Raw genomic sequence first — 56,825 nt, forward strand, 5'->3', positions numbered from 1 at the left:
ATCCATGAGATGTTCCGCGCCGAGCAGGTTCTCGCCGATATTGCACGCCATCATATTACGAATACGTTTTTAGCACCAACAATGTATAACTTCTTAGTTAATGTCTCCGAAGAAGTGAAGACACAATATGATCTCTCGTCCATGCGCGTGCTTATTTCAGCCGGATCACCCCTGCCTACCAAAACCAAACAGGATGTGCTCGCCTTCTTTCCTGGTGCGGACCTGCATGAATTCTATGGTTCAACAGAAAGCGCGATCACGCTCAATATCAAGCCAAAGGATATCGAACGCAAAGACCGCTGTGTCGGCCGTCCGTTTCCTCTTGTAGACTGTATGATTCTTACTGATGATAAAGAGCCTGTTTCACAAGGGGAGATCGGGGAGTTGTATTTCAAGGCGCCTTATTTGCTTGATGAGTATTATAAAAACCCGGAAGCAACCAGCATGTCATTCTATAATGGATACTTCACGGTCGGTGACATGGCCATGCAGGATGAAGAAGGGTTGTATTACATTGTCGACCGCAAAAAAGATATGCTGATCAGCGGAGGAGTTAACATCTATCCGCGCGAAATCGAAGAGGTGCTCTATACGCATCCGCACATTCTCGACGCAGCCGTTATCGGTGTGCCGGATCCGGTATGGGGAGAGTCGGTAAAAGCAGTGGTAGTACCGCGCGATGGAGCACAGTTAACTGCTGAAGAGGTAATGGAGTATTGCAAGGGCAAGATTGCTAGCTATAAACGGCCAAAATCAGTCGATTTTCTAGACGAGCTTCCGCGCAATCCATCGGGTAAAATACTAAAAACCGTCCTGCGTGATCAATATTGGCAGGATCAGCAAGCAAAAATCTAACAAATCCCAAGCAAAAAGAGCCTGCGTGATCTCCGTCAGGCTCTTTTTTTTCTGTCTGCTTTATAATTATGGTGCATGAATCTCATCATGAACAAGCGGCGGCGCTTCGACCGCTTCCTGTACAATTCCATAAGCTTTCGTAATCATTTCTTTTACTTCCGCTACATCCTCACGATTGCTGTAGATTGTCACCAGCGAATCGCCTTTCTTTACGCTGTCTCCAATCTTCTTACGCAAGATGAGACCGACCGCTAAGTCGATTGTTGATTCTTTGGTTGCTCGACCAGCGCCAAGCAGCATGGCCGCTGTGCCGATCCGATCTGCCTGAATGGAATCCACATATCCGTCCGCTTCCGCTTCCAACTCAAACGTATATTTCGCTTGGGGAAGCTTAGCCGGATCATCGACAACAGAAGCATCTCCACCCTGCGCTGAAAGAAACGTCTTGAATGTCTCAAGCGCCTTCCCATTACGAATGACCTCTTCAAGCTTCTCGCGGGCCGCCTGCGGGCTATCAGCCTGACCGCCAAGATACACCATATGACTACCAAGCGTCAGACACAGCTCTTCTAAATCTTTGGGTCCCTCCCCCCGCAGCGTATCAATCGCTTCCTGTACCTCCAAAGCATTGCCTACCGCATAGCCAAGAGGCTGACTCATGTCAGAGATTACCGCCATCGTCTGGCGTCCCACATTGTTTCCGATTGCAACCATGGCCTCTGCCAATTCGCGGGCATGCTCTAGATCCTTCATAAAAGCCCCGCTGCCCGTCTTAACATCGAGCACAATGGCATCGGCTCCGGAGGCAATCTTTTTGCTCATAATGGAACTTGCAATAAGCGGAATGGAATTGACAGTCGCTGTCACATCGCGCAGCGCATACAGCTTTTTATCCGCAGGAGTCAGGTTCCCACTCTGTCCAACTACCGCTACTTTATTCGTATTCACCAGCTCGTTAAACTGTTTATTATCAATCTCTACATGAAAGCCCGGTACCGATTCCAACTTATCAATCGTTCCTCCCGTATGTCCCAGTCCGCGACCTGACATCTTCGCCACAGGGATACCCAGAGCCGCCACAAGCGGAGCGAGCACAAGCGTAGTCGTATCCCCTACGCCACCGGTACTATGCTTATCCACTTTGACACCCTGAATCGCTGAGAGATCAATCTGATCGCCCGATTCTACCATTGCCATCGTCAGATTCGCCCGTTCATCCTGTGTCATATCACGAAAGAAAATCGCCATAGCTAAAGCCGCCATCTGATAATCCGGAATCTCGCCGCTCGTATATCCAGCGATCACAAAATCAATCTCTTCTTTACTCAGTTCCTGTCCGTCACGTTTTTTCTCGATCACGTCTACCATTCTCATGCCGAACACCTCCTGTTTTTTCCTCTACAATAGCATACCAGCAATGGCTGCGCTTAACAACGAAGCAAGCATACCAGCAGCAACGGATCGAAGTCCCATACGCGCAATGTCCTGGCGGCGATCCGGTGCCAGCCCTCCCAGTCCGCCAAGCAGAATCGCCATCGAGGATAAATTGGCAAATCCGCATAAGGCAAAGCTGACAATCGCGACTGTTTTTGGTGATAAATTCTGAATTTGCGGAGCAAAATCGCTATACGCTACAAACTCATTCAACACAAGCTTCTGTCCAATAAAGCTGCCCGCTTTTACCGCCTCCTCCCACGGCACCCCTACAGCAAATGCCAACGGCGCAAAAATAAACCCGAGAATTTGCTGCAAAGACAAACCCGGATAATTAAACAGGCTGCCGATTGCTCCAAGAATGCCGTTTACGAGCGCAATCAAGGCGATAAAAGCAAGCAGCATAGCGCCGACGTTCAACGCAAGCGTCAAGCCTACGCTTGCCCCACGTGCCGCCGCATCAATTACATTAACCGATTCCGTATCGTCGTCCATCTTAAACTCAAGTCGACTGCCCGGAGCGCTCTCCGCTTCCTCCGTCTCCGGTACGAACAGCTTCGCCATAACAAGGCCTGCAGGAGCCGCCATAAAGCTTGCAGCAAGCAAATACTCCAACGGTACGCCAAGAAGCGAATAACCGATCAGCACTGAGCCGGCAACGGAAGCCAACCCACCGGTCATAACCGCAAATAATTCTGATTTGGTCATCGTAGCGATATACGGACGCACCACAAGCGGCGCTTCTGTCTGCCCAACAAAAATATTCGCGGCCGCGGACATCGATTCAGCCTTGCTTGTCCCAAGCATCCAGGACAACGCTCCGCCGATCACCTTAATGATCGCCTGCATGATCCGCAGGTAATACAGAACAGAGATGAGAGAGGAGAAGAAAATAATTACTGTCAGTACTTGAAAGGCGAATACAAAGCTAATCCCCGACTCCTTTATATAGAGTCCGCCAAAAAGAAACTGCACCCCTTCATTGGCATAATTCGTAATCTCTGTTACCGCCAAAGTTAATCGCTGCAGTCCTGCCTTTCCTGCTTCCCATTTCAATACGATAAATGCAAAAACTAACTGAATTGCTAATCCGCCTAGGATAGGCCGCCACGAAATGGCTTTTCGGTTCGTCGAAAACAAGAAAGCAATCGCAAATATTACAAGGATTCCAAAAAAGCCCCACAAAATATTCACATTCTCTCACCTCATCACATTAATGTAGACAACATCCGTTCTCTACCATCGCGTTCTGGGATTAGCAGCTACATTCATTCATTTACCCTGCCTCACATCTTTTCATACCCATTTTAAAAGTCATTTCCCCTTTTTATTCTCTCTGAACTGCACGTACTACAAAAAAAAGACCACTGCTAATAGAGCAGTGGCAATATAGGGGGAGAAAGAGAGAGAAAAAAATTCTCATGCTAGTATTATTACTATTCCCGAATCTTTTTTTTCTTAAACATATTCCCGCCTATTTTTTTATTTCTTTTTCCTCTGTATTCGCCTGAATCGGTGGAATAATGGAAGGAGGAATCACCCCTGGCACTTCGCTGCCGGTCGGCCTTCCTTCCCCATCATAGTAGAACTGCGGTACATTCCCCACAATAAGCGCGTTAGAGATTGGGTATTCTGCTTCTACCAAGGCAGGCTCCGTCGAAAAGGGAATGACGATTTTGACCTTCGTCTGCACAATCATCACTACGGTAATTAGCACCATATTAATGCCTGCCTCCTGCATCTTGATATCCATTTCTACATGCACATTGCCGAATGGAACAAGCGTCAAGGGGAGATCTGGACCCATACGCGCAAGCAAGTTGCTGTGCAGAGCCTGCCCAATAGGCAGCGTCTGCGGCATAGCTTCAAGGTCATTTAAAGCATGTGACACATTTTCAATTGCATCGAGCACGATTCGTGAATATTCATTTCCGTTAAAAAGCGCGGCTTGCACTCTTCCCTGGCTATCTTCTTTTAGCTCTACCAGGTTCTTAAAGCTAACTTCTTTGATCAGCTTTTTGCTAATTGCTTCATGGATCGCTTTCGTCGCTATCTGATCCGCCCGAACGCGAGCAATTTCATGAAGAACAGGCTCGATATTTTTCTCCACATAATAAAAAGTTTGAAAGGTAAGGCCTAAAAAGATAAGCAAGGAGATGAGAAACATAAACTTTGAAGGAATAGGCGCCCGCGTTGAGCGATTGCGCAATCTTCTCCGCTTCATACCGCCACCCCCTGCTTGTAATATATGCCCAAGGGTGAAGGGCTAACACTGAACATGCGTAAAAAGCCCGCCAGCAGTTCTGCCGACGGGCTTTGAGTTTGACTACTATTCGTTTCTATTAATAGCTGCGACGGCGCATTCCTTTAAGCAGCAAGCTTGCGATAAACACAAGCACGACTGCACCGATAATGGCTGGAACGATGGCAAATCCGCCTACCACCGGACCAAAGTCGCCAAGAAGAGCAGAACCGATCCATGCACCGATGAATCCGGCAATAATGTTTCCGATAATGCCGCCTGGCACGTCACTTCCGACAATGGCTCCAGCCAACCAACCGATAATACCTCCAACAATTAATGCCCATAGAAAACTCATACTGTGTATCCCTCCAGATGTCTTTATCGTAATGCAAAATTGCTTATGCTTTGTAATACCCCGCCTTTTTTTTCTTGACACATTTTCGTCATATAACAAAATAAAAGTAAGAATCTGGTTTCATCATGGACGAATGGTGGAAAAAAATAAAAACCCCCAACCGAATGAATTCGGTTGAGAGTTAATAGCGTAGGTCTGTATGTATCTTACTATCTATTTATTTCGTAACACGCTTGGCTCCCACATAACGGGAACCCCAATAATACTTATCGTTGATGTTACTGATGGAAACACCTTGGCTGCTAGAGGAATGAATGAATCGGCCTCCACCTAAATACATACCTGCATGTGTAATAGGAGCACGACGGGACGTCTTAAAGAACACCAAATCTCCAGTACGCAGCTGTGAGCGGGAAACCGTCTGCCCTCTCTGATACATTGCGTTTGCCGTACGCGGTAACGTAATCTTCTCGCTCTTATATACATAGTTTAAGAATCCAGAGCAATCAAAACCGCTTTTTGTCGTTCCGCCCCATTTGTATGGAGTTCCTAATACACTTACTGCTTTGGATACAAGAGACTCATTGGCTGCAGAAGCCACTCCTGTTCCAGCAGGCACAAAGAGGCTGCTTATCGCAACTGCACCTGCCATTGCAACTGTCATGATCGTCTTTTTTACCATCGTCTAGTGTTACTCCCTTCATGCCTACGAGGTTAGTTGACGGGTTAAGAGGATAAGGTCTCTTTTCGTATGTACACGAATACACCCCAGAAGTAAATCGTCCCCCGCTTCACATAATGTGAATTCGGCAAGTAAACTTTTTCTATTAATTGGCCACCTCTACAATAGTAATCATTCTCTATGTTTCTATCTCTTTCCAACAACAACGGTTTAAGTTTATCGAATTCTATCGAAAAAGAGAAGATTTTTAAGAAATTGTTCACATTTCAGACACAATTAGGTGAATTTTTTTGCAACCCGAAAAAATAATCTTTCTTTTTACGATTTGGATATAACTTCTAAAAGCCAGGATGCATCCATCCTGGCTTTATTTATCCGTAAATAATATGCGCCGTTCCTCCCATGCTGTTTCATGATACGCACGCGCAATCCCTTCCTGCCTAATCTTCTCCTTGGAGACATTTTTATACGGAATTGTGATCTCCCATATATCCGCAAACGGAAAAGGCCGCAGCGCTACCGTCTGAGCATTTGCCCAATGAGCCATCACTTTCTTACCTGCTGCAAAAGCGAATGCCTGCGGGAAACCGTTCCGGAACCAGCTGATTTCTTCTTCTTTTGCTACGCCGGGTTCCTGCATACAAACATACAAGGAAAGGTTATCGCAAAATTGAAGAAGATCAAATTGAAAATCCAGCGCCTCTTTTTCTGCTTGATTGAGGGAGAACTGTGCAAGAAGCCGACGCTGCCTCTCCCGCTCCTTATCCACATATGCCAGCGCTGCCTCTTCAGACGTACCATCAAAAAAAGATACATAGTGCATGCTGCACAAAAGTGCCGCATACGGACTCTCCTTCTCGATTTCGTCTACACCTTTTTTGTAAAAAGGGAGCTTGGGTACCAAAGGAAAATCTACAAATGTATACGGCTTCCTCTCAGCATCATACCAAAATGGCGTATCGTCTACATCTATCCAACCCCGATCATGCTGACTGATTCCGTAGATAACCTCCTCACGTTTTTCTTTTCCAATAAAATAATCATCCTTCCAGTGTCCAGCCATCCCTCCAGAAGCGAGCGCGTGATCATGCTGTGTGAACATGACAAAGCTATATTCCCGTTCATATGCGATCATATTCTCTCTCCTTTGCTTTTACTCTGTTATGTTACCTTCTCTTTACCCATATTTTTTTCATTCGCACGCTGCCGCAGCCACCACTGTAAAAGGGGCGGAACGAGGAACATGACAAAAAACACCCGAAAGAGCTGATATCCGCTCACCATCGATAGATCAGCATGCACCATACTCGCCGTTACACCCATCTCGGCAATTCCGCCCGGTGCAGTGCTTAAAAAAGCTGTCGTCAATGTCATCGGTGTCCACAATGTAAGCAAAAATGCGAGCAGAAGGGAAAAAAGAACAAGAATGATACTGCTAAGCACCGTATATATACTTAAAGCCTGCATGTTTGTAATCGACTGCGGCTTCATCTGTAAGCCGATATGGACTCCAATCGCAAATTGAGACAGCAGAACAAAGGCCGAAGGAAGAGGAGGGGCTTCTCCGCCGATAGCAACCAATACGATCGCAGTACTCAGCAGCGGCCCTGTCAAAGCGCCCGCAGGAAGACCAAGGCGCGGTCCTCCCCACATGCCAAGCAGCGCAATACCGGCATAGAGAAAATACTGCTCCCATGAAGCGGAGAAGCCGACTGCTCCTGCCGCCGTCCCTCCCCCGTCTCCGCTAGAAACCATCGGCTGCTCAAGACCATGCACCGTAAGAAACGGCACCAGAAAAATAACGGCCATGACGCGAACTGTCTGCATAAAGGCTACCATGGTCTCATCGACTGCTTCCGCCTCCTCACTTAGGATAAGCATTTGTGAGAGTCCGCCGGGTACACTGCCAAAAATCCCTGTCGCAATATCCGCTCCAAGACGCTTGGCAATGATCATGCCGAGCGACAGACTGATCCCGACCGTAAGCGCCGTTGAGATCAGCATGAATGGAAGCTGCTGGAGGATCTGCAAGGCCGTCTCCCGCGTAAACGAAGCACCCAGCATGTATCCTAAAAGAAGAAGGGCCGTCTGACGAAATGAATACGGCCATACAAGCGAACGACCGGTTAGCAAGCGCCAGATCGTTACAGATGCTACCGGACCAAGAATCCACGGAAGCGGTACGTGAAGCAGCAAAAACAGCAAAGCACCCACAATACCTACACCCGCAGTCTCTAACGCAGCCGCATGTTTTTTTATCGTTTCCATTTAGCTTCTCTCCTTTACCTCTTCCCTCATCCTACTCCCTTCCTTAATCTGCCGCAAATAAAAAACCCCCGCTCCGGTAAGAAGCGGGGATGATGTTACACTATTTAGCAAAGATGTGCTTGCCGATCTTTTTAATCTGCTGCCGTGTCCAAATCCATTTGGATGTAGCAATATCGGGGTTGAAGTAATAAAGTGACCGATCAGTCGGATCGACTCCTCGAAGCGCTTCACGCGCTGCACGATACGCCTGTTTATTCGGCGTCAGGGCATATTGACCGTCAGAGACAGCCGTGAATGCGCCCGGCTGAAAAATCACCTCTTGCATCGTCTTTGGGAACTCTTCTGATTGCAGACGGTTTAATACTACCGCACCTACAGCAACTTGTCCTTCAAACGATTCACCGCGCGCTTCCCCGTGGATAACCCGAGCGAGCTTATCTACATCTTCTTTTTTTATCGTCGATTTCTTTATTTTGGCCAGTGTGTTTGGCCCAGCTACTCCATCTACCGCTAGACCATGCTCACGCTGAAAAGCCTGTACCGCTTTTTCAGTCAATGTGCCGTAATAGCCGGTTGACGCTACAGAAAGATATCCTTGGGTACCCAATTGAAATTGTAAATCCCAGACATCGCTGTTTTTCATGCCTTTCTTTAACATTGGTGCCGCTCCTGCATGAGCATACGTCGGTCCTGCTGTAGTTCCTAGCATAAGAGCGGACAGGAGCAGCGGTACTACGATTCTCTTCTTCATCTTGGCGTGACCTCCTCTTTCTCCTTCCCCACATTATAGGGAGAGCCCACTGGGCATTCAATACACAAAAAGTCGTAACTATATGGAAAAAAGAGAGAGAATATGGAGGTTTCAGCAAGTTTCAAAAGAAAAGAAGCAAAAACGTAGGAAACGATTCCCACAAGCCTTCCTGTCGATTCGTATATATAGGCTGCATATGAAAAAAGAGAGAGGTGCATCCCCTCCTCTCTTCTGCGGCTTTTATTTTATATGATGACGATCCATTGTAAAGCCAGATAGCGCCTGCTCTTCTTCTTGAAACACACGTTCAAGCTGCGATGCCACACTGCGAATCTCATCCTGTGCATATACTTCCTTACGAAGCGTGACAAAATGGGACAGACCATACAGGTTAGCATAGAGCGGAAGACGGCGCGCATTGGCGTTAAGCACTACATACGGCGCAATGCCGCTGAGCCCTGCACCCACAAGTTCATTATATAATTGATGGGATTGATCGCGCATGCTCAGTAGAATATCGAAGATCCGCTCTGCTTCTGGTATGTCAGACGCTTCTGCTGCTTCAGACGGGATGATCAACCCATAGTAAGTATCCGGTAGCTGCAAAGAAAAATCGAAGGCCCGATGCCGGATGATCTGATGATGGCATCCTTGAGAACATGTAATGGCAACCGGCTTACCAAAGGCGCGCATCACCGTTGGAAGTTCGCTGAATCGATTCATTTCCGTCATATCACCTAGCACAATATCCCTTGCATGGGTACAGGAAAGACCAACTGCATCCTCTACTTCAACAAACGGGCCATTGTACACGGGAAGGATATCCACATGGGATGTACGTCGCTTATAAAACTCGGCTGTATAAGAACGCAAATACGGAGTCGCTTCTGTATCACGAAGCAGGGACGGCAATACTTCCGCTGTATGTGCTCTAATTTTTGCTGCGGTCTCAACCACTTCTTGGCTATAGCCTTCATGGGCGAGCATTTCCGCTATCGCATCCGAGATGGCCCGCGCATTCCCTGTTACGGCTACATTAGACTTCGCAGCAAGCGGCAGCACATTACGCGCCTTCTCGTATGCCAGCTTTTCGATATCACCGTCTTTTCTATCTGGATTCCTCTTTTTGATGACATCAACAAACAGCGGAATAAGCTCTTCGTATTTTTCAAAGCATTCTTCTCCAAAACGAATATAGCGCTCTTTAAGCGTTGGATGGTCATCGAGCTCTTTTGGAATGACAAAGGCCTGCGATTTCTGATTCTGCATGTTAAACTCAGTAAACGATAACCATTTTGCAGCTTGGACGGTTTCTAATACCTCAGTAAACCAACGAGAGACACCTTCAATACAGAATTGAGCCACGGCATGCTCCCTGATACTCGGGTGACCATACCTAGCCTCCCACTCCTTCATGAATCCACCGGAATAGACTGCGGACTGCTTCCACATGGAGATCATATCTACATCCGGCAGCTGCAATGTGTCTTCTTTGATCAAATCATACAAGCTCTCACGGAAGCTATACGGACTCCGACTCACCTTGGCAAAAACAGTGCCTACTACTTCTGTTGGTATATTTTTAATTGCATATACGTTATCTTCAGTACTGGTTACACAATTCTCCAATCTCATTCCCTGCTCCACCCCATTCATCTATTCCGCTATAAAATCGGCTCACACTGTACGATGGTTATGTTGAGCTCTTTGGAAAGGTCCATTTCGTAATACGGGACAGGCTTGCTTCCATCTTCACGCTTAATGATGCGCACTACAGGTCGTCCCGGTAGATTCCGATTATAATCAACAACAATGCCGACGGCTCCCGTATTCAGTGTAACTGTTAAGCCAATCGGATAAATAGCAACCGTCTTACGGAACGCTTCAACAATCTTCGGCTCAAAATGAGTGCCTGTACCGGCAAAAATAATTTCCATAGCATCATGCGGTAGCATAGCATTACGATATACCCGATTGGTTGTCAGCGCATCAAATACATCACACACGGAGAGCAGACGCGCATACTTATGGATTTCGTCACCTTGCAAAGCTCTCGGATAACCTGTCCCATCAAGTCTCTCATGATGTTGGTACGCACAATGCGCCGCCAGCAACGGGATACCTTGCTGGTGACGCAAGTAGTTAAATCCGTATTCTGCATGCTGCTTTACGGTAGAGAACTCCTCATCGGTAAGACGGCCAGGCTTATACAGAATCTCCTCGGGAATCATCAGCTTCCCAATGTCATGCAGCATAGCTCCGATGCCAAGTTCCAACAATTCCTTATCCGTATATCCAAGTTCAAGACCGACCGCTGCAGCATAGATCGCAACATTAAGCGAATGAGCATACACATAATGATCCTGAATGTACATATCACTTAATAGTCCTATCGCTTTTCGGTTGTTTTTCAAATCGGCCAAAATCAATTCAAACACATTGCGGAAAGCAGCCGTTGTAGCGGGAGAGAGGCGCGCTTTCCACTTTTTCTCGGCATGAATGATTTCTGAGAATCCCTGATAAATAACCTTCATCGCCATTTGTCTGGTTTCTTGTGAAATAGTTTCTTCGATTTCTATATCTTCCGTCGCTTCATCCCGTATATATATCGTGTTGATTCCCTTTTGCTTTAAACGCTCAATCATACTATCTGTTAGCGTCATATCTGTATTAAGCAAAATTGTTCCCTGATCCGTACAAATCGGCTGTGCCAATACCATACCCGCTTGACAGCGTTCAATGGAGATTAATCGCATACCTCGTTAACTCCTTATTTACCTAGTCTCTTTTTCTCATTATACATACCGTCCTCTAGGAAATATATCGTATAATCTACCTAAAAAAAAGAGCTTTCCATTGGAAAGCTACAGCATAGCAATAATTGCATCTTTACCTTTCATCCCCGGCACGATACCTATTTCCTCCGCTGCGATCGTGACAGACTCTAGCGGTGCTTCGAGCAGTTGTTCAATCGTTCGCACACCCAGCGCTCTTCCGGCAATAATCCCGCGGTCTGCAAGACGTTCATTTAATAACCCTACATCAAGCGCCCCACACATAATATAGCCTCTCTCTGTCGTAACCATCAGTAAATTTGTTTTCGGCAATGCAACCGAAACAGCCGTTACTTGATGACCATCAAGCACAAGCGGTTTCACCTCGACCATGCTCTACGTCCTCCCTATGCCTTATTCCTTTCCCTCTACACTATGTAAGAGGCCAAGTTTCTGTGACATCTTAATGGTATCGCTGCTGGCGAACTGTCTCCGGCCGCACATTTCTTGCGCCCTCCTCCGCCATTTTCACTCGCAGCATCTCCATTAGATACAAGCCAAGCATCTGATACATCTCGTTTTCATTCATCTCTTCGATCCACTGCATCAGCTCTTCTTTTCCCTGACCATGCAGAAGACTCATCACGATGGCTGTCACATCTTCTTCGTCGCCTGTTAATTTATCTCGATACAAATTGTAAATCTCATTGACTAGTTTCATGAAACATACGTACCCCTTTCACATCTATAATGCTCATGCGGTCTCTCTACTATCTTCCGCTTTATAATACATGCCAGTGTCTACATGCAGCATCCTGTACTGCCTGCTCGTTCTGCAGTTGCTTACCTAATACATCACGTAAGAATTCCGGTAAATAAAACATTGTTTCTGTCCCCTGTTTAAATATAGGAAAAACAACGCCGAATGTAAACATATCAATGATGCCAACTGTATAAATTCGATCCTTTTGCAGCATCGTGCCTTGAATCTCTACTCTGCGAATTCGTTTCCCAACAGCCGCAGTCCGGTCATAATAAATGTCCGCACCATCTACACCTAACCAGCCGATGACTTTCCCTCTAAAACCAAATCCGCGTACCTCTTTATGAATTACGGAGGCATCCAATGCTTCTTCCAAAACGCCAAGCAGTTGTTCACCCGTTAGCTTCATCCGGCATGGATTAATAGGATGAGGGCATACCGCTAATAAATCCTTGCGTGTAATATCCCCTTTGGGCAAGGAGAAGAGTAGCGTTCCCGAATTCACGAGACCAACCTCAGCATCTACCCAAGAACGAAGCCCTGACGCCAATAGGGTAGCAAGCGGTGACTCCTCCTCCCATGATACAGGAAGATCGTGCGTTACACTAGCAATGACCTCTCCCATCATGCTTTCTGCTTGTCCGAGATGGGTAGCAATCACCTGTGTGACCTTTTCATCGGGAACATATTGTCTAGAGGAGTGACAGGAAGCACAGATCTTAGTAATGGTTTTTGTTTGTTTATTATATGCTACAGTAACATGACCAATGTATTGACCAAACTTTCCTGTCTGGCAAATCAGCGTACTGCCAATTCGCTCTCCCGCTTCAAGATAGGTATGCGTATGTGCGCCTAAAATCAGATCGATCCCTTCTACTTGCTGTGCAAGCTCAACATCCTTACCATAGCCAATATGGGATAACACAACAATTACATCAACAGAAGAACGCAGAGCCGCCACACCTTCAGCCACCGCCTGAATAGGGTCGCTTGTAGTTAGCCCCAGCAATTCATATACCGAGGGAAAAGAGGCCGTGACTCCAATCCATCCGACCGTTAGATCACCATACTGCTTGCGAAGATACGGCTGAAGAAAGTCCGGACGTTTGCCGCTTCGCACGTCAAATAAATTCGCACATACAACAGGAAATGCTGCCTGATCATACAAGCAGTCAAAAGCATCGCGAGGAAGTGTGAGGCCTTCATTATTGCCAATCATAGCGATATCATATCCCGTTTCATTCAATACATCGATATTGGCCTTCCCTAACGTCGCTTCTGTTTTTAGGCTCATTCGATCCATATGATCCCCTACATCCACTGTGACAACCGCTTCTCCTTTCTCCTGCAAAGCTAAGCGAAGCGTCTTTAAGCCGGTGGAAATATGAGGCATCTCTTCGAAATGACTATGTAAATCATTCGTGTGCAGAATATGTAGAATGCTCTCTTCCTTCCCCACGTTATTGCCCCTTTCGTATTAACATTATTTCAGTCCCTGCCATAACATACGAATAGCAATTAACAATAGAACGACCTTTAAAATTCTCTCAAGCCATTGGCCCGATAACTTGCGCGAGAGCTGACTGCCTACTTTCCCTCCGATCCAGGCACCAGGCGCCGTAGCAATGACCGCTCCCCATGCTACATGCCCAAGCACCACATGAGTGACGCTTCCTACAGACGAGGAGAGCAGGATAACAAACATGGAAGTGGCTGCGGCCACATGTGGCGGAAAGCGAAACAATACGAGTAAAAATGGGACGAGCAGCGCCCCTCCCCCAATGCCAAATACGCTGGATAGAATGCCTACTGCCAAGGCAAGACAGATCGCATAAGGCTTTGAATATCCGTATGTATGTACCTGTCCGTTTGCGTCTGTATAGGTCTTCGTCGTTTCCCACTGTTTTTCTTTCTTTCCTCTTAATCGTGGTCGATAAGAAAGGAGGAATAACATGAACAACATGAAGATTCCATAATATAAGGTAAAGGAGTCTTTATCAAAATACTTGGACAGCCAAGCACCGATGATTGCACCCGGCGCACTTCCGGCAAAAAACAACCACGCGCTTGAGAAATCAATTAATTTCTGCTTCGCATAACTGATGCTTGAGGCAAGCGACGTAATAATAATGAGCATCAGTGATGTCCCAATGGCAAGCTGCGGAGTAATCTCAGGTATCCCCGGTATACTCCCTGATAAATAAAACAATGCAGGGACAAGGATAATACCTCCGCCCAGTCCAAGCAAACTCCCGAATGTGCCTGCCACCATACCGACAAGCGTAAGAATTAACCAACCCATAGCTATTCACTCCAATATGCATCGTTGCGCTTTCTATCTTTTCTTTCATCATAACATAAAAAAAGCTCCCGACTAAATCGGGAGCCTTTTTGAGAATGCGTGTATTATCCAATAGAGCCTTCCATCTCAAATTGAATCAGACGGTTCATCTCTACCGCATATTCCATTGGCAGTTCTTTCGTGAACGGTTCGATGAAGCCCATGATAATCATTTGTGTCGCTTCGTCTTCTTTTAAGCCACGGCTCATCAGGTAGAAGAGCTGCTCTTCACTTACTTTCGATACTGTTGCTTCGTGTTCAAGTGTAATATTCTTATTCAAGATTTCATTGTATGGAATGGTATCAGAAGTTGACAGCTTATCAAGAATGATGGTATCGCACTTCACATTAGACTTGGAGCCTTCAGACTTACGGCCAAAGTTCGCAAGACCGCGGTACGTTACTTTACCGCCATGCTTACTAATACTCTTCGATACGATGGTAGAGCTGCAATCCGGTGCAAGATGAACCATTTTGGCACCTGCATCCTGATGCTGTCCCTTGCCCGCTACAGCAATCGAGATAACCACGCCTTTTGCACGCGGTCCTTTCATGATAACGGCCGGGTATTTCATCGTGAGCTTACTACCGATATTACCATCGATCCACTCCATCGTAGCATCTTCTTCTGCTACGGCACGCTTCGTAACAAGATTGTATACGTTGCTTGACCAGTTCTGGATCGTTGTGTAGCGACAGCGTGCACCCTTTTTAACAATGATCTCAACGACCGCGCTGTGCAGTGAATCCGTGCTGTAGATCGGAGCCGTACAGCCTTCTACATAATGGACGAAGCTGTCTTCATCAGCGATAATCAGCGTCCGCTCAAACTGCCCCATATTCTCGGAGTTGATACGGAAATACGCCTGTAATGGTGTTTCGCATTTGATTCCCTTCGGCACGTAGATGAAGCTTCCGCCTGACCATACCGCACTATTCAATGCAGCGAATTTATTGTCCGTTGGCGGAATAACTGTGCTGAAGTATTCCCTCACAATCTCCGGATGCTCGCGCACTGCCGTATCCATATCACAGAAGATAACCCCCATCTCTTCGAGGTCCTCCTGCATATTGTGGTAAACCACCTCGGATTCGTACTGTGCCGATACACCCGCCAAGAACTTCTGCTCCGCTTCTGGGATACCCAGGCGATCGAATGTATTCTTAATCTCTTCCGGTACTTCATCCCAACTGCGTCCTGCCTTCTCGGACGGCTTCACATAGTATGTGATGCTGTTGAAATCAAGCTCCGTCAAATCGCCGCCCCATGTCGGCATCGGCATGCTTTGGAAAAGTTCCAGCGATTTGAGGCGGAAGTCAAGCATCCATTGTTCTTCGCCTTTCATACGGGAAATTTCCTCTACAATTTCTTTAGTCAGCCCTTTTTTTGCCCGGAAGACCGAAATATCTTTGTCATGAAACCCATACTGATATTCTGAGGATAGCTCAGGTGCTTTTTTGCTCATTTTCATTTCCTCCTTGCTAAGGCGCGTTACGCCTCCTCATGTTTAGGCTGCTCGCGAAGGCCTTTCTCCATGGCTTTCCACGCGAGAGTTGCGCACTTGATACGGGCCGGAAACTTACTTACGCCTTGCAGTGCTTCAATATCCTCCAGGTCAGCTTCTTCGATCTCTTCATCCGAGGCTTCCCCTTTCATCATGCGGGAGAATAATTCGGAGATGGCCAATGCTTCGTCTACTTCAAGCCCTTTGACAGCTTCCGTCATCATCGAAGCAGAAGACATGCTGATTGAACAGCCTTCTCCGGTAAAGCGGGCGTCAGCAATTTTTCCGCCTTCCACTTTCATCTGCAGTTGAATACGGTCGCCGCAGGTCGGGTTATTCATATTTACCGTCAGTCCACCATCCGCTAGCTCTCCGCGATTGCGTGGTCGCTGGTAATGGTCCATGATAACTCTGCGGTACAAATCATCAAGAGAAGACATTGCCGAAATACTCCTTTGTTTTGATAAGTGCTTTTACCAGCGCATCTATATCTTCTTCCGTGTTATAGAGATAGAAGCTTGCCCGTGCTGTCGACGATACTTTCAGCCACTTCATCAGCGGCTGGCAGCAGTGATGTCCTGCACGGATCGCGATTCCTTCTGTATCAAGAACGGTCGCAATGTCATGCGGATGTGCTTCATTCATCGTGAACGTAACCAGGCCGCTTCTCTCTTTCGGTCCAAAAATCTTCAGACCGTCAATGCCGTTAAGCTGATCCATCGCATAGCTGACAAGCTTATGTTCATGGTCACGAATCGCATCCATACCAATGGATTCAACGAAGTCAATGGCTGCGCCGAGACCGATTGCGCCGGCGATAATCGGTGTACCGCCTTCAAACTTCCACGGAAGCTCTTTCCAAGTTGAATCGTACAAATCAACGAAGTCAATCATCTCTCCGCCAAACTCCACCGGCTCCATCTTCTCAAGAAGCTCGCGTTTGCCGTATAGGACACCGATACCGGTTGGTCCTGCCATTTTATGGCCGGAGAATGCAAAGAAATCACAATTCAAATCCTGTACATCTACCTTCAGGTGTGGTGCAGCCTGCGCACCGTCCACCACCATAACTCCGCCGTGTCGGTGAACGATCTGTGCCACTTCTTTCACCGGATTGATCGAACCAAGCACGTTGGACACATAGCCCATCGCGACCAGCTTCGTATTCGATGTAATCGTTTGCTCTGCTGCTTCGATGGTAATCGTTCCATCCTCAGCGAGTGGAATGAATTTCAATGTCGCCCCGGTTACTTTGGCGATTTGCTGCCACGGAATAAAATTGCTGTGGTGCTCCACTTCCGTAATAACGATCTCATCGCCTTCTCTGATAAAGTTGCGGGCGTAGCCTTGTGCAACAAAATTCAGAGCCGTCGTCGTCCCGCGGGTAAAAATAACTTCTGCGGTTTCCTTGGCATTGATGAATTTGCGAACTTTCTCGCGCGCTCCTTCGTATCCATCCGTGGCAAGCGTTCCGAGGGTATGAACGCCGCGGTGTACGTTGGAATTGTATTCCCGATAATAGCGGTCCATCGCTTCGATAACCTGAACCGGCTTCTGTGATGTAGCCGCACTATCTAGGTATACAAGTGGATGGCCGTTTACCTTCTGATTAAGAATGGGAAAGAGTTCGCGAATTTCTTTTGCATTCATCAAGACAGCTTGCCTTCAATCATTGCGCTTAGGCGCTTTTGCATACCCTCAATCGGAAGTTGATCCAGTACGGGAGCTACGAATCCATTAATGATTAGGCGCTCCGCTTCTGTACGCGAGATCCCACGAGACATCATATAGTACAACTGCAGAGGGCTCACAGGGCCAACGGACGCCGCATGGCCTGCCATTACATCATCTTCGTCGATCAGAAGAATTGGATTGGCATCGCCGCGTGCTCGGTCACCGATCATGAGAATATTCTCAGCCTGTTCCCCGTTCGCTTTCTCCGCACCCTTCTTCATCTCTGTGATCCCATTGAAAATTGCGGTTGCCTCATCAAGCATAACACCGCGAGAGAGCATCGCGCTCTCTGTATGCGTGCCAATATGAATGACACGGGAGACGAAATTCTCTTTCTGGCTGCCATTTGCAATCGCGACGGTTTTTACATCGGTGGAAGAACCGTTCCCTTCCAAAATCGTCGTCGTATTGGATACGGTATTGCCTAAATTCATATCGCCTAGCAGCCATTCAATACGTGCATCATCGGCAGCTATACCGCGGCGGTGCGTATAATCTGTCACCGGTTCTACAAGCGAGCGCAGCGAAGCGTACTGTACACGCGCGCCGCCTGCAGCGAATATTTCTACCATGCCGTTCACGACAACTGGCTGTGTGTATTTTGCTCCGATCACATTCTCCGTAACCGTTACCTTGCTGTTTGATTCGGCTACGATCAGCGTGTGCGGTAGAAGCGCTACTTCTTCTTCCACGCCCCATACGAATGTCTGCAGCGGTTGTTGTACTTCAACATTTTTAGGCACGTATACGAAAAACCCACCGGTCCAAAGCGCTTGGTGCAACGCTGTAACCTTATGCTGTTCGATGCCGCTTTGGAACAGATATTTCTTAATCAGATCACCATGTTCCTTTATAGCTTCGGCTAACGGCATAAACACAACACCTTGTTCCTTTAGGGAATTGCTGATGTTTGCGTATACAATGCTTGCATGCTTTTGCACAATGATATTTTCATTGTCTGCATCTAATAGCTCTACAATTTCTTGCGGGAGTTCTTCCTTTGTGGAAAATGCTGCTTCTTCTTTATATGGAACAAATGCATCAATATTCCATTTATCAATCTTCGTCTTCTCGAGCTTCGGCAGCGGAAGTTGCTGATAGCCTGCAAATCCTTCCTGGCGAAGCTGCGTCAACCATTCCGGTTCGACCGTGGAAAAGCGTGTGACCGCTTCCTGGCCAAATCGTACGTTCGCTTCTACGCTCATTCCTGTCACTCCTCCTAACCTACGCTTCTGCGCCTACTGTTTCGTCCTGAATGCCCAGTTCTTCTTTAATCCAATCATAGCCGTTCTCTTCAAGCTTCAGGGCCAGTTCCGGTCCACCGGATTTCACGATGCGCCCCTGCATCATAACGTGGACAAAATCAGGCTTAATGTAGTTCAACAGACGCTGGTAGTGGGTAATCATTAATACACCCATCTCCGAACTGCGCAGCTCATTTACCCCACGTGCTACGATTTTCAGTGCGTCAATATCAAGGCCGGAGTCAATCTCATCAAGAATGGCGATGCTTGGCTTCAGCATCATCATCTGAAGAATCTCATTACGCTTCTTCTCTCCGCCGGAGAACCCTTCATTTACATAGCGGTGTGAGAAGGCTTGATCCATCTCCAGCACTTCCATTTGCTTATCCATTTGACGAATGAATTTAATAAGTGATACTTCTTTGCCCTCTTCTTGACGAGCATTGATTGCACTGCGTAGGAAGTCGGCATTTGTTACGCCGCTAATCTCACTTGGGTACTGCATCGCAAGAAACAGCCCTTTGCGTGCGCGCTCGTCTACTTCCATCTCCAGTACGTCTTCCTCGTTCAGCGTTACAGAGCCGCCGGTTACTTTGTACTTCGGATGACCCATGATGGCGGAAGCGAGCGTAGATTTACCCGTTCCATTCGGACCCATGATGGCATGTACTTCGCCGCCTTTAATTTCTAGGTTCAAACCCTTAAGAATTTGTTTATCCTCAATCGCAACGGTTAGGTCTTTTATTTGCAAATGCGGTGTTCCTGCCATGAGTAAATTCCCTCCATCTAACTTTTATCATCTTCAAAACATGACGGGCAATCGCCATGAAAATAGAACAATTGTGTTCAATCCTCTTTTATAATATAGTATAACATAGTTGAAAATCAAGGAAAGACCTATATACATATTTTTTAAACAAAATTGTTTAAAAAGTCGTTTCTTCATCCCTTTTAATATGGCTATAAATACTCCTAACTATAATATAGAAGTTCAAAAAAGAAAGCAGGCATTATTGCTTTCTTTTTTCATGTTTTCTTCGCACGTACCCCGATAAATTCCGCCTTGCGAGCAAATTGCAGCAGCTCTTTCTCTCCCGCACCGCTAACTGTTACATAAGAAGACTGCGGTTCTGTTCCCTTTGTCTGGATGGATACGCTGTGACGTTGATACTGTACCCGAATAATATTTTCCGCATTGATATGTACGAATGGAAAACCCTGCGAGGCAAACCCCATGAAAATACTTTTGCTATATACGATCACATCCATATCTGTTTCATGCACATGCTCATTGTGCATTACTTTTTTAACCTTTCCCTGCCAAAGCGGCACATCAAAATGATGAGGTCCGATGGTAGCAAGATCGCCTGCGTTGTCCCTTTTCCTCGTTAACGCATAAAAAGCCAAGATAAACAGCAGAATCGAAACGAGCATTGCTGCGCCTACATACAGAATAGTTGCTGTCATGTCTATTTCCTCACTCTAACCTTTTTGCTTATAATCTTAGCATTTTTCATTTCTTCCATTAGGCACAGACACGAATTTGTAACTTATTTTTTCCATATTGAAGAAAATAAAGGAAAAGACATGCGTAGCGACTGAATATTTTGTATACTATAGTAAATAAAATCGTAAAATCGGGGTGATATAATGGAGTTTTGTTGTCCTCCCTGTCAGAAAGTTATCGATACATCCCATCATCTTTGCCAGCAAGCCCAGAACTGGTTTGAAGAAGCTAACGGTAAACGATTATGGCGCATCCGTCGTTTGAACCGCTATGCATATGAATATATTACAGATGATGAATATGCCCACCTATGCGATGAATCATCCGTTTTTTTATCGGAAGCCCGAAGCTTCGAGCATTTTGATGGAATCTCTTGCACCGGCGTTGATTCGTGCGGAAAGCGGACATCTATTTTTATATAATCTAATACAAGAAGCCGGTGTCACAGATGACACCGGCTTCTTTTTTACTCTTTATTCTCTTTTTTAGTATCCGAGGACGTTCCCTTGCCCCGGTCAGAATCTTCCTTCTCGTCATCCTTTTCTTCCTTTTGATTCACAGGAGGACGAACAAAGTTCTGTTTATTTTTTTCTCGTTCTTCTTTATACTTCTCGTTCCGTTCTTTCTCTTGTTCCTTAATTGCCTGACCACCCTGCTGATTTTGCTGCTGCTGATTGCCGTAGGAGGAATTATACTTCTTATCCTCTTCTGTTTTCTTGGCCTCTTTTTGTGCCTGTACAGCAGCTTTATGCTTCTGCTCTGCCGCAATCATCTTAGGAACACCTTTGGACTTGTCGGCTTGTTCCTGCCTGGTTAATTTCGGAGGTTCCTTGACAGGCGACGATTCCCGCTCGTTATGGGCAGGAGTCCCTTGCTTTTTCTGCGAATGTGTCTGTATCTCCTTCGCAGGCGCCGACGGTCTCGCAGGTGTCCGTACCTGGGCCGGGCGTGCAGGAGTTTGTTTTTGTTGTATATTTTTAGCGGCCATAGACGATTGGCTCGAATACTGTACCGCATTCGGTATGTTTTTGAATCCGCCAATTGCAGAGGACACTTCGCTGATGCTAAGGTTTCGGATTTTGTCCTCATCCACATCCTTATGCATACGCTTCATGGATTCATACAATGCATAGCGTCCGGCAGACACACCAAACTTCTGCGCTTGCTTGCGTATTTCTTCTGTGCCATCCATCATGGTAACCGTTAGCTCCCCCACGCTGCTGTCGGTAATGGCCGGCACTTCTTTTTTCATCACTTCAAGCAACTCTTGCGATGCCTGTGGATTCTTTAGACCGATCGGCACAATCAACACGTCATGATTGGTTTTTAGGTATCCTTGCTCCCGAGCTTCCGACAAAATCTCCTTCGTCACCTCGATTAGCGCACGATCTTCCCATTCCATATCGGATAGCACTTGTTCGCCTTCTTTATTTAAAGCATGAATATCCGTTACTTTATACTTCTCATCAACCTCTAGCTCAAAGCTTGGATTGATATCAATAGAGACCATGGCATACGCTGAGGCGAACACCATATTCCATAACGGAAATGCAGTAATTAGCAAAAGCAAACAGGCTGCTGCCGTGTAGGACCACTTCTTCCAGACGTACTGCTTGCTCCGCGGGCTTTCCTTCCCTTCAATCGTGTGGGTAAATTCAATCTCGTCGCCTTCTTTAAGCGATTCGCCTGTAGGTGGAACTTTACAAAATCTCCCGCCGGATGTCATGACAATAAGATACTGCCCCTGTATCTCCAACACGATGCCCTTCTTCTTCACGCGCGAGCTCCCCCTTTCCCTCTGTCTCATCCATTTGGATGTAGGAGCGTAAAAACTGATAGTTTCCAATAAATACAAGCGTAATCGCCACAATATAGTTCCGGTTTCTTTCTACAGTTTTGCGTGAGAAAGAAATGTATTGAAGGAGGTATTTAACCGGTATTTTCTTTTTCGCAAGAAAAGCCTCTCGCAAGTGCTCGTTTTCTGCAATCATACGGGCGATGCGAATCATGTTGTTTCGGGCATCTATATGCCGGGGTGTATACTCAGGCAATTCCTCAAGCGAAATATCGAATTCACGCAGTTGCTGACGGTAATGTAGAACTTCCTCTCTTCTCATCTCCGCTTCGCGCTCTGCTTGGTATTGTTCGACTGACACCTGTACATCCCAGACATTGTATTCGGGCGATTCAGGGTCCATCGATTCATCCAAAGAAACAAGTAAGGCTCGCTGCTTATTTTTTCGGATGTAATCTATGACACGCCTACGTATCACCAGATCCGCAAAAGACAAAAAACTGCCGCCTTTGTTGCTCGAATACTGTGATATCGCTTCGTTAAATGCTTCAAGTCCAACACTAAACTCTTCATCATGGCTTTGGTGAATATATCGTTTGCACACTTTTGATACGACCGTACCGATGAACGGCCGATACTGTGTAAGCAATTCGTTGCGCAACTCCTCTTCGCCCTGGTGAATTTTTTCGATCATTCGATGGAGCTGTTCAGTTTCATGATTCTTCTCCAGAGATTTTTCTTGTCGGCGCCGTTTTCCCAGGAAAAGTGTGAGTAACAAGTACGTTCACCTCGCTTTATACCTATTCGCATGCTCAAATTTTTTTGAGGGGGGAGAAAGGTATGTTTATGTAATAAAAATAAAAGTTTTCCATCCTATCAAATATAAGCTTATTCGTAAATTCAATGCTTGGCAACTACAGCAGCCCAGAAAAAAAAGCCGCCTTCCTATCTCTATCATTCTAAAGAGACAGCTTTGGCGACTAATCATAAAATAGTTTTTTTATTTTTTCAATACCCTGGCAGGGTTTTATTGCTCTGTGCTTCCCAACGATTCAGGCGCTGGCTGAGCTTGTTAAGTCTTTGTTTCAGCGCGCGACCCCATTCCTCGTCTTCAAGCTGCTTGGCTACGGACATTAGATCAAGCGCGTTATCGATTTGAGTTCGGAGAATATGCGAGATATTCCCATTGTCGATCGAAACACAATTCTCAAATGCTCTATCAATATGCTCTCCCGTCACATAATCACGAAAATCAACTTCGGGAGCTAAATCTGCTTGGGCATAATCAGATAATATATCATATTCTTCTTCCACTTCTGGATGAACGTCAATGCGGTTACATACAGGACAGTACAGGATAGGGACATTATGAATCTGTGTTCTAAAATGGCGCAAACTCCCCAGAGCGCCAATCATACTGGCTCCACAGCAAAAACTCATCCGGATTCCTCCTTTATCTAGAACAGCCACGCTAAAAACGTCTATTTTCTATTGTATCGGCAGCAATTTCATTTTCCTAGACGTAATTACTGGAACTTCTGGCTACTCTCTGTCTCCTATACACCTATTTTTTTTTGACTTTTGCGTTAGCTTTCTATTATTCTACCACAGATGAGCGGAACCAATATATAAATTGCATATTTTCTAAAGAACATTTACACAAAAAAAGAAGCGGGAAGCCCGCTTCTTACCTTAACACCAACCCCAGTCGCAATCATCCACATAACTGGATGGATGAACCGTATCCGCTTGATCAAGCCGAAAAATACGCTGCTGGTCTACTGCATATCCGGCATTCATCGTACAGGAGCCTCCATCAAATGGAATGTGGCCAATTTCTTGCCCATTCAGTGTCAGGACAATGCAATCTTCCGTCACTTCACCGCGCACTTTGTTCGTGACATCAATCCGGCTTACATCAGAATGTTGTGACATGTAGATCCCTCCGATTACGTAGAATACTCATAGTATGCCGAGACCTGCAGTTTTTTACACGTATCTTACCACTAAAAAAACGGCTTTAAACAAGAAAAGCCGTTTTTTTAAACATTTATTTACTCTTGTACCATTTCTTCATATGCTTTTGCATCCATTAGCTTGTTCAATTCGCTATCGTCAGCAAGCTCAATAACAACCATCCATGCGTTTTCATATGGGGATTCATTCACAAGCTCTGGAGAATCTTCAAGATCACCATTGACCTCGATGACTTTACCGCTAAGCGGTGCATACAACTCCGATACGGTTTTAACAGATTCTACGCTGCCAAATGGCTGATCCTGCTTCATCTCATCTCCTACAGCAGGAAGCTCTACAAACACAATATCACCTAACTCTGATTGGGCAAAGTCGGTAATGCCGATGTGAGCTTTATTTCCCTCAATACGCACCCATTCATGTTCTTTGCTGTATTTCAAATTTGTTGGTAAATTCATTGTTTTTGATTCCTCCTCATATACAGTCGGATTATTACCCCTCTTCTGTTGTAAGCACACGACCCAGACGCTTCTCAAGCATTTTCAGACCTTTTTCACCGGCTTGATAGTGACGCAAATTCTGGTCTGCATCGAAGAGGTAATACGCTGGCACATATTGATTTTGATAGGCGTCTACCAGCTTATAGTCGTTATCAATAGCAACCGGATGAATCAGCTCATACCGCTCAATCGCTTCCTTCACCGGATCAATCTCCATATCCTTCTGCGAGCGCGGCATATGAACGCTAACGACACGAAGTCCTTGATCCTTATAACGGTCACGCCATTCATTGAGCTGCGGCAGCGTCTCCTTGCAGGCATGACAGCTAATTGACCAATAATGAATCAACGTTGGTGCACCTTTCAGTTCCGCTTTTGCTACTACGCCGTTCACCCATTCTGTAACACCGGTAAACTCCGGCATCTGCTCCCGTAATTTCATGTATGGCTCCTCCTTTGTAACATCATATGATAAGGCTATTCTTCCACTTTCTCAGTATAAGAATAAAGCCTTCGGAGTATGCGCAGAAACAAGAAATATTATACAGGTATATTGTCAAAAAGGACCTAACAATTTCGCAAAAGTTAGGTCCTCTTCATTCTTACTTACCTTAGATGTAAGGCGTATAAGCCTCGTGCAAGAATCAATCTTACAGGTTAGCTTGTCCTGGCTTCCAGTTAGCTGGGCACAGGCCGCCGGATTGGAATGCTTGCAGCACGCGAAGTGTTTCATCTACGCTGCGGCCAACATCATTGTGGTGAACAACGGAATATTTCAATACGCCTTCTGGATCGATGATGAACAGACCGCGCAATGCGATACCTTGTTCTTCAATCAATACGCCGTAGTCACGAGAAACTTTATGAGTGAGGTCAGCTGCAATTGGGAAGTTCAGCTTGCCAAGACCATTCTCATCACGGGATGTATTGATCCATGCGCGGTGAGAGAATTTGCTGTCTGTGCTTACAGCCAGTACTTCCGTATCAAGCTCAGCAAACTGTTCGAAAGCATCGCTCATTGCTGTGATTTCTGTTGGGCATACGAAAGTGAAGTCAAGCGGATAGAAGAACATTACCAGCCATTTTCCTTTGTAGTCAGACAGTTTTACACTACCAAAGTTCTCGCCATCTCCTAGTGCTGTCTCCATTTCGAAATCTGGAGCCGGTAAACCAACAATACGTTCTGCCATATGTAACTACCTCCTAATATAGAAATATTCTAATCCAGGCGAACCTGGAATAGTGAATGTTTCCGTTTCTTCTTACATCATAACAAGCCTCAAGATGATAGTCAATACAAAATTGTAATAATTTTAATTAAGCTTGTTGTGTTTTTATTCGCTGCTAAATTCAAGGATAACGCACATCACGTAACATGTGCAATTTACCCTAAAAGTATTCCTGATTCTTTAATGCGCAAAATAACTTCTCGCAAAACCTCAGGCGGCCTTACTAGAGCAATACGGACATATCCTTCTCCCTGCGCTCCAAAAGCATTGCCTGGAATAACAACCACGCCCGTTTTTTCAAGCAATTCAAAGGCAAACTGCTCCGATGTCCATCCTTTGGGAATAGGCGCCCAAATAAACATGGTTGCTTTCGGCTTTGGGATATTCCAGCCGATGGCTGCAAGTCCATCTACAAGAACATCACGCCGCTCCTGGTATGTCGCCGCATTCTTATTCTCATCAGGATGCAACATATCATGCTCCATGGCTACGACCGCAGCTTCCTGCACAGCCAAAAATACACCATAGTCAATATTGGATTTAATAACGGCAAGCGGCTTGATCACTTCTCGATTTCCAACTACATATCCGATTCGGCAGCCTGCCATATTGAAGCTTTTGGATAATGAATTAAATTCAACGCCAATTTCCTTCGCACCAGGAGTCTCTAGAAAGCTTGACGGACGGTAGCCGTCAAAGGCAAGCTCTGAATACGCCAGATCGTGCGCTACAATCAGTTGATTCTCTTTCGCAAATGCAACGACCTCTGCAAAAAACTCATCCGTCGCTATCGCAGCCACCGGATTGTTCGGGTAGTTCATTACCATCAGCTTCGCACGCTGCTTAATATCGGCCGGAATATTCGAAAAATCCGGAAGAAACCCATTCTCTTCACGCAACGGCAGCGGATAAATCTCTCCACCGGCAAGTGTTACACTGGCAAAATAAATCGGATACCCCGGGTCCGGTACAAGCACAACATCCCCGGGATCGATCCACCCCTGCGCCAGATGAGCGAGACCGTCCTGAGAACCCATTAGAGACAGCACTTCTGTTTGGGCATCAAGCGCAACACCGAAGCGGTGATGATACCATTTAGCTGTGGTCTCCCGGAAACGAACCGACCCTTCTGAGGTTGGATACCCGTAGTTCTCTGGCTTCTGTACCGCCTGCGCCAGCGCTTCCATTACAAGCGGAGAAGGCGGTTGATCGGGACTGCCGATCCCTAAATCAATTACATTTATACCTTGTGCCTGGATATTCTGCTTCCGCAGGTTCATCTCCGTAAAGATGGCGGATGAGAGATTGGACAGGCGTTCTGCCGGACGAATATTATGTAACGTTTTCATGGAGTCTCTCCCCTATTTCCACGTTTTCTCCATCGTTTCCTCTTTAAATCCAACCGTTGTTTTATTGTCATTGACAAGCAACGGACGCTTAATCAACTTTCCGTCTGAAGCAAGCAAGTCCAGCATCTCTTCATCTGACATATCCTTGAGCCGATCCTTTAAGCCAAGTTCCCGATACGATTGACCGCTTGTATTAAAAAACTTCTTCAGATCAAGTCCACTCTGCTGCCAATAGGTACGAAGCTGTTCCTTTGTTGGAGGCTGCTCTACAATCGGTACCTCATGATAAGCAATCCCCTCTTCATCCAGCCACTTTTTTGCTTTGCGGCATGTTCCACACTTGTTGTATAGATACGCTGTCACCTCTGTCATATATCTATATCCTCCTTTTCTATAGAATAGCATAAGAAAAACGGTATGCAAAAGAGCATACCATGAGATAAAATCCTAGCATTTATAGTGATCGCTCAAGAAGAATTTGCGGAATTTGCAAGTTCGGATGCGGCACAATAATAGGGGTAACTCCATACACATCTGATAGCGTCTTAGCTTCCATAATTTCATGGATGGTACCGCTATGCGTGATTGCGCCCTCTCCCATTAAAATCAGTCGGTCACAATACTGCGCCGCCAAATTCAAGTCATGCAGGACCAATACCGCCGTTCCATCCGTCTCCTTGCGCCATGTGCGTACAAGATTGAGAATCGCAATCTGATATCCGATATCTAGATACGTAGTCGGTTCATCAAGCAGCAGGATTTCCGGCTCCTGCGCCATGGCACAAGCAATGGAAACCCGCTGGCGTTCCCCACCGCTAAGCTGCTCCAATAATCTGCAGGCCATCCCTTCTAAACCGGTCCGCACGAGGGCATGCTGCACAGCCGCCTCATCCTCTGCAGCATTGCGCCGAAAAAGACTCCGATATGGATATCTTCCCATGGCTACCGCCTCTTCAACTGTAATCGGCAGCGGCAGAAGACCATCCTGACTCACAACAGCCATCTTGCGGGCCAACATTTTCGAGGAATAGGAAGCCAGTGGTTTATGATCAATCTGTATCTCTCCGGTGTCAGGGGTTAGAAGACGGGAGATCACCTTCACCAGCGAAGACTTCCCAGACCCGTTCGGGCCGATAATTCCTACTGTTTCGCCTTTTTGCACCTGAAATCTGATGTCTGATAATATTTGCCGTTGTCCAATGCGCAAGGATACGTCCGCTACTTCAATCAATCCGAGTGCCCCCCAGCATAATCCTTTATCATTCTACGCTCTTTTTAAAAAAACAGCCGTCTGCGCTTGCGCAGCAAATAACCGAAAAACGGTGCGCCCAAAAAGGCAGTGATAACCCCAATTGGCAGCTCCTGCGGCTCCATTAGCGTACGGGCGAGCGTATCAGCCGCAATTAACAGGATCGCTCCTGCGACAGCCGATACCGGAAGCAGGACACGATGATCGGAACCCACAATCGCACGCATCATATGCGGAACAATCAATCCAACGAAGCCAATTACGCCGGACACCGCTACCGCAGCTCCTGCTGTCAGTGAGGCCGCTAGCAGAACAATCAGCCGCGTCCGTCCCACATTCATGCCCAGATGGTGTGCCTTCTGCTCTCCAAGCGCGAGCAGATTCAACTCGCCTGCAAATAAAAAGATAAGCACACCGCCGGCAAGAATATAAGGAGCGATGGCAATGCCGGAAGACCAATCGCTCAGCGACAAGCTCCCCATCAGCCAATACAAAATACGCTGCATCTTCTCACCGGATATCGACATGATAAGAGATAACCCGGCTCCAAGAAATGCTTGTACTACGACCCCAGATAATAGAAGCGTCTCAATCTGCACCTTACCGGCAACATAGGCAAGCCGATATACAATAAATAATGTGCCAATCCCGCACACAAAGGCTACGAGCGGCAGCGTCCACTGCCCGAAAATTGCCAGCCCTTGTCCAAATAAAATGAAGGACGCTGCCCCAAGTGAAGCGCCGGATGATACGCCGAGAATATAGGGATCAGCGAGCGGATTGCGCAGCACTCCCTGATATGCAGCACCTGCTAGCGCCAACGCCGCCCCGACTAGAATGGCCAGCAGAATACGCGGCATACGGATATTCCACACGATCACTTCAGCCGCCTGTGACCATTCCTTCTCCACTCCGCTTACAAAAGGTAAACGGGAGAGAATGATCTTCCATACCGTATAAAAGGATAGCTCTGCACTTCCTATCGAAACACTGCCCACAATCATCACTACAAGTATAAAAAGAAGGGGAAGCAGCCAAAATCCCAGCTTCTTCCCAAATCCTCGTTGCTCTTCCTTCAACCCCATCATTCCTTATTTCCCGAACAATTCCGGGTGCAATTCCGCAGCAATTTCTTTGAGACCTTCGGTAATGCGTGGTCCCGGACGATTAACAACATCAGAGTCAACAGCGAACACCCGACCATTTTGCACAGCTTTTACATGCTGCCATTTTGGACGCTTCTTAATTTTTTCCGCACCCTCTTTATCATAGTAACCGTATGTGTTCAAAATGACATCGGGATTGCGCTGCAATACCTTTTCTTCGGATAGCTGCTTCCATCCTTCCAAATCTGCGGCAATGTTTTTGCCGCCTGACATCGTAATCATATCGTGGATAAATGTACCTGTACCCGCTGTAAACAGGGATGGGTCAACTTCAACCCATACATTTGGCCGCTTATCTTCGGCTACGGACTCTACTTTCTTTTTCACAGCTTCTACATCAGCCTTCATCTTATTCACTACATCAGCCGCTTTTGCATCATTGCCGGTTGCCTTACCGATCATCTCAATGGAAGTATAAATTTCATCAAAGTTTTTTGCTTCCATCACGACAACAGGAAGACCCGTTTTGCGCAAGGCATCAACCGCTTCCCCATTCCCGGTATCCGCAAGAATCAGATCCGGCTCTAGGGAAACGACCTTTTCCATATTAACTTTAAGATCACCGACTTTTTCTTTCTTTGTTACTTCCTCAGGATAGTTATCATAATTAGACACGCCTACGACCTTGTCGCCTGCACCCACTGCGTAAGCAATCTCTGTCGTACTCGGTATAATGGATACGATGCGCTCAGGCTTCTTCTCAAGCGTAACCTCTGTTCCTGTACCATCCTTAATAGTAAGTGGAAACTTCCCCGGTGCCTGGGCAGTTTCCCCACCGGCAGGTTGCTGTTCGCCTGACGGGGTAGACGCAGTGTTACCGCAGGCCGCAAGCAAAACAAGCAGCAGCGCCGCTAAGATCAATGATGTGTATCGTTTCATTCTCCCCACTCCTATGCTCTGAACTAAAATAAAAAACCCGCTTCAGCGAGGAAGGCGGGCATGTTGTGTCCGTAACAAAAGATGGTACGTCCAATACCGCCGCATTCCTTAATCCCCGAAGGCATGTGGTCGACTTGGCAAACAGGCAGGTCTCCTGACTCTAAGTTCATCGTACTCTCACATCCTTCCCACACACGATAAGTGTGCAGTGGACAGCAAGGCAAAAGTACTCCCCTATTACAGTGGCGGGACCGTGACGGATTTACACCGTGCTTCCCTATTATCTTCGCATGTGAAGACCTGTTCGCTTTATTATTTTTTAATTATAGGCGTACGGCCTTGATTTTACAACATCCAATGACGTGCATTCAGAATAACGGCCGCTGGTATACGGTGATTGTATTTCTTCCCTGCTTTTTTGCGAAGTAAAGCGCAGAGTCGGCTTGCTGCTGCAATTCCTCTTCAGTAGATGCCGAGTCAGGATATATATCGATTCCGATACTAAGCGAGGCTGTGAGAGTCTGTCCGTCTATGATAATCGGATGAAGAGACAGGTGTTTCTGCATATTCATAGCCTTCTCTACCGCCGCCTCTCTATCTGCACCGAACGAGAGGACAATAAACTCATCTCCCGCATACCGATACGCTTCATCCTCTGGTCCGAGCGCCTGTTGCATACTTTCTGCAATGCGACGCAGCAGCATATCTCCGACATGGTGACCATACGTATCATTAGCTTCTTTTAGTCGGTCGGAATCAATCATCAACAGTGCCAGTGACTGACCCTGCTTCTTAGCAGCATGAAGTCGATTGCGCAAATCAATTTGGAAGGCGCGACGATTCTTCAGACCTGTTAACTCATCTTTAATCGATAGCTCATAGACACGATCATAAAGTTCGGCCGTCTCTATCGCACTGGCGATTTGGGTACCGATCATCTCTAACAGTTCTTCATGCTCCTGCTTATAGGCGAATTCCCGGTAGCTCTGTGCCGTAATCACACCTTTGACTTCATCGCGCAGAATCATCGGCACAAAAATCAATGTATTGGTGTCCTGCGCAGGGTTGCCCCAGCGCATAATCGTTTTTTCCGACGATTCTTTTTCTGTATAAATATGTATAGTACGTCTCGTCTTCAATACCTGTGAGGTAATCCCCTCGCCAAAGCGCATCTCTTCTTCATATCGTACACCATCGTCAACAGCAAACGGAATGCGGATGTATTCATCGCCTTCTCGATATAAAGCAATAAAAAAGGCATCCGTGTCCATCACACGGGATACAAGCTCAAAAGCCTGTTCATAAATCTTTTCTTTATTAAATGTCTGGGTAGACGCCTGTTGGAAATCATGCACAATTTTCAAATGTTCAGACATCCAATGCAGCTTTTCCACTTTCGCATTTATTTCCGAAAGCTGCTGAAGCAGCGTACGATGAAGCTCTTTTTCCTTCTTCGGCAGCGGTATTCCTTCTATTTCTTCGGCCGCAAGGTCCAATGCAGCCGATGTAAGCTTTGTCTCTTTCATCTGACGCAGCAATATAGCATATCGAGTAAGCATCCCTTCATAGGGGGAGGAATATCCCTCACTTTTTGCACTCACATTCCGTTCCTCCTTTGCATGCATATGGCAGATGCAAAGAAAAAAGCAGACGGTCTCACTGACCTCCTGCTTCCTCTCCGATCAATCACTGATTTCTACCTGATAACCGCAGTACTTACGGACATTGAGCACACCATTCTCAAAAATTAAGTACTGACCTTTAATCCCGATTAAGCGATCTTCAATAACCGGCTGCTTGTCCAAATTGTAGGCTTTCACCTTCTCAATCTTCTCAAGAATCGGATAGGCAAACTCCACCCACTCATCTTCCTTCAGAATATACGGCTTATACGTATCAGGAAAATATTCGTAAATCTCTTCACGTAATGCAAGCAGGTCGATCAACTCAACATCGCCTTTTAGCATTTTACGCCAGTCCGTTTTATCCGCTACATATTGTGTTAAATATACCTCAAGCTCTCCTGCCATCCTGCGTGTCGGTACTTCGGCGATTGGAATGGCGCGAATCGCACCCTGATCCACCCATCGCTTCTTCTCATTATTCTTGCGAGTGAGCCCTACTTTTACACCGCTGCTAAGCGCAAGGTATACATAGTGCGGAATCATGCAATGGGCTTCTCCCCATTCGGGGTCGCGGCATGTGCCGAGATGATAATGGCATTCATGCGGCTTCACAATGCACAAATCATTTTCCGGAAGCTTGGTAAAGCAAGGATAACAATATCCGCTGTTATATGTTTTCTTGATGTTGCGCCCACAGTGGATACACTCCATACGCCCAAGCGAGGCAATGCGGACGGTATCGCCTATCCAATCATTTACCGGTATCGCCTCTTCATCAAGCTTTAGTCTATATTGTACAGGTTCTTCGTGCCGGTGGACGAATCCCTGAATGAATCCGGAATGCTTCACTCGTGTACTTCCTCCGGAATGTCGATAACTTTACGCAAAAATTCGCGTGTCCGCTCATTCTTCGGATTTGTAAATACTTCTTCCGGCTTTCCTTCTTCCATAATTACGCCCTGATCCATAAAAATAACCCGATCGCATACATCGCGGGCAAATCCCATCTCATGGGTAACAACAACCATCGTCATCCCTTCCTGTGCCAGCCCCTTCATAACAGCAAGCACTTCGCCGACCAATTCAGGGTCAAGCGCCGATGTCGGCTCATCAAACAACATAATTTTCGGATTCATGGCAAGCGCACGCGCAATGGCTACACGCTGCATCTGACCACCTGAGAGCTTCTCCGGGTATACATCAGCCTTATCGCGCAGGCCTACCTTTTCAAGAAGACGCAATGCTTTCTCCCGCGCCTGAGACGAGTTCTCTTTCAACACTTTCATCGGAGCCAGCATTACATTTTCTACAACGGTCTTGTGCGGGAACAAATTAAAACGCTGAAACACCATGCCTACTTCCGTGCGAACCTGATTAATATTCACCTTGGAATCAGACAGATCGTGTCCATTGATGATAATCTGGCCGCTTGTTAATTCCTCAAGTCCGTTCAGGCAGCGCAGGAACGTACTTTTCCCCGAACCCGAAGGCCCGATGACACTGACAACCTCTTTTTCTTTGATGAGACAATCAATGCCCTTCAACACTTCCAATGAACCATAATATTTATGCAGATCTTTAACCTCAATCATCACAGTTCCGTCCCCTTTCCAACTGCCCACTATTCTTTTTATTTTAAGGAATAAACGCTAATTTGTAAAATGAATTAGTGACGCTTTCTTCTCCGATTCTTTCCTTTGAAAGAAAAGTCCCATTAGAGTAAATAACAGGAACATACCACCAAGAAAATAGAAGGCACTTCCCAAAGAAATGTGTTGAATGCCAAAGCCGCTCAAATTCGGACCGATAATACTCCCTATACTAAAGTTAATAGAAGCGATAATGTTCGCTGCCGGAAGATATGCCTTTGGCACGAGGTCGGCTATATACGCAAGACCGAGTGAATAGAACGAGCCGATAACCCCGCCTGCCAAAAGAAGCAGGATAAGAACTCCCCACACATGGTTCCCCAGCAGCGGAACAGCCAGGAATGCCAGCCCCCCGATGAATCCGGACAGCATTAGCACCGGCTTGCGTCCAATACGGTCACTCCACATCCCGAGCGGAAACTGTAGAATTAAACTGCCGATCCCGATTGCAGGCAGCAATATCGCTATCCAGCTCTCGCTTATGCCGATCCTCAGCCCGTATACGGGAAAGTTGCTATTCATTGACGCTTCCATGTATCCATACAGAAAGGCAGGAAAAAGGGCAAACCAGGCAAGTTGCACAGCCGTACCGTAGCGTTTTTTTGCTGGTGCCATCCCACCTGCTTCTTGTTCCGGATAAGCATGCGGCAGCGTAAGCAGCAGAAAGAATGCGAGGATAAACAACACACTGACCGTAACAAAAGGTACCCATATGCCGTATGGAAGCAGCTTAATGCCTAGCGGCCCAATACTGAAGCCAATCGCATATGACATACCATAGATTGAAATATTGCGTCCCCTTCTCTCGGCTGGACTATTGGATGTAATCCATAGCTGAGAGGTGTAATGAAGAGCGCTATCACCAATACCAACCAGAAAGCGAAGCACAAACCAGAAAATTAAATTCTGCCACAACGGGAACAAAAGCGTTGCTACAATCACGAGCACAAGGCCCCCCACAAGGATTCGTTTGTAGCCCAGCTTTTGTACCGGTTTTTCAATAATCAGCATGGCCAAGAACGTTCCAATATATAAAGCGGCAGCATTCAGCCCGTTGACGTCTGAGGATACACCAGCTTTCTCCAAAAGAATGGCAAGCAGCGGAAGCAGCAGTCCCTGGCTTATGCCGGCAATGACTACAACCATAAGCAGGATGATAAATTGATACTTCGACGATTCGGTTCGCGTCATCTCCACTCCCCCTACCATACATAAAATCTGCAATCCAACGTCTATTGTACTGCACACAAAATAAAAAGGCGACGAAATTAATTCGACGCCTTTTCATCCACAATTCCGTTCATTTGTTCTTCAGCCGCTTCTTTCTTCATCCTGCCGAACCGGATGCGGCTAACCAGCAGGAGAAGCAGCGGAATAATAAGGACAAAGATAGGAGAAGTAATCGTTCGGATATGAGTAATGTAGAGGTTAAAATCAAGCGATGCTTGTATCACCCCTCCAGATAATCCTACAATAAGAAAGCAGAGCGGAATCACCAGTGGACTTACGCTTTTGACTCCAGTCAAATGCGCTACTCCATGTGACAACGTATAGAAAATAACGATGAACTCAAGCAAGATAATCATAATGTAGATACCTAAGAACAAAATATCAATCCGTTCCACAAACTCTCCGATTTTTACGAAACGCATAGCCGCTATATAGGGATAATTGGAGCTTTGAGCCGCTCCAAGGCCCAGAACACCAATGGATACCAGTACACGATAAGCCAAGTACAGGCCGCTTACAGCGATTGCACTGTAAGCCCATTTTGCCGTATTCTTTCCCCGCTTTACATATGGAATAATACCGATGAAAAAAACCACTTCTCCAATCGGAAATACATATTGCAAATACGAAGTAAACAAAATCTCTCCAGCGGGTCGATCCCAAAGCGGCAGAATCTGTTCAAGCTGAAATTTTCCTACAAGCAGAAAGTTAATGAAAACAAGGAGGATGAAATAAAAAGGAAACGCAACCTGCGCAAACCTCGCAAATGCTTCCAACCCCCTGTATACGGCGTACGCAGCTACCAATACCATCCCCATAACGTATACGTTTGGTGATAACTCAGGTGTTAGTACAGATACGATAAATTCACCAAAGCCTCTGGCAAAAACAACGGCCACCTCAAGCGTGAACAAAATATATAACAAAGTGATTAGCTTGCCTAGCCATGTACCAAGAATAGCCTCGGCATACTCGAACAATGTCTTTTCCGGATGACGCCTCTGCAACTGAAAAAGTAGATACATCGTAAAAATCCCAAGCGGGATGGCGATTAAATTGGCGATCGCCCCATCTTGTCCACCATAGATAAAATCATAATTCGTATTGCTTGAGGTCGCGGTAAGATACATCAGCATCAGAATAAAAAGCTGTCCGGCTGAGATTCTTCCCTTCTCATACATCAAATCACCTCCTGTTCATATGCTCACACCAAAGACTGTCTGCAATAACCTGCGGGCGATTGGCGCTATCATTTTATGTTCACCGTACAATAGCGTCCCTGTCTCCCATCCGAAGGTAGGCATGATAATGACGAAGTACGCCAGCGCACTGATAACTACGAATACCGTTAAATCCCGCCATTCTTTATTTTTGCCAAACAGCCATACGCGCAAAATCACATACACAAAAAACAGGACAAAAAGCAGGGTAATTATCATTTGGTTTCACCCGCTTTCATCTGACTAATCATTCCATTACGTAATGTGCTCCAATGGATGTGAATATCAATAGGAATCGTAGGATAGATGTCTTTCCACTGATTCTTATTCTTATACCAATACTGCTTGTGCTGACGGTGAATAAGCGAAGCGAAATTAAAGATATCGACCTTATCTTTCTTCTGAATTCTATCTAATAAAATTCGCATGTCCTGTTTCATTTTGCGCTCGATGATGTTCTCTAAATGCTGCATCGTCTCTCTTTTGGTAAGATCAAGCTGTGTCCCTGTCTCAAGTACGGTGCCTTCAAGGGTAAGATCCACCTTAATTCTTGGCTTGCCATTCTCTATTACTGAACTCTGCTTACGGCTCTTCACCTTCAATTGCATTGCCGTATTAAATTTTTTCTCCTTCTCACCTTTTTCTTTCGTAAGCGAGATTGAATAGATGACTTCCGGGTCTTGTTGATTGATCCTTTGAAGTAAGCGAAACGAACGAACTTCCTTCTTCGGAAGCAGCGTCACATACGGATTTTGATTCGGGCTCGATGAATTAACTATAACTCCATCCGTAATGATAATCTGCTCTTTCTTATCTTTTCCCTTCACCTTACTTACCTGTCCGGTAACAAAACCTTCATACGGATTGGCATACGAATTGATTAAATCCCGCAGACTCACAATGACCGTGCGCCCCCATTCGGACTGGTTGTTAATAATGCCACTAAGCTCATCTCCCATGGTCACTTCTCCGGTAGGCTGCGCGGTAACAATCTCTTCCGCTGTATTTTTAGCGATAAGCACCCAACTGGAAAAGCGAATTTCGCGATTGCGGGCAAAGAAATCGACAGCTTCATTTAATACTTTCTGCTGTGTTAAGGTTCTGCCGAAAATGATGACCTTACTATGGAACCAGATGAGCTTACCGGATGTCTGGGCGCGCATGTTTTTTGTCGCTTCCATCAAAGTGTCCCCCGTCGCCCGTGTCGTATAGACTACCTCCCGTGATATCGCCGCATTCTTTTCTTTTGCAGGCTTAACGGACTGAATAGATAGAATGAACTTCTTATGCTTGGGGTCGTAATCTACACCCGTGATCATAACTACATTCAATTGATTCAATTCACGAATGGCAATGCCGCCCTCGGCCGTAGCACAGCCCTGTAGAACGGGGAGTAACAGAAGGAACAACAGGGCAAATATGTAACGCTTCTTCTGCATCATTATCCCCCCTCCCCTTTATGAGGTGGATTCGCCGGAACATCTGAACGCCTTACATCTTTTTTCTGGATATAATCCTGCCGCCATTTGCGCAGCGGATACGGCAGCACAAAAATTTCACTGCCCCATGTGCGCAGATGCATCGGTGCAATTGGAGACATGTAAGGAACACCGAATGTACGCAGTCCACACATGTGGATACCGAGTGCGACCAGCGCAATGGCAATACCGAACAATCCAAGACTCGCTGCAATCAGCATCATAGGGAAGCGCAGCAAGCGCGTCGTCATCGATAGATTAAACGCCGGTATGGTAAAGGAGGCAATCCCTGTGAATGCCACAACAATAACCATCGCCTGCGAGATAATCCCGGCCTCTACCGCTGCCTGTCCCACAACAAGCGCACCAACGATACTAACCGCAGAACCTACCGGACGTGGAAGCCGTACGCCGGCTTCCCGCAGCACTTCAAATGACACTTCCATAATCAGCGCTTCAATCAATGCAGGAAACGGCACACCGGCACGAGCTGAAATAACGGTTAACAGGAGCGGTGTCGGTATAAGTTCCTGATGGAATGTAGTTACTGCGATATAAAAGGCAGGTCCAAGCAGTGCAATCAGAAAGGTTAAGGTACGCAAAATACGGATCGCTGTTGAAAAATAGAAGCGTTGATAATAATCTTCGCTCGCCTGCATAAAATCGTAGAAGACGGAAGGAACGATCAGCACAAAGGGAGTTCCGTCAATAATAATCGCTACCCTTCCTTCAGAAAGTGCCGATGCGACCTTATCCGCGCGTTCCGTTGAGATAATTTGCGGAAATGGAGAATAGACACTATCCTCAATCAGTTCTTCTAACTGCGCACTCTCAAGCAATACATCAATGTCAACCATCTCAAGACGTTTGCGAACCGAGTTCAGTACATCTTCTTCCACCAAATCACGAATATACATGAAGACAACCATAGTCTGACTGCGCTTGCCCAACTTGATCATCTCTGATTTCAAATCCGGCGTACGCATGCGTTTTCTAATGAGTGCCGTGTTATTTTGCAGCTTCTCTGTAAAGCCTTCCCTTGGCCCACGCACCAACGGCTCCGCTTCCGGCTCCGAAATAGAGCGTGACGGATAACCAGGTGTTACAACAGCAATGGCATATTCCATATGATCAACAAAAACGATCGAACAGCCAGCCGTTATCATCTCCACCAGCTTCTTCAAATCATGAACAGGCATCATCTTTTGTGCTGTAATGACCTGATCTTCCACATGGCCAAAAAACGATTCCGGCCCCATCTGCAAAAGCGGATGAATGACATGGAGGTCAACGATCGTCTCGTTTACTAAATCATCAAGAAAAAGAACCGCTCCTTCTGGCAATCGTCCTTCTTCCTCTGTTTTGGCATGTGGAAACGTGAGGCGATGGGAAACAAATACGTCGACATCTTTGAATAACTCTGTTACACGCGCGACATTGACAGCCGTTAGTGGATCAATACCAATCTCTTCAAGGGGCCTGCTATCAATAGCATTTTCATTGCTGTTATCTTGTTCCTGTTCGGTTTCATGCATTGCTTTTGGACGCTTTGGTTTTTTAAATTCTCCCATTTTTATCACCCGCTTTATGTATGAATGACACGCACCACGTCGATAGCTTTTTTAGGTTGTGCAGGAATAGGTAAAATATACAACCTGCAACTTTTTGCACATTCATTGACAAATGTGTAAAGGTTCTTCATAATAAGATTCAAGTTTGAAGCCGTTATAATACGTAATGTGTTGATGAGGACCAGTACGGCAGGAGCCTGCGTTCAGAGAGCAAATCATTTGCTGTGAGATTTGCCGCATGGTTTGTCGGAACCCGCCTCGGAGCGCCAGGGATGAACCTGGCCAGGGTCCTCTCCCTGTTATCAATGAGGCCAAGCGGACATGTGCATGTATGCTCATGTCAACAAAGGTGGTACCGCGGAAGCTAAGCTTTTCGTCCTTTTTATTATGGATGAGAAGCTTTTTTTATTTAGAAGATCAACAACAATACCAAAGGAGCAGAGGTGGTTTAATAAGATGGATACCAAAAGAAAACACCGAATCGTGGTGAAAATCGGCAGTAGTTCGTTAACCAATCCGACGGGAGGACTGTCCCGTGAAAAGCTTGAAGAGCATGTGGCTGCGCTTGCTGCGCTAAAAAAAGCGGGACACGAAGTGATCCTCGTATCCTCAGGCGCCGTAGCAGCCGGATTTACGACACTTGGGTATCCATCCCGCCCCGTTACGCTCGAAGGAAAGCAAGCGGCCGCAGCTGTTGGGCAAGGGTTGTTAATCCAGGCTTATAATGATGCACTGCGTGCACAGCAGCTAAACGGAGCGCAAATTCTGCTTACACGTGATGATTTCTCCAAGCGCAATCGCTACCACAATGCTCAACGCGCACTTAATGAATTGCTGAAGCGTGGGACGATTCCTATTATTAATGAAAATGACTGCGTAGCCGTTGATGAGCTGACATTCGGCGACAATGATATGCTGTCCGCCCTGGTGGCGGGATTCTTACGCGCTGATGATCTGATTATCCTAACGGATACAGATGGGCTGTATGATGCTGATCCACGTACCAATCCACATGCGAAAAAGTTCACGCTGATCGAAGACATCACCCCGGAAATCGAGGCGTTGGCAGGGGATGCCGGAAGCAGCGTCGGCACTGGCGGAATGCGCTCGAAGATTCATGCAGCCAAATTCGCTCTCTCGCTCGGCATCGATATTTTCATCGGAACCGGCACTGGAGCTGATAAACTGTTGGATATTCTTACGGGCAAGGGGGAAGGAACATATTTCCGCAATCAGATGAAGGCGCCTCTTAAGTCTCATAAACAATGGATTGCCTTCCATGCGGAAAGCGACGGAAAAATCGAAGTCGATCAAGGGGCAGCACAAGCGCTGCTCTATGAAGGCAAAAGTCTCCTTCCGTCAGGCATTACGGCTGTCACAGGAGAATTCACCTGCGGGCAGGTTGTAAAGATCGTGGATACACAGGGCAATCTCTTAGGTAAAGGCGAAGTCAATTATTCCGCTGAGCAATTAGAACAGGTAAAAGGAGAATCGACCACATTCTCTAAAGAGAAGCTCGGTATCCACCGGGTAGAGGTCGTGCACCGTGACAATTGGGTAACATTGTATATTGAAGATACAGCGAAACAAAAATATAAGGAGGAGATTATGCAATGACTTTACTAGATAAAGCAGCAGCAGCTAAAAAAGCGGCGGCACAGATGGTGACGCTGACGACCGAGGAAAAGAACGAAGCGCTGCGCGTGATGGCGGATGCGCTTGAGGATAACATTGCAGACATTCTCAAATCCAATCAAAAAGATGTGGAAGCAGCAAAAAAAGCAGGGGTTACCGATGCATTGATTGATCGCCTTGCGCTTTCAGAATCACGCATTCGTGACATGGCACAGGGACTGCGCGACGTCGTTCACCTTGAAGATCCAATCGGCGAAGTGCTCGAAGCATGGGATCGCCCAAATGGTCTTCATATTACGAAAGTGCGTGTTCCACTTGGTGTCATTGGCATGATTTATGAAGCGCGCCCGAACGTTACGGTCGATGCAACGGGTCTCTGTTTGAAAGCCGGCAATGCCGTTGTGCTGCGTGGAAGTTCTTCTGCCCTTCACTCCAATCAGAAGCTTGTCAAAGTATTGCGCGAGGCGCTGCGCACAACAAAGATCACAGAAGAAGCCGTGCAGCTCCTTGAAGAAGGGTCGCGCGATGAAGTCAATGCGATGCTGAAATTGAATGAATATCTCGACGTCCTCATTCCGCGAGGCGGAGCCGGGTTGATCCGGTCTGTGGTGGATAATGCATCCGTCCCGGTACTTGAAACAGGAGCAGGGAATTGCCATGTCTATGTCGATGAATCCGCCCAGCCGGATATGGCTGAGCAAATCGTCGTCAATGCAAAAACACACCGTCCGGCCGTCTGTAATGCCGCTGAAAAACTACTCGTACATGAAGCATGGGCAGCCAAGTACCTCTCTTCTCTGCTTAGCGCATTGAAAGAGAAAAACGTGGAACTTCGCGGGTGTGAACGCACATGCAAGCTAGCCGGAGATCTAGAGATCATCCCTGCTACCGAAGAAGATTGGAGTACAGAATACCTCGATTATACGATCGCGGTAGCTGTGGTCGATTCACTTGAACAGGCGATTGATCATATTAATCAATATAGCACGAAGCATTCGGAAGCCATTATTACCGAATCAGAGAACAATGCACGCAGCTTTCAGATACGTGTTGACTCCGCGGCAGTCTATCATAATGCGTCCACTCGTTTTACCGATGGAGCGGAATTTGGATTTGGAGCTGAAATCGGCATTAGCACACAGAAATTGCATGCGCGCGGCCCAATGGGCTTGCCGTCTCTTACCTCTTCTAAATACGTCATCTACGGTACAGGGCAAATCAGATAAAGGGGAGAAAAATATGTCCATCCTAAAAGATAAGACGATCTGTTTTCTTGGTGCCGGATCTATGGCAGAAGCGATGATCTCCGGCCTTGTTGACAAGAAACTGCTGCCTGCAGAACAAGTGTATGCGATCAATCGCGGCAATCGCGCCCGAATCGAAGAACTCGTCTCCCGCTACGGGATCGCTACACCTACTAAAGAAGAGGCCATCGCTACAGCAGACATTGTTGTGCTGGCCATTAAGCCTAAAGACGTGGCAAGCGCAATTGCAAATATCCGCCCACTAACCACACCGCGCCAGCTCTTCATCTCCGTTCTGGCCGGTACATCTACGGATTATATTACCAGCCTCCTTGGTCATCAGGCGGCTGTGATTCGCACCATGCCGAATACATCCGCTGCTGTAGGCATGTCGGCCACAGCACTCGCGCCGGGGGCTCATGCGTCCGATACGGATATGGAAATAGCCCTGAATATTTTTAAAGCCATCGGAATTGTAGAAACCGTGCAGGAAGAAGCCCTGCACGCTGTAACAGGGCTTTCCGGAAGCGGCCCTGCTTATGTATACTATTTGGTAGAAGCAATGGAGCAGGCAGGACAAGAAATCGGACTTGAGGGCGATGTAGCACGCCGCCTTATTTTGCAAACCATTATCGGAGCGGCGCACATGCTGCGCGACCGCGGGGAAGAACCAGCGGTACTGCGCAAGCAGGTGACCAGTCCAGGCGGTACGACAGCAGCAGGAATCGGCGTCCTTGAGGAACGCGGCTTCCAAGAAGCTATGCTTGCCTGTATTAAACAGGCTGTCGCACGTTCGGAAGAGATGGGAAAACAGTCGGTTTCTACCTCCTAGTCGCTGCTTCAAACCCGGCAAAGGAGACAGGATATGGACGTTTTTGCACTGTACGGCCCAAGCGGCACAGGGAAGAGTACAAGCGCACTCGAGCTTGCGCACAAACATAAAATCAATGCAATTATCGATGACGGTCTACTGATCTATAAGGGGCGCAGGGTGGCCGGTACGTCTGCTAAGTATGAACGTACAACCGTGCAGGCCGTAAAGCGGGCCATCTTCTTTTATGACGATCATGCAAAAGAAATACAGCAGGCTATGAAAGAATTTAATATTGAACGGATTCTTCTTCTTGGCACCTCACGTAAAATGGTGGATCGTATTGCGGCGGCACTAAAGGTTGCCCCTATCTCGACCTACATCAACATCGAAGATATCCGTTCATCAAGTGAAATTAAAGCCGCTCTCTATACCCGACGCACAGCAGGTCAGCATGTCATTCCGATTCCCCATATTCAGGTGGAACAGGATTTCTTTCGTCGTCTGATCGCCCGCGGCAAGAAAATTTTCTCTTCCAAAAGAGAAATGATTGGTGAGACTACTATCGTACAGCCTGATTTCGGAGGCGGACGCATGCATGTCACCGAACATGTACTGCGCAAACTGGTTGTTTTAAGTCTGGAGAAAATGGATGAAATAGAAAACGTAACAAAAATCAACATTACCTTAAACGATCTCCCCTCGATTTCATGCGAAGTGCATTTACGCGTACCCCGTGGAACGTCGCTGCCGCAGCTCGCGCAGGAAGTTCGCCGACGCGTATACGCTTCCTACGTCCAACACCTCAACATTGAGCTCCACAGCATCCACGTTCATATTGGAAAACTGATGATAGCCGACGCCTGAATGCGTCGGCTTTTTTTGTGCAAAATATTCGTGTACCTATTCCACCTACGAAGGGAGATATCCTTAATGCAACAGCAAATGACGGGCCAGCCGCAAGCACAGCAGGCAATCATGACCACACCTCCAACGGTGATGACTACAAAAGACACCGCTTACGTCAAAGACCAGATGAGCTGGCTGCTTGTAGCCATGAAAAAATGCAGCCACTATGCGCAAGAATGCACAGACCCCCAAGTAAAGCAGTTGATCGAACGAACCGGACAAATGCATCAGCGCCAATATAACCTGCTGCTTCAGCACTGCCAAAACAACAACACTTCTGCGATCAGCACCATGCCTGCCGGTATGTCGGCACAATAAGGAGGAGTCTTCCCATGCCAAACAACAAAATTGCCAATCCGACCTCGCCTGCTGAGCAGCAGGCACAACAGACGCCGCAAATGACTGATCGTGACCGCCTAAACGACATTCTTGCTACAGAGAAATATCTGACAGATGGATTTAATATTGCGACACGCGAAGCAAGTCACGAATCACTGCACCGTGATACCATGACCTGTCTAACCGAAACGCAGCAATGCGCCCGCGATATCTTTAATCTGATGTTTCAAAAAGGCTGGTATACACTTGAAGCAGAAGATCAGCAGAAATTAGACCAGACCTACCAGCAATTCAGCGGTTACACGTCCCAGTTTCCCTATTCAGGACATATGCAATAAAAAGAAAAGACAGAGGCGGCCCACTGCGCCTCTGTCTTTTCTCCTTTAACCCCTCAAGCTCTCACATTCAAATGCTGATGTGCTGAATCGCATCGGGTGGCCATCAATAGTTATGTTATACTGGGAAGGGAGCAGGACAGCGTCGATGTTCTCCTATTCCTATGCACTTTTATTTTCTTAGAAAGAAGGCCATTCACTATGCGATACAGCGATATGTCACGAGAAGAGCTTCAAGCCGAGATGCAGCGGCTGCGCGGGGAGAGCATGCGCAAATACCAGGCAGGCTACATCTCAGAAGCCTCTATTCTAGAATCGAAATTCTTCATGGCCCGCTCCTACTTGCTTGATAGCGATGATTTCATGAGCGGACAAGAATATGGTGTGGTCGGCTACGAAGAGCCCTTCTTCGTCCGTTACTTGAATGGAATCATGGCATGGGGACATTTTCGTTCCTCAATGGAAGAAAAAGCGTTTCCGATCGGACGGCTTGAAGATATGGGACCATCATGCGGTTCCGGCTGCGGCTGCGGTAGTTAACTCCGCCGCATACGCCATTCGCTTTTTAGCAGGCCGTATATAATGTGATCGACATAATGATCATACAGCCATTCTCCCTGACGAATCCGCCCCTCTTGAGTAAACCCAAGCCGCTCCGGTATGGCGCGGCTTTTTTCATTCTGTACGGCACAATGAATCTCGATCCGGTTCAATCCCATCTCATCGAGCGCATAAGCAATTAACCGATGGACAGCCGCTGTCATAATGCCCCTCCCCTGGGCCTCTTCACTCATCCAATATCCAATGCTTGTACGATGATTGATCCAATCTATATAATGCAGCCCAATAATGCCAAGGATCGATCCGTTATAGCGCACCGTGTAATCCACACCATTCTGTACAAGGCGGCGCTGTATACTCGCGTTAATAAACAACTCCACATCCGCTACGCTTTGATTTGCATCCACCCATCCCATAAAGCCACGCAGGTGCCTACGATTCTTATCAATCAGTGCATACAGTGCGGGTGCATCTCTCAACTCCACTTCCCATAACGCTAGACTATCATTTATATATAAAGCCATCGTTTTATCCTCCCTGTGCAGTTGAGCACGTTAGCTCTTGCCAATTATTACACGATACAAATCCGTCTATTCTCCCCATACTATCAATAATCATCAATCCCATATGAAGGAGGAATCTTATGCGCAGATGCACCTTCCCCATTGTCTGCGTACTGCTTGCCTTCTGTCTTATCGCCCAGCTTATGCTGGCGGATACACATGTTCAGGCACAAACAGAAGCAAAAGCGGGCCTCACACCACCGCCGGATACAATCCTTGTCGCCATCCGTGAAAGTACACCCGGTGGAGAGCCCAATCCGCGCGGACGTATTCTATATGTACGCCAAGTTCCTTTTAATGAATACATCCGTAATGTTCTGCCTAACGAATGGCTTCCCAGTTGGGAGGCAGAAGCGTTAAAAGCAGGCGCATTGGCAGCTAAAATGTTCACCTGGTATCATGCCCTGCATCCTGTAACAATCGACAACCACCAATTCGCCGTAGATAATACGATAAATTTTCAGCTATACCGTGAAGGCACAAGCATGCCCCGAACGAATGCCGCTATTGAGGAGGTAAGGGATCTGGCTTTTGTAAAGCCAGACGACACGATTTTCGAGATGAATTATCGAGCCGGTTATCCGAACTCGCCCAACAGTCCGTATCGCCGCGCACAAAAAATGGCACAGCATGGCAGCCAGTATTTGGCTTCTAAACAGAATAAAAATATGCTCGAAATCCTTCAATATTATTATGAAGGAAAAAAACTCGCACTACTACACAGTAAAACGAAAGAAAAGGAAAAAGCGGTGCTCCCCGAATACCGATACGAAACCTTTCACCGCCAGAGCAGCGATCCGCTTGCCATGCAGCCCGATGTCAAACCCGGAGCAAATATTCCCGGACATAACAAATGGGATCGATGGGCGCAGATGCAAGTACGCGTCATTGATGCTTGGAGCAAAAAGCCGATCCCGGGCGCAGAAGTCGTCATCGCGGAGAATGGCTATCGTAGTAAAACCGATAGCCGAGGGTATACTCCGGCCTCTCCAGCACCGATTATTCATTCCTCTCATCTACCAGATACCTTAGCCCGGCTGCATGGACAACTGACACTCCTTGTCTATAAAAACGGGTACCGTGATACGATACACTATAATATTCAGATGAATGAGGGTACGACGACGACACCAGAAATATCGATCTACCCGCTTCCTGCAGATCAGCAGCGCATAGAGCCCTACATCTATCATCATCCGACGCACCATCTATTCAGCGTCGAACTATCCGAACAATTCCGCAGCCACTCACAGCCTGGCGCAGGACCGGAGAGCCCTGATCGATGAGCCAAAAACTAAAACTCATCCTCTTCATTTTGCTTATTATTCTAAACGTTGCCGTATTTCTCTTCAATCAGCGGCATGACCTAGCACGCACCACCAAAGCAGGGAATGTACAGACGGTCATCATTAACCATCACGGCTTTATTCCACAGCATATTACGTGTAAACATGGTGAAATCCTCTCCCTCGTTGTTCGTAACGAGGATGGAGCAGCGCATAATTTTGTCTTAGAAGCATACCGAATTTTTTCTTCTGATTTGCGAAAGGGCGAAAGTACTCACATACGCTTTGTGCCTCATCGAAAGGGAACATTTCGCTTCATATCAGATACCCCGGGGGTGCCGGAGCCAGCGTATGAAGGAGTATTATATGTACAGTAAAAAAGGGATAAGCGGCTATATGCTGCACTATCCCTTTTCCTGTATTTGTTTATATCTCGTTACCATCCAATGGCTTCACACCTGCAACGGCCCATATCCCGGTCGCTCCTTGACGCACAGGCTGATACAATTCAACAAGAAAGAAAGCACCTCCATGTTGAGCTTTGATCGAAGCACGGTGTAATCCTGAATCATAATCAAGATATTGGCTCTCAAAGCGGAACACGTCCTCCACTCCAAATCCGAGCCGTTCGATACCGATGCGCCGCGCCGTCTCTACCGGATGCAGACGCCACGGATTATCACCGTGATCAACCGCATACTGAATCATAAGGAAGTCCTCTTCTACTGCTCCGTATGTTCGCCCCACATCACCGCTAAAGCCCTCTGCCTGCTTCCGCTTCCCCGTTCCTGTTAACAATCCGAGCAAACGTTTTATCGTCACATGCATCACCTTTTTAATCAGTGTATGCGTATGAAGAAAACGAAGGCACAAAAAAGCCCGCCCATTACATGGCGAGCGCAGATTCAAACGGACTAGCTACGATGCGGCCCCGTTGCACTTGTCGATGAAATGCATCCTTCTCAATGACAAATCCTTCATTTGATCCTTCATACCGACAGGCGAAGAACAAGCGATCCATCTCTTCCACCATAAACGGCTTCTTCTCCCGAGCCAAGCGATAGTGTCCACCAACATGGTTCTGTATCATAACAAATCTCCTCCATCTCCGTATCATTTGTTATCTGTAGTATAACACATTCTGTAATAATACAGCAAGATGTTTTTTGAAAATTATTGTAATACAGATTGTTTTTGTTTAATCACCCAGATCACCAGCATAAGCGGCACAAGGCCAAGCAAAGTAAGTACGCCAAAAAACGTATACGTAGTCAAAATACCATACGCATCCACAAGCATCCCACCCACTACATTGGTTGCCATGGAACCGAGACCAAGCCCCATCGATGTATAGATGGAAAGCGCCGTCACCCGGAGCGTCTTAGGGGTATTGGCTCTCACGAACTGGGCTGCAGATGCCAAATATAAACCAACTGAAAAACCCTGCACAAAGAAAAGAATCAGCACAGCGCTCGGAGACGGACTCATCCCATACCATAGCCAGCGCACAGCCGATACCAGACCCGCGACAAGAATCGTCTTCTCTAGACCTAAACGCCGGATGAAAAAGCCCGACCATTTCATAAAAGGTGCTTCGCTTCCTGCAAACAAAAGGAATGCCAAGCCAATGCCTGCAATCTGTCCCCCCATCTCTTCATACAACAGACCAAAGAAAACATTATTGCCGTTAATCGGCCCAAAGATCAGAAACGCGCTTGCAAGAAAGAGCATATACCGTGGAAGGCGAATCAACTCGCGTAGACCTTTGAATACATTGACCGCAGCCACTGAACGTTCTGCCTGCACACCCTGCAAAAACACAAAAGCGCTTATCTGCGCAAAAGCATACACATAAAAAATTGCGCCAAGCCAAAAAGCATCAGCCAATAGGCTAGATACTAGTGTGGCAATGGCAAAACCGATTGCCCCCCATTGACGAATGCTTCCGAACTCCACACCTGTACGCGACGCATACTGCAGGGCCAGTCCATCTGAGATAGGTACGGCCCCGCTTTGAAAAAAATGCAGCACACCGTATAACAGTGCAAATGCAATAAAACTCTTCCCTCCCGCCAGCAGCAGAAGCGATGCACCCACAGCCCCCAACAGGACGCCGCCTAACACTTGTCGCGATACTTGAAATCGATCACACAGCATCCCCCAGAACGGCTGCGCAAAAATCGCTACAATCGGCCCAACCGACACAATCAAGCCAATCTCGGTACCACTCATCCCAATGCTTTTCAAATAATGAGAGAGCAGCGGATATAGAGCACCCAGTGCAAAGTAAATAAATAGAAAAAGGCCGCTAATGCTTACGGACTCGCGCTTCCAAATTGGTGTAGCCATTGCCTTTCCCCTTTCAAAAAACAGAGGGCAAACCCATATAGGTTTGCCCGTGTCATCCCGACTGTTTATCGCTTATATGCCGGCAGCATCTTCTTCGGATTCACTGTCCGCGCCTTCTCCCACGTCTCCGGTTTTGCCTCTTCATATTGTTCAAGAAAGGCAATAACCTCCTTGGTAAGCGGTGTCGGCGTGGAAGCCCCAGATGTAACGGCTACTTTGCGCTTGCCCTTAAGCCAAGACAGGTCCAATTCATCCAGATCAGAAATGCGATATGCCGGCACACCTGCAATCTCCTCGGCCACCTGAGCCAAGCGGTTGGAGTTGTTGCTGCGCGGGTCTCCCACCACTAGAAGCAGATCGGCCTCCCCAGCTTGTTCAGCCACCGCTTCCTGTCGCACCTGCGTCGCCATGCAGATCTCATTATGAATCTCACACTGTGGATATTTTTGAATAACCTTATTCATAATATGCCTAATATCCCATTGGCTCATCGTTGTCTGGTTAGTCACAATCAGCTTATCAGCAGCGATATCCAACCGGTCAGCATCCGCCTCCGTCTCAATTAAATGAACACGGTCAGGTGCTACACCCAGCGCGCCTTCTGGTTCCGGATGGCCTTTTTTCCCAATATAAATGACATGATATCCTTGGGCAACCTTCTCCCGAATCAGGTCATGGGTTTTCGTTACGTCCGGGCATGTCGCATCTACAACAGTCAGCCCCTTAGCGCGAGCGCGTTCCTTTACTTGAGGCGATACGCCGTGCGCCGTGAAAATGACAGTGCCTTTCTCTATTTGCTCAAGCATCTCCATGCGATTCGGGCCGTCTAAGGTGATGATCTCCTGTTCTTCAAACGCTTTTACCACATGACTGTTATGAACGATCATGCCAAGAATATAGATTGGCCGCGGAAAATCGAAGTTCTGTGCTGTCTTCTGCGCCAGCACCATAGCGTCCACGACGCCGTAACAATAGCCGCGGGGCGAGATTTTAATAACTTCCATACTGTGTACTGCCTCCCCACCGTCAGATTGGGGCGCTGACTTAAGCGCCACCGCATCCATTATAACTCAAGCGGCAGTCCCAGCGCACCCCATTCACGTAATTCAAGCGTGCGAGCACCTTCGATGATCACCGGATCATTCTGTGCGAGTTCAAGCGCTTCTTCATATGTATCAGCAATATAAATAACCATGCCGCCCTTTCCGTCCGTAAACGGGCCGGCAGCCATAATTTTTCCTTCATGATAGAGCCTGTTAATATACGCAAGGTGAGCAGGGCGATGCTGGGCGTTCTTTTCCTGATCAATAATTGGTAAAAATGCAACATATTTCATTGTGTATTCCCCCTTTAGATGATGGCTTGGTCCATACAAAAAAGGGTCGTCCATATGTCCAACCCCCTTTTGACACCCACATGTACAGTTTAGCTTACCTTACTACGGTGTAGCAAACTTTGTCATTACAATCAGCACATCAGCGAATATGCAGACCAAAAGCGCAACCCCAGTGAACCCTATCGCAAACTTGTTCTTTTGCTTCATTACATTACGAAGACCCCATGCAACAAAGATCGTGAACACAAACATGAGAATATTCATCAGCATATTCCCTCAACCCCTCCCGTATAAAGCTGAAGTATAATTCCAAAACACCTTTTATTTTATCAAAGAGAGGCAAACTCTGGCAAATAAAGATTATGTCTTTTTGTTCACCTCTCGATGCTGCAAGACGCAAAAAGTCCTTTTCCCGTTGTTATTCTTCCTCATCTTCCCCAACTTCAACCATTCGGTCTTGCTCAATATAGACCAATTCGCCGGCCGTCCATTCCACCTGACCACTTGTTAGGTTCGTAATAAGATGCTTTAGCGGCTCTTCCTTACCTTCTTCCTCCCCTACAGTCACTGTTACCTTATCCAAATATTGAATCCCAACAATGCTGTACTGCTGGGCGTTCAGCTCATTCTCTACTTTACCGAGATGCGTATAATCGAATGAAAAATGATGCTCACGCGTCAAGATCCGTTCTACTACTCCGGCGGCACGTACACCTGCACTTGCGGATTTGCCGTATGCGCGGATCAGACCGCCTGCCCCAAGCTTAATCCCGCCAAAATAACGAGTAACAACCACAGCCGTATCCTTAAGCCCTTTCTTCTTTATTACTTCAAGGATGGGCTTGCCCGCCGTACCGCTCGGCTCTCCGTCATCGTCCATCTTCTGGAATTGATCATTCTCGCCTACGATATAAGCCGAGCAGTTATGTGTAGCATCCCAATGCTTCTTCTTAATTTCTTGTATGAAGGCAACCGCGTCCTCCGGCGTCTCCACCCGCTTTACATAACTAATAAAACGGGAACGATTAATCTCAATCTCTGTACTTCCCATTGGACGTACGGTCAAATATCGCTGCAGCATCTATATGTCATCCTTTCTCTTCGTTTTCTATATCTTATCCGGTTCCTTTCGTACCGCCTGGACATGGCCTATTATTGTAAACAACATGTTTGAAGGCGGATAAACATAGACCTCTTTTTGTTTTACAGGATATAATAAGGTAACTATTATGATATCACAGGCAAGGTTGGTGTACGATGACATGGATGCTGCTTGACGGATTGAATCCGTCACCATTTTTGCTTGCTGCTGCTCCAACTGGAGGAGCCTCCTCTTTTTGGCAGACGATTGAGCCCTATCTTACGTTTTTATTTTCACTTTCTGTATTTTTGATTGCGTTTCTGATCGTGCTCGAAAATCGGAATCCTTCTCGGACAGTGGCTTGGCTTATTATCTTGAACTTCCTTCCCATTGTCGGATTTATTTTTTATATATTGCTGGGTCGAAATGTACGTAAGCGCAAGCTGTTTCGCAACAAATTCATCAGCAACGCAGAGGTTCTGAAGAAATTGGAGCGGGTACCTGTCGGAATGCTTGATGAGAACGATTTCTGGCAGTACCCCCACCTTGCTTCCAAGCGGCGGCTATTGAACCTAATGGTGAATGTCGCCCAGTCCCCGTTCACATACAAAAATCGAAGCAAGGTGCTGACCAACGGGGATGAGACGTTTCGTCAGATGATACAGGATATGTCTGAAGCAAAGGATCATATCCACTTTCAATTCTATATTATTCGCCATGATACAACCGGGCAGCAATTTAAGCAGGTTCTCATGGACAAAGCACGAGAAGGCGTGAAGGTTCGCGTCATTTATGATGGGGTGGGCAGCGTTCGGCTCGATAAGCGCTATATTACCGAGCTAAAGAGCGCCGGAGTTGAAGTGGTAACATTTTTTCCCGTTATTCTTCCGTTTCTTAACAACAAGCTCAACTACCGGAATCACCGGAAAATTGTCATCATTGACGGGAAGATCGGTTTTGTGGGTGGATTAAACATTGGAGATGAATACTTAGGCAAAGACACGCGGTTCGGCTTCTGGCGCGATTCCCACCTGCGCGTCGAAGGCGAATCGGTCTATCTGCTCCAGAATATCTTCTTGAAGGATTGGTTTTTCGTAACGGACGAAAGCATTGAGGGTGATCGGTATTATCCGTCTCTTACGGAAGAGCCCGGTGAAGAACTAATTCAAATCGCTGCAAGCGGACCGGACTCCGACTGGGAATCGATATGGCAGATGTATTTCTCCATTATTGCGACGGCACAGGAGAAGATCTATATTACCTCCCCTTATTTTGTGCCGGATGATTCCATCAGCATGGCGCTAAAGACAGCGGCATTAAGCGGACTTGATGTACGTCTGCTGCTGCCGAGCAGACCGGATCATCAAACCGTATTCTGGGCATCGCGCTCCTACTTCCAAGAGCTTCTTGAAGCAGGCGTACGCTTTTATTTGTATCAACCGGGTTTTGTGCATGCGAAGATTCTGCTTGTCGACGGTGTCGTTGCTTCCATCGGCACAGCAAATATGGATATCCGAAGCTTTCAGCATAACTTTGAAGTGAATGCGATTTTGTATAACAGCAACTCTGTGTATAAACTTGAAGAGGATTTTATTCAAGACCTTATGGACAGTAGGGAATTGACCTTAGAAGAGTATAAGAAGAGACCCTGGCATCACCGTATTCTTGAATCCATTGCCAGGCTCTTATCTCCGCTGCTATAAAATAATAAAGAACAGGGATAAAAACACGTCTGTGCTTTTATCCCTGATTTTTTTTGCTGTATGATTTGCCTTCAGATGATTATCTCGCAAGTGGATAGCTGTCCGACTTTCCCGCCGCTATCTGCCCAATCGGCAAAATTTCATAGCGATTCTTATTCTGATATTTATGGATACGAATTAGCTGTTTTTCTTCTAGGCTCTTAATTTTTCTTTCCACGGTGTTTTTGTTCATGTTACATCGAGCGGCAATTTTACGAATGGACGGCATCCATTTCTCCTCACTGCGCTGCACAATTTGCATAAGAAATACATAAATCATGAACTCAAACGGGTCTAAGCCTAATGCGAATAAATCATTAACATCGTTTATATCCATCCTTTCACCTCTTTTATGTCCGTATTTTCTACTTCTATTATTTCTGATTTCTACTCCCAATTTCAAGACCTTCTGCACTTCTATAATATGACAGACAATAAGAAAGCCATTCCGTATCATAAGGGAAATGGCTTTTTCACTTTATTTAACTCTATTAAATTATTTATTTAAATGCAACATTTACACGATAGCCAACAGGTTTATAGATTTGCTGAAGCACCCGTACGGCGCGATCCTCCGCCGTCTGCAGAATACCACTGGCCTTTGCTTCACGGCGCAATTGGCTGCGGGCTTCAGTCAGAAACGCCTGTTGCTCATCAGGTGTCATTTTTTTGCGGAAGATCTCCTCTTCTGAGAATGCTTTCACTTTATCAATATCAATATTAGGGTCCTGTAAGAAATCAGCCCGCGGTAGCGTTACTGTAATCTGCTTATTCGCCTCATCAATGACAATATCAGACGACGTAACCTTCTTCAAATCAATGCCGACCAGAACCTTAGCCGGTACATCAATATGGAAAAAACGCTTCGTACCCGGAAGCTCAAAGTCATAGAAGCGGTAAGCATCTTCCCCTTCTAGGGTTGTCATCATGACGGCCTCCGCTGTCGTCAAGTAGGATAGATCACGAATCTCCTGTACAACAGTCTGCCCAGTAACCTGTGGTGCACCGAACCAACCACTACCTGCCCAGATACCAGCCCCGATCACCGCTAATCCTAGAACACAAGCAGCCGTCCACGTCTTTACCTGCTTCGTCCAGCGCATTCGCGGAAACGAAAAACGCGCCCGCTTCCTCTTCTGAGGCGCTTGTTCTGTCTCTGCATACGGCAGCCGATAAATCGTTGCCCCTTTGTGTCCTTGTTCCGCTTCCTGCCGAACCCGTAGCATGTCGTCTTTGTTGTTCACCGTTTCTCCTCCTACTTTATATACCCTGTTGGTGACCTGCATTTTGTCTATACTAATTAAACGCAACAACGACAAAAAAGTCGCTAGGACATAGGAGCGACTTTTTATGCTTCGACTCGTACTATAAATACAGCAGCGTTACTATCATTATACCAAGCAGACAAGCCAAGAGAAAGAAAAAAGATACCCAGTGCATGATGCGAACGGTTTGTTTGATATCTTGCGCCTCAATGGAGCGGTATCGATCTCCCATTTTGGCACGATGCGACGGGATTCCCTGATAATAATTGGTTCCGCCAAGCTGGATGCCCAGCGCACCCGCTACCCCCGCTTCCGTAAATCCGCTATTCGGACTTGGATGACGCCTCGCATCACGAATAATGATAGCTGCACAATTACGCCAATTCAAACGCAGCAGCCAGCTTACACATATAAGCAGAAGCGCAGCCAGACGCGCGGGGACATAATTAACAAGATCGTCAAAACGGGCAGACGCCCAACCGAGATTTCGATAGGCATCGTTTTTATAACCAACCATCGAATCGAGCGTATTCGCTGCACGGTACGCCATCGCCAGCGGCGCGCCTCCAATCGCTGCATAAAATAGTGGAGATAAAATGGCATCGACAATATTTTCCGCTACTGTCTCCACAGCACCGCGTGATACCTCTCCTTCATCGAGCCGGTCCGTATCACGTCCGACTACCATCGCTAGTGCCTGCCGTGCCTCTTCAAGCTTCCCTTCCTTAAGTAAGCCATAGATACCTATGCCTGCCTCCGCAAGCCCCTTAGTGGCAATTGTAGTGGAGATAAGCCACGCTTCCACCACCCAAGAAAGCCATGGATGAATCCAGGACAAGAGAACAAGCAGCCACCATGTCAAGACGAAGCTGCCACCAACGAGTATAAGCGGAAATAAAATCCCTACATGCTTTAACTGCTCTTCGCGTACAACACGACGCCGAAGCTGCCGCTCCAACCATGTAATTACGCGGCCCATATAAACAACAGGGTGGGTCAACCACCGAGGGTCTCCGACCAATCTGTCTATAATATATGCGGAAAGTAAAACACATACACGTACAAGCATTATGACTCTCCCTGCGTAGCTACGGCTTCATACACTGCCTGATAAACAAGACGTCCGATCGCGTTACCGATCGTTGTTGCCGCCCCAGCAAATTGATGCGGTGCTCCATGTGCCTCATCCTGCGTAGCAGCAAATACAACAGCGTCAGTTGTTGTACCGGTTGCGGTCTCTCCATCTTCATCAGAAATCCCCAGATCTTGCAAAGCAGCGGACTTCGCTTCCGTAGCGGTAATGACGCTGTTGATCATAGCGGAGGGTGTGAGATGGGCGTCAGCTAACAGAAAGATATTGATTGTACCGCATTGATAGGCAGAGAACGTCTCCCGTGCTTTTCCGGCACGAGCACTGTTCCTTGTCCCGGCTGTAGCACAGCAGAGGATACGGTATCGATCACCCGCCTCCTCTGTAATAGAAGCATGCGTAATCTTAGCTGCCGTTTGTAACCCAATGGATGCATCAACAGGATAGCCCCATGCCCCCAGTTGATCCCTCATCATAATCGTAGGGTCTTCACAACGGTAGGTCAGCGGTACCTTCCAATTGATGAAGTGACTTGCTTGCGCGATACCACCCCGCCAAAGCGCGCTGCTAACCGCAGTAAGCGGCACCGGGGAGTGCAGCAGTAAATAATCCTCCTGATACGCAACAGTAATAGCCGGCCATATAGCTGATGTATAACGTGTAGATGAACGAAATGGCTGCGTCATACTGTAATTCCTTTCTGATTTCCTGCAACGGCAAATTCATAAACCGAACGATGCCATCCTTCCATCTGCTGGCGCAGCTCGGCGGCCTGCTGATGATAAATAGGAGAGTTGGTATCAAGAAGAATACCTGCTAATGTACCGCTGTGAGCAATTACGACACCAAGGCCTCCTATCTTATGGCAGAGCGCTTTCAATTCTGCAAAATCTGGATGCGGCAA

Annotated in this window: 66 protein-coding genes, 2 riboswitches and 1 other annotated feature (2 of these 69 cut by a window edge); of the genes, 12 read left to right on the forward strand and 54 right to left on the reverse strand. The window is 46.8% G+C overall.

The genetic code is table 11. From position 1 onward, the window contains the following. A protein-coding gene (locus tag AB3351_RS15620) for a class I adenylate-forming enzyme family protein (protein WP_371148077.1) crosses the window boundary here: on the forward strand, positions 1 to 855 show its 3' portion. Its footprint begins 687 nt before the window's first position; 855 of the gene's 1,542 nt are visible here — the last part of the coding sequence; its start codon lies off the left edge, out of view; its stop codon occupies positions 853 to 855. Between the two features lie 66 nt (positions 856 to 921). Here AB3351_RS15620 and AB3351_RS15625 read toward each other — a convergent pair whose 3' ends face one another. From AB3351_RS15625 to AB3351_RS15720, 20 genes are all read right to left on the reverse strand, one after another. After that, positions 922 to 2,229 carry a pyrimidine-nucleoside phosphorylase gene (locus tag AB3351_RS15625; protein ID WP_371148078.1) on the reverse strand — a complete coding sequence of 436 codons (1,308 nt, stop codon included), beginning with the start codon at positions 2,227 to 2,229 and terminating at the stop codon, positions 922 to 924. Between the two features lie 24 nt (positions 2,230 to 2,253). After that, on the reverse strand, positions 2,254 to 3,483 hold the full coding sequence (locus AB3351_RS15630) for a NupC/NupG family nucleoside CNT transporter (protein WP_371148079.1): 1,230 nt from the start codon (positions 3,481 to 3,483) through the stop codon (positions 2,254 to 2,256). Between the two features lie 280 nt (positions 3,484 to 3,763). Beyond that, positions 3,764 to 4,513: a sporulation protein YunB gene (yunB, locus tag AB3351_RS15635; RefSeq protein WP_371148080.1), complete on the reverse strand. Its 750-nt coding sequence runs from the start codon at positions 4,511 to 4,513 to the stop codon at positions 3,764 to 3,766. 118 nt (positions 4,514 to 4,631) lie between these two features. Next, positions 4,632 to 4,889, reverse strand: a complete 258-nt coding sequence (locus tag AB3351_RS15640; protein WP_371148081.1) for a GlsB/YeaQ/YmgE family stress response membrane protein — start codon at positions 4,887 to 4,889, stop codon at positions 4,632 to 4,634. 217 nt (positions 4,890 to 5,106) lie between these two features. Then, on the reverse strand, positions 5,107 to 5,571 hold the full coding sequence (locus AB3351_RS15645; RefSeq protein WP_371148082.1) for a C40 family peptidase: 465 nt from the start codon (positions 5,569 to 5,571) through the stop codon (positions 5,107 to 5,109). 7 nt (positions 5,572 to 5,578) lie between these two features. Next, a riboswitch (cyclic di-AMP (ydaO/yuaA leader) is annotated at positions 5,579 to 5,711 on the reverse strand. Positions 5,712 to 5,938: 227 nt separating this feature from the next. Next, positions 5,939 to 6,706 carry a DUF3891 family protein gene (locus tag AB3351_RS15650; RefSeq protein WP_371148083.1) on the reverse strand — a complete coding sequence of 256 codons (768 nt, stop codon included), beginning with the start codon at positions 6,704 to 6,706 and terminating at the stop codon, positions 5,939 to 5,941. 26 nt (positions 6,707 to 6,732) lie between these two features. Next, on the reverse strand, positions 6,733 to 7,839 hold the full coding sequence (locus AB3351_RS15655; RefSeq protein ID WP_371148084.1) for an AbrB family transcriptional regulator: 1,107 nt from the start codon (positions 7,837 to 7,839) through the stop codon (positions 6,733 to 6,735). A gap of 100 nt (positions 7,840 to 7,939) precedes the next feature. Next, on the reverse strand, positions 7,940 to 8,590 hold the full coding sequence (locus AB3351_RS15660; RefSeq protein ID WP_371148085.1) for a cell wall hydrolase: 651 nt from the start codon (positions 8,588 to 8,590) through the stop codon (positions 7,940 to 7,942). A gap of 240 nt (positions 8,591 to 8,830) precedes the next feature. After that, positions 8,831 to 10,225, reverse strand: coding sequence for an FAD-dependent thymidylate synthase (locus AB3351_RS15665; protein ID WP_371148086.1), 1,395 nt, complete (start codon positions 10,223 to 10,225; stop codon positions 8,831 to 8,833). A gap of 29 nt (positions 10,226 to 10,254) precedes the next feature. Then, complete coding sequence (locus AB3351_RS15670) at positions 10,255 to 11,346, reverse strand: HD-GYP domain-containing protein (RefSeq protein WP_371148087.1); 1,092 nt, start codon at positions 11,344 to 11,346, stop codon at positions 10,255 to 10,257. A 108-nt stretch (positions 11,347 to 11,454) separates the two neighbouring features. Further along, the gene (locus tag AB3351_RS15675; RefSeq protein WP_371148088.1) at positions 11,455 to 11,757 is read right to left on the reverse strand and encodes a YunC family protein; all 303 of its coding nucleotides are present in this window, start codon (positions 11,755 to 11,757) and stop codon (positions 11,455 to 11,457) included. Between the two features lie 70 nt (positions 11,758 to 11,827). Beyond that, positions 11,828 to 12,085, reverse strand: coding sequence for a DUF6154 family protein (locus AB3351_RS15680; RefSeq protein ID WP_371148089.1), 258 nt, complete (start codon positions 12,083 to 12,085; stop codon positions 11,828 to 11,830). Between the two features lie 61 nt (positions 12,086 to 12,146). Further along, positions 12,147 to 13,586, reverse strand: coding sequence for a bifunctional metallophosphatase/5'-nucleotidase (locus AB3351_RS15685; RefSeq protein WP_371148090.1), 1,440 nt, complete (start codon positions 13,584 to 13,586; stop codon positions 12,147 to 12,149). A gap of 24 nt (positions 13,587 to 13,610) precedes the next feature. Beyond that, entirely contained in the window at positions 13,611 to 14,429 is an 819-nt protein-coding gene (locus tag AB3351_RS15690) for a sulfite exporter TauE/SafE family protein (protein WP_371148091.1), read from the reverse strand. A 104-nt stretch (positions 14,430 to 14,533) separates the two neighbouring features. Further along, a complete protein-coding gene (gene sufB, locus AB3351_RS15695) occupies positions 14,534 to 15,934 on the reverse strand; it encodes a Fe-S cluster assembly protein SufB (protein WP_371148092.1) in 1,401 nt (466 codons plus the stop codon). A 26-nt stretch (positions 15,935 to 15,960) separates the two neighbouring features. After that, a complete protein-coding gene (gene sufU / locus AB3351_RS15700; RefSeq protein ID WP_371148093.1) occupies positions 15,961 to 16,413 on the reverse strand; it encodes a Fe-S cluster assembly sulfur transfer protein SufU in 453 nt (150 codons plus the stop codon). Then, positions 16,400 to 17,623, reverse strand: coding sequence for a cysteine desulfurase (locus AB3351_RS15705; protein WP_371148094.1), 1,224 nt, complete (start codon positions 17,621 to 17,623; stop codon positions 16,400 to 16,402). The genes sufU and AB3351_RS15705 overlap by 14 nt, the downstream gene beginning before the upstream one ends. Continuing rightward, positions 17,623 to 18,912, reverse strand: coding sequence for a Fe-S cluster assembly protein SufD (gene sufD / locus AB3351_RS15710; RefSeq protein WP_371148095.1), 1,290 nt, complete (start codon positions 18,910 to 18,912; stop codon positions 17,623 to 17,625). The genes AB3351_RS15705 and sufD overlap by 1 nt, the downstream gene beginning before the upstream one ends. A gap of 19 nt (positions 18,913 to 18,931) precedes the next feature. Then, positions 18,932 to 19,720, reverse strand: a complete 789-nt coding sequence (sufC, locus tag AB3351_RS15715; protein ID WP_371148096.1) for a Fe-S cluster assembly ATPase SufC — start codon at positions 19,718 to 19,720, stop codon at positions 18,932 to 18,934. 257 nt (positions 19,721 to 19,977) lie between these two features. Further along, positions 19,978 to 20,418 (reverse strand): hypothetical protein, encoded by a 441-nt coding sequence (locus AB3351_RS15720; RefSeq protein WP_371148097.1) that lies wholly within the window; start codon positions 20,416 to 20,418, stop codon positions 19,978 to 19,980. 183 nt (positions 20,419 to 20,601) lie between these two features. On the opposite strand from AB3351_RS15720, the gene AB3351_RS15725 reads away from it, so the two are divergent. Further along, entirely contained in the window at positions 20,602 to 20,880 is a 279-nt protein-coding gene (locus AB3351_RS15725; RefSeq protein ID WP_371148098.1) for a hypothetical protein, read from the forward strand. A gap of 44 nt (positions 20,881 to 20,924) precedes the next feature. Here the strand turns inward: AB3351_RS15725 and AB3351_RS15730 are convergent, their stop codons facing one another. The 21 genes from AB3351_RS15730 to AB3351_RS15830 all read right to left on the reverse strand — a co-directional run bounded on the left by AB3351_RS15730 (position 20,925) and on the right by AB3351_RS15830 (position 39,375). Beyond that, positions 20,925 to 22,235 carry an anti-sigma factor domain-containing protein gene (locus AB3351_RS15730; RefSeq protein ID WP_371148099.1) on the reverse strand — a complete coding sequence of 437 codons (1,311 nt, stop codon included), beginning with the start codon at positions 22,233 to 22,235 and terminating at the stop codon, positions 20,925 to 20,927. After that, on the reverse strand, positions 22,159 to 23,031 hold the full coding sequence (sigI, locus tag AB3351_RS15735; protein WP_371148100.1) for an RNA polymerase sigma-I factor: 873 nt from the start codon (positions 23,029 to 23,031) through the stop codon (positions 22,159 to 22,161). Before sigI ends, AB3351_RS15730 begins: the two co-directional genes overlap by 77 nt. A 230-nt stretch (positions 23,032 to 23,261) precedes the next feature. Continuing rightward, positions 23,262 to 23,693, reverse strand: coding sequence for a hypothetical protein (locus AB3351_RS15740; RefSeq protein WP_371148101.1), 432 nt, complete (start codon positions 23,691 to 23,693; stop codon positions 23,262 to 23,264). A 252-nt stretch (positions 23,694 to 23,945) separates the two neighbouring features. Beyond that, positions 23,946 to 24,188: a DUF2553 family protein gene (locus AB3351_RS15745; protein WP_371148102.1), complete on the reverse strand. Its 243-nt coding sequence runs from the start codon at positions 24,186 to 24,188 to the stop codon at positions 23,946 to 23,948. 119 nt (positions 24,189 to 24,307) lie between these two features. Beyond that, positions 24,308 to 24,688 carry a glycine cleavage system protein GcvH gene (gene gcvH, locus AB3351_RS15750; RefSeq protein WP_371148103.1) on the reverse strand — a complete coding sequence of 127 codons (381 nt, stop codon included), beginning with the start codon at positions 24,686 to 24,688 and terminating at the stop codon, positions 24,308 to 24,310. Positions 24,689 to 24,722: 34 nt separating this feature from the next. Further along, positions 24,723 to 25,172, reverse strand: coding sequence for a redoxin domain-containing protein (locus tag AB3351_RS15755; RefSeq protein WP_371148104.1), 450 nt, complete (start codon positions 25,170 to 25,172; stop codon positions 24,723 to 24,725). A gap of 208 nt (positions 25,173 to 25,380) precedes the next feature. After that, positions 25,381 to 25,920: a peroxiredoxin gene (locus tag AB3351_RS15760; protein WP_371148105.1), complete on the reverse strand. Its 540-nt coding sequence runs from the start codon at positions 25,918 to 25,920 to the stop codon at positions 25,381 to 25,383. 194 nt (positions 25,921 to 26,114) lie between these two features. After that, entirely contained in the window at positions 26,115 to 27,308 is a 1,194-nt protein-coding gene (locus AB3351_RS15765; RefSeq protein ID WP_371148106.1) for an LL-diaminopimelate aminotransferase, read from the reverse strand. 12 nt (positions 27,309 to 27,320) lie between these two features. After that, on the reverse strand, positions 27,321 to 27,680 hold the full coding sequence (locus tag AB3351_RS15770) for an arsenate reductase family protein (protein WP_371148107.1): 360 nt from the start codon (positions 27,678 to 27,680) through the stop codon (positions 27,321 to 27,323). 82 nt (positions 27,681 to 27,762) lie between these two features. Continuing rightward, positions 27,763 to 28,539, reverse strand: a complete 777-nt coding sequence (locus AB3351_RS15775) for an ABC transporter ATP-binding protein (RefSeq protein WP_371148108.1) — start codon at positions 28,537 to 28,539, stop codon at positions 27,763 to 27,765. A gap of 44 nt (positions 28,540 to 28,583) precedes the next feature. Next, on the reverse strand, positions 28,584 to 29,645 hold the full coding sequence (locus AB3351_RS15780) for a FecCD family ABC transporter permease (RefSeq protein ID WP_371148109.1): 1,062 nt from the start codon (positions 29,643 to 29,645) through the stop codon (positions 28,584 to 28,586). Between the two features lie 3 nt (positions 29,646 to 29,648). After that, positions 29,649 to 30,602 (reverse strand): ABC transporter substrate-binding protein, encoded by a 954-nt coding sequence (locus AB3351_RS15785; RefSeq protein WP_371148110.1) that lies wholly within the window; start codon positions 30,600 to 30,602, stop codon positions 29,649 to 29,651. Positions 30,603 to 30,625: 23 nt separating this feature from the next. Then, positions 30,626 to 30,772: a hypothetical protein gene (locus AB3351_RS15790; RefSeq protein WP_371148111.1), complete on the reverse strand. Its 147-nt coding sequence runs from the start codon at positions 30,770 to 30,772 to the stop codon at positions 30,626 to 30,628. Next, a riboswitch (cobalamin riboswitch) is annotated at positions 30,730 to 30,921 on the reverse strand. It overlaps the preceding gene by 43 nt. Before the next feature lie 49 nt (positions 30,922 to 30,970). Continuing rightward, positions 30,971 to 32,203, reverse strand: a complete 1,233-nt coding sequence (locus AB3351_RS15795; protein ID WP_371148112.1) for a sensor domain-containing diguanylate cyclase — start codon at positions 32,201 to 32,203, stop codon at positions 30,971 to 30,973. Between the two features lie 81 nt (positions 32,204 to 32,284). Continuing rightward, positions 32,285 to 33,076, reverse strand: coding sequence for a DUF2797 domain-containing protein (locus AB3351_RS15800; protein ID WP_371148113.1), 792 nt, complete (start codon positions 33,074 to 33,076; stop codon positions 32,285 to 32,287). Continuing rightward, positions 33,073 to 33,822, reverse strand: a complete 750-nt coding sequence (locus AB3351_RS15805) for an amino acid ABC transporter ATP-binding protein (RefSeq protein WP_371148114.1) — start codon at positions 33,820 to 33,822, stop codon at positions 33,073 to 33,075. Before AB3351_RS15805 ends, AB3351_RS15800 begins: the two co-directional genes overlap by 4 nt. A gap of 54 nt (positions 33,823 to 33,876) precedes the next feature. After that, entirely contained in the window at positions 33,877 to 35,067 is a 1,191-nt protein-coding gene (locus AB3351_RS15810; protein ID WP_371148115.1) for an MFS transporter, read from the reverse strand. Positions 35,068 to 35,144: 77 nt separating this feature from the next. Then, positions 35,145 to 36,287, reverse strand: a complete 1,143-nt coding sequence (locus AB3351_RS15815) for a GerAB/ArcD/ProY family transporter (protein WP_371148116.1) — start codon at positions 36,285 to 36,287, stop codon at positions 35,145 to 35,147. Between the two features lie 15 nt (positions 36,288 to 36,302). After that, on the reverse strand, positions 36,303 to 36,545 hold the full coding sequence (locus tag AB3351_RS15820; protein ID WP_371148117.1) for a hypothetical protein: 243 nt from the start codon (positions 36,543 to 36,545) through the stop codon (positions 36,303 to 36,305). Continuing rightward, the gene (locus AB3351_RS15825; protein ID WP_371148118.1) at positions 36,542 to 37,768 is read right to left on the reverse strand and encodes a Ger(x)C family spore germination protein; all 1,227 of its coding nucleotides are present in this window, start codon (positions 37,766 to 37,768) and stop codon (positions 36,542 to 36,544) included. The genes AB3351_RS15820 and AB3351_RS15825 overlap by 4 nt, the downstream gene beginning before the upstream one ends. Continuing rightward, the gene (locus AB3351_RS15830) at positions 37,768 to 39,375 is read right to left on the reverse strand and encodes a spore germination protein (RefSeq protein ID WP_371148119.1); all 1,608 of its coding nucleotides are present in this window, start codon (positions 39,373 to 39,375) and stop codon (positions 37,768 to 37,770) included. Before AB3351_RS15830 ends, AB3351_RS15825 begins: the two co-directional genes overlap by 1 nt. 162 nt (positions 39,376 to 39,537) lie before the next feature. After that, positions 39,538 to 39,759 (forward strand) — a binding site (T-box leader). Between the two features lie 72 nt (positions 39,760 to 39,831). Between AB3351_RS15830 and proB the strand changes: the two genes are divergently transcribed. From proB to AB3351_RS15865, 7 genes are all read left to right on the forward strand, one after another. Then, entirely contained in the window at positions 39,832 to 40,992 is a 1,161-nt protein-coding gene (gene proB, locus AB3351_RS15835) for a glutamate 5-kinase (protein ID WP_371148120.1), read from the forward strand. Next, entirely contained in the window at positions 40,989 to 42,236 is a 1,248-nt protein-coding gene (locus AB3351_RS15840; protein WP_371148121.1) for a glutamate-5-semialdehyde dehydrogenase, read from the forward strand. Before proB ends, AB3351_RS15840 begins: the two co-directional genes overlap by 4 nt. Before the next feature lie 13 nt (positions 42,237 to 42,249). Continuing rightward, positions 42,250 to 43,086 carry a pyrroline-5-carboxylate reductase gene (gene proC / locus AB3351_RS15845; RefSeq protein ID WP_371148122.1) on the forward strand — a complete coding sequence of 279 codons (837 nt, stop codon included), beginning with the start codon at positions 42,250 to 42,252 and terminating at the stop codon, positions 43,084 to 43,086. A gap of 33 nt (positions 43,087 to 43,119) precedes the next feature. Continuing rightward, positions 43,120 to 43,932 carry a hypothetical protein gene (locus AB3351_RS15850; protein WP_371148123.1) on the forward strand — a complete coding sequence of 271 codons (813 nt, stop codon included), beginning with the start codon at positions 43,120 to 43,122 and terminating at the stop codon, positions 43,930 to 43,932. Between the two features lie 66 nt (positions 43,933 to 43,998). After that, positions 43,999 to 44,292 carry a hypothetical protein gene (locus AB3351_RS15855; RefSeq protein WP_371148124.1) on the forward strand — a complete coding sequence of 98 codons (294 nt, stop codon included), beginning with the start codon at positions 43,999 to 44,001 and terminating at the stop codon, positions 44,290 to 44,292. Between the two features lie 14 nt (positions 44,293 to 44,306). Further along, a complete protein-coding gene (locus AB3351_RS15860) occupies positions 44,307 to 44,651 on the forward strand; it encodes a spore coat protein (RefSeq protein ID WP_371148125.1) in 345 nt (114 codons plus the stop codon). A 198-nt stretch (positions 44,652 to 44,849) separates the two neighbouring features. Further along, positions 44,850 to 45,188 carry a DUF1811 family protein gene (locus AB3351_RS15865; RefSeq protein ID WP_371148126.1) on the forward strand — a complete coding sequence of 113 codons (339 nt, stop codon included), beginning with the start codon at positions 44,850 to 44,852 and terminating at the stop codon, positions 45,186 to 45,188. Here AB3351_RS15865 and AB3351_RS15870 read toward each other — a convergent pair. Then, positions 45,185 to 45,733 (reverse strand): GNAT family N-acetyltransferase, encoded by a 549-nt coding sequence (locus AB3351_RS15870; RefSeq protein WP_371148127.1) that lies wholly within the window; start codon positions 45,731 to 45,733, stop codon positions 45,185 to 45,187. The genes AB3351_RS15865 and AB3351_RS15870 overlap by 4 nt on opposite strands. A gap of 119 nt (positions 45,734 to 45,852) precedes the next feature. On the opposite strand from AB3351_RS15870, the gene AB3351_RS15875 reads away from it, so the two are divergent. Together AB3351_RS15875 and AB3351_RS15880 are read left to right on the forward strand one after the other, a co-directional pair. Beyond that, positions 45,853 to 47,058: a carboxypeptidase-like regulatory domain-containing protein gene (locus AB3351_RS15875; RefSeq protein ID WP_371148128.1), complete on the forward strand. Its 1,206-nt coding sequence runs from the start codon at positions 45,853 to 45,855 to the stop codon at positions 47,056 to 47,058. After that, complete coding sequence (locus AB3351_RS15880) at positions 47,055 to 47,435, forward strand: cupredoxin domain-containing protein (RefSeq protein WP_371148129.1); 381 nt, start codon at positions 47,055 to 47,057, stop codon at positions 47,433 to 47,435. Before AB3351_RS15875 ends, AB3351_RS15880 begins: the two co-directional genes overlap by 4 nt. Positions 47,436 to 47,484: 49 nt before the next feature. Here the strand turns inward: AB3351_RS15880 and AB3351_RS15885 are convergent, their stop codons facing one another. The 7 genes from AB3351_RS15885 to AB3351_RS15915 form a co-directional block, all read right to left on the reverse strand. After that, entirely contained in the window at positions 47,485 to 47,880 is a 396-nt protein-coding gene (locus tag AB3351_RS15885) for a hypothetical protein (RefSeq protein WP_371148130.1), read from the reverse strand. A gap of 64 nt (positions 47,881 to 47,944) precedes the next feature. Beyond that, the gene (locus AB3351_RS15890; RefSeq protein WP_371148131.1) at positions 47,945 to 48,148 is read right to left on the reverse strand and encodes a hypothetical protein; all 204 of its coding nucleotides are present in this window, start codon (positions 48,146 to 48,148) and stop codon (positions 47,945 to 47,947) included. An 83-nt stretch (positions 48,149 to 48,231) separates the two neighbouring features. Beyond that, positions 48,232 to 49,407 carry an MFS transporter gene (locus tag AB3351_RS15895; RefSeq protein ID WP_371148132.1) on the reverse strand — a complete coding sequence of 392 codons (1,176 nt, stop codon included), beginning with the start codon at positions 49,405 to 49,407 and terminating at the stop codon, positions 48,232 to 48,234. Between the two features lie 65 nt (positions 49,408 to 49,472). After that, on the reverse strand, positions 49,473 to 50,411 hold the full coding sequence (locus AB3351_RS15900) for a 4-hydroxy-3-methylbut-2-enyl diphosphate reductase (protein ID WP_371148133.1): 939 nt from the start codon (positions 50,409 to 50,411) through the stop codon (positions 49,473 to 49,475). 59 nt (positions 50,412 to 50,470) lie between these two features. Further along, positions 50,471 to 50,743: a YciI family protein gene (locus AB3351_RS15905; RefSeq protein WP_371148158.1), complete on the reverse strand. Its 273-nt coding sequence runs from the start codon at positions 50,741 to 50,743 to the stop codon at positions 50,471 to 50,473. Positions 50,744 to 50,845: 102 nt separating this feature from the next. After that, entirely contained in the window at positions 50,846 to 51,013 is a 168-nt protein-coding gene (locus AB3351_RS15910) for a DUF2759 domain-containing protein (protein WP_371148134.1), read from the reverse strand. 148 nt (positions 51,014 to 51,161) lie between these two features. Then, the gene (locus AB3351_RS15915; RefSeq protein WP_371148135.1) at positions 51,162 to 51,824 is read right to left on the reverse strand and encodes a YigZ family protein; all 663 of its coding nucleotides are present in this window, start codon (positions 51,822 to 51,824) and stop codon (positions 51,162 to 51,164) included. A gap of 176 nt (positions 51,825 to 52,000) precedes the next feature. Between AB3351_RS15915 and cls the strand changes: the two genes are divergently transcribed. Further along, entirely contained in the window at positions 52,001 to 53,527 is a 1,527-nt protein-coding gene (cls, locus tag AB3351_RS15920) for a cardiolipin synthase (protein WP_371148136.1), read from the forward strand. A 79-nt stretch (positions 53,528 to 53,606) separates the two neighbouring features. Here the strand turns inward: cls and AB3351_RS15925 are convergent, their stop codons facing one another. The 5 genes from AB3351_RS15925 to AB3351_RS15945 form a co-directional block, all read right to left on the reverse strand. Further along, on the reverse strand, positions 53,607 to 53,903 hold the full coding sequence (locus AB3351_RS15925) for a helix-turn-helix domain-containing protein (RefSeq protein ID WP_371148137.1): 297 nt from the start codon (positions 53,901 to 53,903) through the stop codon (positions 53,607 to 53,609). Between the two features lie 163 nt (positions 53,904 to 54,066). Then, on the reverse strand, positions 54,067 to 54,810 hold the full coding sequence (locus tag AB3351_RS15930) for a DUF4230 domain-containing protein (RefSeq protein WP_371148138.1): 744 nt from the start codon (positions 54,808 to 54,810) through the stop codon (positions 54,067 to 54,069). Positions 54,811 to 54,931: 121 nt separating this feature from the next. Beyond that, positions 54,932 to 55,900 carry an adenosylcobinamide-phosphate synthase CbiB gene (gene cbiB, locus AB3351_RS15935; RefSeq protein ID WP_371148139.1) on the reverse strand — a complete coding sequence of 323 codons (969 nt, stop codon included), beginning with the start codon at positions 55,898 to 55,900 and terminating at the stop codon, positions 54,932 to 54,934. After that, positions 55,900 to 56,607, reverse strand: coding sequence for an adenosylcobinamide amidohydrolase (locus tag AB3351_RS15940; RefSeq protein WP_371148140.1), 708 nt, complete (start codon positions 56,605 to 56,607; stop codon positions 55,900 to 55,902). The genes cbiB and AB3351_RS15940 overlap by 1 nt, the downstream gene beginning before the upstream one ends. Continuing rightward, positions 56,604 to 56,825 carry the 3' end of a GHMP family kinase ATP-binding protein gene (locus tag AB3351_RS15945; protein WP_371148141.1) on the reverse strand. It continues 648 nt past the right edge of the window, so 222 of the gene's 870 nt are visible here — the last part of the coding sequence; the start codon falls outside the window, past its right edge; its stop codon occupies positions 56,604 to 56,606. The genes AB3351_RS15940 and AB3351_RS15945 overlap by 4 nt, the downstream gene beginning before the upstream one ends.

Origin of the sequence: Aneurinibacillus sp. REN35, assembly GCF_041379945.2 — a bacterium.
Lineage (GTDB): Bacteria > Bacillota > Bacilli > Aneurinibacillales > Aneurinibacillaceae > Aneurinibacillus.

Coding starts and splice junctions, on each gene's coding strand:
- AB3351_RS15625 (WP_371148078.1), bottom strand. CDS start 2,229: ATGAGAATGGTAGACGTGATCGAGAAAAAACGTGACGGACAGGAACTG.
- yunB (WP_371148080.1), bottom strand. CDS start 4,513: ATGAAGCGGAGAAGATTGCGCAATCGCTCAACGCGGGCGCCTATTCCT.
- AB3351_RS15640 (WP_371148081.1), bottom strand. CDS start 4,889: ATGAGTTTTCTATGGGCATTAATTGTTGGAGGTATTATCGGTTGGTTG.
- AB3351_RS15645 (WP_371148082.1), bottom strand. CDS start 5,571: ATGGTAAAAAAGACGATCATGACAGTTGCAATGGCAGGTGCAGTTGCG.
- AB3351_RS15650 (WP_371148083.1), bottom strand. CDS start 6,706: ATGATCGCATATGAACGGGAATATAGCTTTGTCATGTTCACACAGCAT.
- AB3351_RS15655 (WP_371148084.1), bottom strand. CDS start 7,839: ATGGAAACGATAAAAAAACATGCGGCTGCGTTAGAGACTGCGGGTGTA.
- AB3351_RS15660 (WP_371148085.1), bottom strand. CDS start 8,590: ATGAAGAAGAGAATCGTAGTACCGCTGCTCCTGTCCGCTCTTATGCTA.
- AB3351_RS15665 (WP_371148086.1), bottom strand. CDS start 10,225: ATGAGATTGGAGAATTGTGTAACCAGTACTGAAGATAACGTATATGCA.
- AB3351_RS15670 (WP_371148087.1), bottom strand. CDS start 11,346: ATGCGATTAATCTCCATTGAACGCTGTCAAGCGGGTATGGTATTGGCA.
- AB3351_RS15675 (WP_371148088.1), bottom strand. CDS start 11,757: ATGGTCGAGGTGAAACCGCTTGTGCTTGATGGTCATCAAGTAACGGCT.
- AB3351_RS15680 (WP_371148089.1), bottom strand. CDS start 12,085: ATGAAACTAGTCAATGAGATTTACAATTTGTATCGAGATAAATTAACA.
- AB3351_RS15690 (WP_371148091.1), bottom strand. CDS start 14,429: ATGGGTTGGTTAATTCTTACGCTTGTCGGTATGGTGGCAGGCACATTC.
- sufB (WP_371148092.1), bottom strand. CDS start 15,934: ATGAGCAAAAAAGCACCTGAGCTATCCTCAGAATATCAGTATGGGTTT.
- sufU (WP_371148093.1), bottom strand. CDS start 16,413: ATGTCTTCTCTTGATGATTTGTACCGCAGAGTTATCATGGACCATTAC.
- AB3351_RS15705 (WP_371148094.1), bottom strand. CDS start 17,623: ATGAATGCAAAAGAAATTCGCGAACTCTTTCCCATTCTTAATCAGAAG.
- sufD (WP_371148095.1), bottom strand. CDS start 18,912: ATGAGCGTAGAAGCGAACGTACGATTTGGCCAGGAAGCGGTCACACGC.
- sufC (WP_371148096.1), bottom strand. CDS start 19,720: ATGGCAGGAACACCGCATTTGCAAATAAAAGACCTAACCGTTGCGATT.
- AB3351_RS15720 (WP_371148097.1), bottom strand. CDS start 20,418: ATGACAGCAACTATTCTGTATGTAGGCGCAGCAATGCTCGTTTCGATT.
- AB3351_RS15725 (WP_371148098.1), top strand. CDS start 20,602: ATGGAGTTTTGTTGTCCTCCCTGTCAGAAAGTTATCGATACATCCCAT.
- AB3351_RS15740 (WP_371148101.1), bottom strand. CDS start 23,693: ATGAGTTTTTGCTGTGGAGCCAGTATGATTGGCGCTCTGGGGAGTTTG.
- AB3351_RS15745 (WP_371148102.1), bottom strand. CDS start 24,188: ATGTCACAACATTCTGATGTAAGCCGGATTGATGTCACGAACAAAGTG.
- gcvH (WP_371148103.1), bottom strand. CDS start 24,688: ATGAATTTACCAACAAATTTGAAATACAGCAAAGAACATGAATGGGTG.
- AB3351_RS15755 (WP_371148104.1), bottom strand. CDS start 25,172: ATGAAATTACGGGAGCAGATGCCGGAGTTTACCGGTGTTACAGAATGG.
- AB3351_RS15760 (WP_371148105.1), bottom strand. CDS start 25,920: ATGGCAGAACGTATTGTTGGTTTACCGGCTCCAGATTTCGAAATGGAG.
- AB3351_RS15765 (WP_371148106.1), bottom strand. CDS start 27,308: ATGAAAACGTTACATAATATTCGTCCGGCAGAACGCCTGTCCAATCTC.
- AB3351_RS15770 (WP_371148107.1), bottom strand. CDS start 27,680: ATGACAGAGGTGACAGCGTATCTATACAACAAGTGTGGAACATGCCGC.
- AB3351_RS15780 (WP_371148109.1), bottom strand. CDS start 29,645: ATGATGGGGTTGAAGGAAGAGCAACGAGGATTTGGGAAGAAGCTGGGA.
- AB3351_RS15785 (WP_371148110.1), bottom strand. CDS start 30,602: ATGAAACGATACACATCATTGATCTTAGCGGCGCTGCTGCTTGTTTTG.
- AB3351_RS15790 (WP_371148111.1), bottom strand. CDS start 30,772: ATGAACTTAGAGTCAGGAGACCTGCCTGTTTGCCAAGTCGACCACATG.
- AB3351_RS15810 (WP_371148115.1), bottom strand. CDS start 35,067: ATGACGCGAACCGAATCGTCGAAGTATCAATTTATCATCCTGCTTATG.
- AB3351_RS15815 (WP_371148116.1), bottom strand. CDS start 36,287: ATGTATGAGAAGGGAAGAATCTCAGCCGGACAGCTTTTTATTCTGATG.
- AB3351_RS15820 (WP_371148117.1), bottom strand. CDS start 36,545: ATGATAATTACCCTGCTTTTTGTCCTGTTTTTTGTGTATGTGATTTTG.
- AB3351_RS15825 (WP_371148118.1), bottom strand. CDS start 37,768: ATGATGCAGAAGAAGCGTTACATATTTGCCCTGTTGTTCCTTCTGTTA.
- AB3351_RS15830 (WP_371148119.1), bottom strand. CDS start 39,375: ATGGGAGAATTTAAAAAACCAAAGCGTCCAAAAGCAATGCATGAAACC.
- proB (WP_371148120.1), top strand. CDS start 39,832: ATGGATACCAAAAGAAAACACCGAATCGTGGTGAAAATCGGCAGTAGT.
- AB3351_RS15840 (WP_371148121.1), top strand. CDS start 40,989: ATGACTTTACTAGATAAAGCAGCAGCAGCTAAAAAAGCGGCGGCACAG.
- proC (WP_371148122.1), top strand. CDS start 42,250: ATGTCCATCCTAAAAGATAAGACGATCTGTTTTCTTGGTGCCGGATCT.
- AB3351_RS15850 (WP_371148123.1), top strand. CDS start 43,120: ATGGACGTTTTTGCACTGTACGGCCCAAGCGGCACAGGGAAGAGTACA.
- AB3351_RS15855 (WP_371148124.1), top strand. CDS start 43,999: ATGCAACAGCAAATGACGGGCCAGCCGCAAGCACAGCAGGCAATCATG.
- AB3351_RS15860 (WP_371148125.1), top strand. CDS start 44,307: ATGCCAAACAACAAAATTGCCAATCCGACCTCGCCTGCTGAGCAGCAG.
- AB3351_RS15865 (WP_371148126.1), top strand. CDS start 44,850: ATGCGATACAGCGATATGTCACGAGAAGAGCTTCAAGCCGAGATGCAG.
- AB3351_RS15870 (WP_371148127.1), bottom strand. CDS start 45,733: ATGGCTTTATATATAAATGATAGTCTAGCGTTATGGGAAGTGGAGTTG.
- AB3351_RS15875 (WP_371148128.1), top strand. CDS start 45,853: ATGCGCAGATGCACCTTCCCCATTGTCTGCGTACTGCTTGCCTTCTGT.
- AB3351_RS15880 (WP_371148129.1), top strand. CDS start 47,055: ATGAGCCAAAAACTAAAACTCATCCTCTTCATTTTGCTTATTATTCTA.
- AB3351_RS15890 (WP_371148131.1), bottom strand. CDS start 48,148: ATGATACAGAACCATGTTGGTGGACACTATCGCTTGGCTCGGGAGAAG.
- AB3351_RS15895 (WP_371148132.1), bottom strand. CDS start 49,407: ATGGCTACACCAATTTGGAAGCGCGAGTCCGTAAGCATTAGCGGCCTT.
- AB3351_RS15900 (WP_371148133.1), bottom strand. CDS start 50,411: ATGGAAGTTATTAAAATCTCGCCCCGCGGCTATTGTTACGGCGTCGTG.
- AB3351_RS15905 (WP_371148158.1), bottom strand. CDS start 50,743: ATGAAATATGTTGCATTTTTACCAATTATTGATCAGGAAAAGAACGCC.
- AB3351_RS15910 (WP_371148134.1), bottom strand. CDS start 51,013: ATGCTGATGAATATTCTCATGTTTGTGTTCACGATCTTTGTTGCATGG.
- AB3351_RS15915 (WP_371148135.1), bottom strand. CDS start 51,824: ATGCTGCAGCGATATTTGACCGTACGTCCAATGGGAAGTACAGAGATT.
- cls (WP_371148136.1), top strand. CDS start 52,001: ATGACATGGATGCTGCTTGACGGATTGAATCCGTCACCATTTTTGCTT.
- AB3351_RS15925 (WP_371148137.1), bottom strand. CDS start 53,903: ATGGATATAAACGATGTTAATGATTTATTCGCATTAGGCTTAGACCCG.
- cbiB (WP_371148139.1), bottom strand. CDS start 55,900: ATGCTTGTACGTGTATGTGTTTTACTTTCCGCATATATTATAGACAGA.
- AB3351_RS15940 (WP_371148140.1), bottom strand. CDS start 56,607: ATGACGCAGCCATTTCGTTCATCTACACGTTATACATCAGCTATATGG.